Annotated in this window: 55 protein-coding genes and 1 pseudogene (2 of these 56 cut by a window edge); 28 read left to right on the top strand and 28 right to left on the bottom strand. The window is 69.2% G+C overall.

Annotated elements, in window-relative coordinates; all coding sequences use genetic code 11:
* Positions 1-4: the 3' portion of a hypothetical protein gene (locus ABI214_RS14935; protein ID WP_348603307.1), read on the top strand. The gene continues 143 nt to the left of window position 1, outside the view; only the last 4 of its 147 coding nucleotides appear in the window; its start codon lies beyond the left edge, outside the window; the stop codon is at positions 2-4.
* A 9-nt stretch (positions 5-13) separates the two neighbouring features.
* On the opposite strand, the gene ABI214_RS14930 is transcribed toward ABI214_RS14935, so the two are convergent.
* Positions 14-610 (bottom strand): TetR/AcrR family transcriptional regulator, encoded by a 597-nt coding sequence (locus tag ABI214_RS14930; RefSeq protein WP_348603306.1) that lies wholly within the window; start codon positions 608-610, stop codon positions 14-16.
* Positions 611-808: 198 nt separating this feature from the next.
* Between ABI214_RS14930 and ABI214_RS14925 the strand changes: the two genes are divergently transcribed.
* From ABI214_RS14925 to ABI214_RS14915, 3 genes are read left to right on the top strand one after another with little or no spacing between them, the layout of a single operon-like run.
* A complete protein-coding gene (locus tag ABI214_RS14925; protein ID WP_348603305.1) occupies positions 809-1996 on the top strand; it encodes a phosphotransferase family protein in 1188 nt (395 codons plus the stop codon).
* Positions 1996-3156: a hypothetical protein gene (locus ABI214_RS14920; protein WP_348603304.1), complete on the top strand. Its 1161-nt coding sequence runs from the start codon at positions 1996-1998 to the stop codon at positions 3154-3156. The genes ABI214_RS14925 and ABI214_RS14920 overlap by 1 nt, the downstream gene beginning before the upstream one ends.
* A 32-nt stretch (positions 3157-3188) precedes the next feature.
* Entirely contained in the window at positions 3189-4280 is a 1092-nt protein-coding gene (locus ABI214_RS14915) for a tyrosine-protein phosphatase (RefSeq protein WP_348603303.1), read from the top strand.
* Positions 4281-4344: 64 nt separating this feature from the next.
* Here ABI214_RS14915 and ABI214_RS14910 read toward each other — a convergent pair whose 3' ends face one another.
* From ABI214_RS14910 to ABI214_RS14895, 4 genes are all read right to left on the bottom strand, one after another.
* Positions 4345-5559, bottom strand: coding sequence for a serine hydrolase domain-containing protein (locus ABI214_RS14910; protein WP_348603302.1), 1215 nt, complete (start codon positions 5557-5559; stop codon positions 4345-4347).
* 23 nt (positions 5560-5582) lie between these two features.
* Positions 5583-6185, bottom strand: a complete 603-nt coding sequence (locus tag ABI214_RS14905; protein ID WP_348603301.1) for a dihydrofolate reductase family protein — start codon at positions 6183-6185, stop codon at positions 5583-5585.
* 73 nt (positions 6186-6258) lie between these two features.
* Positions 6259-7224, bottom strand: coding sequence for a serine hydrolase domain-containing protein (locus ABI214_RS14900; RefSeq protein ID WP_348603300.1), 966 nt, complete (start codon positions 7222-7224; stop codon positions 6259-6261).
* Positions 7148-7354 (bottom strand): hypothetical protein, encoded by a 207-nt coding sequence (locus ABI214_RS14895; protein ID WP_348603299.1) that lies wholly within the window; start codon positions 7352-7354, stop codon positions 7148-7150. The genes ABI214_RS14900 and ABI214_RS14895 overlap by 77 nt, the downstream gene beginning before the upstream one ends.
* A 138-nt stretch (positions 7355-7492) precedes the next feature.
* On the opposite strand from ABI214_RS14895, the gene ABI214_RS14890 reads away from it, so the two are divergent.
* The 5 genes from ABI214_RS14890 (at position 7493) to ABI214_RS14870 (ending at position 11898) form a co-directional block, all read left to right on the top strand.
* The gene (locus tag ABI214_RS14890) at positions 7493-8095 is read left to right on the top strand and encodes a TetR/AcrR family transcriptional regulator (protein WP_348603298.1); all 603 of its coding nucleotides are present in this window, start codon (positions 7493-7495) and stop codon (positions 8093-8095) included.
* The gene (locus tag ABI214_RS14885) at positions 8092-9336 is read left to right on the top strand and encodes a DUF418 domain-containing protein (protein ID WP_348603297.1); all 1245 of its coding nucleotides are present in this window, start codon (positions 8092-8094) and stop codon (positions 9334-9336) included. Before ABI214_RS14890 ends, ABI214_RS14885 begins: the two co-directional genes overlap by 4 nt.
* 47 nt (positions 9337-9383) lie before the next feature.
* A complete protein-coding gene (locus ABI214_RS14880) occupies positions 9384-9782 on the top strand; it encodes a VOC family protein (RefSeq protein WP_348603296.1) in 399 nt (132 codons plus the stop codon).
* Positions 9783-9885: 103 nt separating this feature from the next.
* Complete coding sequence (locus ABI214_RS14875) at positions 9886-10620, top strand: polyprenol monophosphomannose synthase (RefSeq protein WP_348603295.1); 735 nt, start codon at positions 9886-9888, stop codon at positions 10618-10620.
* 72 nt (positions 10621-10692) lie between these two features.
* Positions 10693-11898, top strand: coding sequence for an enhanced intracellular survival protein Eis (locus ABI214_RS14870; RefSeq protein WP_348603294.1), 1206 nt, complete (start codon positions 10693-10695; stop codon positions 11896-11898).
* 160 nt (positions 11899-12058) lie between these two features.
* Here ABI214_RS14870 and ABI214_RS14865 read toward each other — a convergent pair whose 3' ends face one another.
* The 3 genes from ABI214_RS14865 to ABI214_RS14855 all read right to left on the bottom strand — a co-directional run bounded on the left by ABI214_RS14865 (position 12059) and on the right by ABI214_RS14855 (position 14652).
* On the bottom strand, positions 12059-13567 hold the full coding sequence (locus ABI214_RS14865; RefSeq protein WP_348611654.1) for a solute symporter family protein: 1509 nt from the start codon (positions 13565-13567) through the stop codon (positions 12059-12061).
* Positions 13568-13569: 2 nt separating this feature from the next.
* Entirely contained in the window at positions 13570-13959 is a 390-nt protein-coding gene (locus ABI214_RS14860) for a DUF485 domain-containing protein (RefSeq protein ID WP_348603293.1), read from the bottom strand.
* Positions 13960-14085: 126 nt separating this feature from the next.
* Positions 14086-14652, bottom strand: a complete 567-nt coding sequence (locus ABI214_RS14855; RefSeq protein ID WP_127918286.1) for a MarR family winged helix-turn-helix transcriptional regulator — start codon at positions 14650-14652, stop codon at positions 14086-14088.
* Positions 14653-14780: 128 nt separating this feature from the next.
* On the opposite strand from ABI214_RS14855, the gene ABI214_RS14850 reads away from it, so the two are divergent.
* Together ABI214_RS14850 and ABI214_RS14845 are read left to right on the top strand one after the other, a co-directional pair.
* The gene (locus ABI214_RS14850; protein ID WP_348603292.1) at positions 14781-15743 is read left to right on the top strand and encodes an MBL fold metallo-hydrolase; all 963 of its coding nucleotides are present in this window, start codon (positions 14781-14783) and stop codon (positions 15741-15743) included.
* 27 nt (positions 15744-15770) lie between these two features.
* Entirely contained in the window at positions 15771-17402 is a 1632-nt protein-coding gene (locus ABI214_RS14845) for an FAD-dependent monooxygenase (RefSeq protein ID WP_348603291.1), read from the top strand.
* Between the two features lie 11 nt (positions 17403-17413).
* Here ABI214_RS14845 and ABI214_RS14840 read toward each other — a convergent pair whose 3' ends face one another.
* Positions 17414-18271 (bottom strand): LysR family transcriptional regulator, encoded by an 858-nt coding sequence (locus tag ABI214_RS14840; protein ID WP_348603290.1) that lies wholly within the window; start codon positions 18269-18271, stop codon positions 17414-17416.
* A gap of 86 nt (positions 18272-18357) precedes the next feature.
* On the opposite strand from ABI214_RS14840, the gene ABI214_RS14835 reads away from it, so the two are divergent.
* Positions 18358-19566: a YbfB/YjiJ family MFS transporter gene (locus tag ABI214_RS14835; RefSeq protein WP_348603289.1), complete on the top strand. Its 1209-nt coding sequence runs from the start codon at positions 18358-18360 to the stop codon at positions 19564-19566.
* On the opposite strand, the gene ABI214_RS14830 is transcribed toward ABI214_RS14835, so the two are convergent.
* Entirely contained in the window at positions 19491-20363 is an 873-nt protein-coding gene (locus ABI214_RS14830) for an alpha/beta fold hydrolase (RefSeq protein ID WP_348603288.1), read from the bottom strand. The genes ABI214_RS14835 and ABI214_RS14830 overlap by 76 nt on opposite strands.
* A gap of 176 nt (positions 20364-20539) precedes the next feature.
* Entirely contained in the window at positions 20540-21130 is a 591-nt protein-coding gene (locus ABI214_RS14825; RefSeq protein ID WP_348603287.1) for a TetR/AcrR family transcriptional regulator, read from the bottom strand.
* 60 nt (positions 21131-21190) lie between these two features.
* Here ABI214_RS14825 and ABI214_RS14820 point away from each other — a divergent pair, with 60 nt between their 5' ends.
* The gene (locus tag ABI214_RS14820; RefSeq protein WP_348603286.1) at positions 21191-21793 is read left to right on the top strand and encodes a TIGR00730 family Rossman fold protein; all 603 of its coding nucleotides are present in this window, start codon (positions 21191-21193) and stop codon (positions 21791-21793) included.
* Positions 21790-22236 carry a nucleotide triphosphate diphosphatase NUDT15 gene (locus ABI214_RS14815; RefSeq protein WP_348603285.1) on the top strand — a complete coding sequence of 149 codons (447 nt, stop codon included), beginning with the start codon at positions 21790-21792 and terminating at the stop codon, positions 22234-22236. Before ABI214_RS14820 ends, ABI214_RS14815 begins: the two co-directional genes overlap by 4 nt.
* Here the strand turns inward: ABI214_RS14815 and ABI214_RS14810 are convergent.
* Positions 22223-23845 (bottom strand): long-chain fatty acid--CoA ligase, encoded by a 1623-nt coding sequence (locus ABI214_RS14810; protein ID WP_348603284.1) that lies wholly within the window; start codon positions 23843-23845, stop codon positions 22223-22225. The two genes, ABI214_RS14815 and ABI214_RS14810, sit on opposite strands and share 14 nt — an antisense overlap.
* A 105-nt stretch (positions 23846-23950) precedes the next feature.
* Positions 23951-25087, bottom strand: coding sequence for an amidohydrolase family protein (locus ABI214_RS14805; protein WP_348603283.1), 1137 nt, complete (start codon positions 25085-25087; stop codon positions 23951-23953).
* A 101-nt stretch (positions 25088-25188) separates the two neighbouring features.
* Between ABI214_RS14805 and ABI214_RS14800 the strand changes: the two genes are divergently transcribed.
* The 5 genes from ABI214_RS14800 (at position 25189) to ABI214_RS14780 (ending at position 28849) form a co-directional block, all read left to right on the top strand.
* A complete protein-coding gene (locus ABI214_RS14800; protein ID WP_348603282.1) occupies positions 25189-26562 on the top strand; it encodes a glutamine synthetase family protein in 1374 nt (457 codons plus the stop codon).
* A 116-nt stretch (positions 26563-26678) separates the two neighbouring features.
* Positions 26679-27104 carry a DUF6325 family protein gene (locus ABI214_RS14795; RefSeq protein WP_348603281.1) on the top strand — a complete coding sequence of 142 codons (426 nt, stop codon included), beginning with the start codon at positions 26679-26681 and terminating at the stop codon, positions 27102-27104.
* Positions 27105-27118: 14 nt separating this feature from the next.
* Entirely contained in the window at positions 27119-27451 is a 333-nt protein-coding gene (locus ABI214_RS14790; protein ID WP_348603280.1) for an SHOCT domain-containing protein, read from the top strand.
* 40 nt (positions 27452-27491) lie between these two features.
* On the top strand, positions 27492-28322 hold the full coding sequence (locus ABI214_RS14785; protein WP_348603279.1) for a MerR family transcriptional regulator: 831 nt from the start codon (positions 27492-27494) through the stop codon (positions 28320-28322).
* The gene (locus ABI214_RS14780; protein ID WP_348603278.1) at positions 28319-28849 is read left to right on the top strand and encodes a hypothetical protein; all 531 of its coding nucleotides are present in this window, start codon (positions 28319-28321) and stop codon (positions 28847-28849) included. Before ABI214_RS14785 ends, ABI214_RS14780 begins: the two co-directional genes overlap by 4 nt.
* A gap of 23 nt (positions 28850-28872) precedes the next feature.
* Here the strand turns inward: ABI214_RS14780 and ABI214_RS14775 are convergent, their stop codons facing one another.
* From ABI214_RS14775 to helR, 4 genes are all read right to left on the bottom strand, one after another.
* A complete protein-coding gene (locus tag ABI214_RS14775) occupies positions 28873-29469 on the bottom strand; it encodes a CHAP domain-containing protein (RefSeq protein WP_348603277.1) in 597 nt (198 codons plus the stop codon).
* A 35-nt stretch (positions 29470-29504) separates the two neighbouring features.
* Positions 29505-30065, bottom strand: coding sequence for a DUF1707 SHOCT-like domain-containing protein (locus ABI214_RS14770; RefSeq protein ID WP_408587038.1), 561 nt, complete (start codon positions 30063-30065; stop codon positions 29505-29507).
* Positions 30066-30224: 159 nt separating this feature from the next.
* The gene (locus ABI214_RS14765; RefSeq protein ID WP_348603275.1) at positions 30225-30848 is read right to left on the bottom strand and encodes an AMIN-like domain-containing (lipo)protein; all 624 of its coding nucleotides are present in this window, start codon (positions 30846-30848) and stop codon (positions 30225-30227) included.
* A gap of 28 nt (positions 30849-30876) precedes the next feature.
* Positions 30877-33114 carry an RNA polymerase recycling motor ATPase HelR gene (gene helR / locus ABI214_RS14760; protein WP_348603274.1) on the bottom strand — a complete coding sequence of 746 codons (2238 nt, stop codon included), beginning with the start codon at positions 33112-33114 and terminating at the stop codon, positions 30877-30879.
* Positions 33115-33495: 381 nt separating this feature from the next.
* On the opposite strand from helR, the gene ABI214_RS14755 reads away from it, so the two are divergent.
* Positions 33496-34365, top strand: a complete 870-nt coding sequence (locus ABI214_RS14755; protein WP_348603273.1) for a hypothetical protein — start codon at positions 33496-33498, stop codon at positions 34363-34365.
* Positions 34366-34388: 23 nt separating this feature from the next.
* Here the strand turns inward: ABI214_RS14755 and ABI214_RS14750 are convergent, their stop codons facing one another.
* The 4 genes from ABI214_RS14750 to ABI214_RS14735 all read right to left on the bottom strand — a co-directional run bounded on the left by ABI214_RS14750 (position 34389) and on the right by ABI214_RS14735 (position 39296).
* Positions 34389-36068, bottom strand: coding sequence for an alkaline phosphatase D family protein (locus tag ABI214_RS14750; protein ID WP_348603272.1), 1680 nt, complete (start codon positions 36066-36068; stop codon positions 34389-34391).
* 89 nt (positions 36069-36157) lie between these two features.
* Positions 36158-36919: an ABC transporter permease gene (locus ABI214_RS14745; protein WP_348603271.1), complete on the bottom strand. Its 762-nt coding sequence runs from the start codon at positions 36917-36919 to the stop codon at positions 36158-36160.
* A gap of 22 nt (positions 36920-36941) precedes the next feature.
* Entirely contained in the window at positions 36942-38249 is a 1308-nt protein-coding gene (locus ABI214_RS14740) for an MFS transporter (protein ID WP_348603270.1), read from the bottom strand.
* A gap of 15 nt (positions 38250-38264) precedes the next feature.
* Entirely contained in the window at positions 38265-39296 is a 1032-nt protein-coding gene (locus ABI214_RS14735) for an ABC transporter substrate-binding protein (RefSeq protein WP_348603269.1), read from the bottom strand.
* Positions 39297-39464: 168 nt separating this feature from the next.
* Here ABI214_RS14735 and ABI214_RS14730 point away from each other — a divergent pair, with 168 nt between their 5' ends.
* Positions 39465-39872, top strand: a complete 408-nt coding sequence (locus tag ABI214_RS14730; protein ID WP_348603268.1) for a DNA-binding protein — start codon at positions 39465-39467, stop codon at positions 39870-39872.
* Between the two features lie 354 nt (positions 39873-40226).
* Here the strand turns inward: ABI214_RS14730 and pepN are convergent, their stop codons facing one another.
* Positions 40227-42719 carry an aminopeptidase N gene (pepN, locus tag ABI214_RS14725; protein ID WP_348603267.1) on the bottom strand — a complete coding sequence of 831 codons (2493 nt, stop codon included), beginning with the start codon at positions 42717-42719 and terminating at the stop codon, positions 40227-40229.
* A gap of 70 nt (positions 42720-42789) precedes the next feature.
* On the opposite strand from pepN, the gene ABI214_RS14720 reads away from it, so the two are divergent.
* The 3 genes from ABI214_RS14720 to mihF all read left to right on the top strand — a co-directional run bounded on the left by ABI214_RS14720 (position 42790) and on the right by mihF (position 44546).
* Positions 42790-43230, top strand: coding sequence for an SRPBCC family protein (locus tag ABI214_RS14720; protein ID WP_348603266.1), 441 nt, complete (start codon positions 42790-42792; stop codon positions 43228-43230).
* A 111-nt stretch (positions 43231-43341) separates the two neighbouring features.
* Positions 43342-44121 carry an enoyl-CoA hydratase gene (locus ABI214_RS14715; RefSeq protein WP_348603265.1) on the top strand — a complete coding sequence of 260 codons (780 nt, stop codon included), beginning with the start codon at positions 43342-43344 and terminating at the stop codon, positions 44119-44121.
* Between the two features lie 110 nt (positions 44122-44231).
* Positions 44232-44546 (top strand): integration host factor, actinobacterial type, encoded by a 315-nt coding sequence (mihF, locus tag ABI214_RS14710; protein ID WP_348603264.1) that lies wholly within the window; start codon positions 44232-44234, stop codon positions 44544-44546.
* 91 nt (positions 44547-44637) lie between these two features.
* Here mihF and ABI214_RS14705 read toward each other — a convergent pair whose 3' ends face one another.
* Both ABI214_RS14705 and ABI214_RS14700 read right to left on the bottom strand, forming a co-directional pair.
* On the bottom strand, positions 44638-45522 hold the full coding sequence (locus ABI214_RS14705) for an aminoglycoside phosphotransferase family protein (protein WP_348603263.1): 885 nt from the start codon (positions 45520-45522) through the stop codon (positions 44638-44640).
* 37 nt (positions 45523-45559) lie between these two features.
* Entirely contained in the window at positions 45560-45907 is a 348-nt protein-coding gene (locus ABI214_RS14700) for a UBP-type zinc finger domain-containing protein (protein ID WP_348603262.1), read from the bottom strand.
* 152 nt (positions 45908-46059) lie between these two features.
* Between ABI214_RS14700 and ABI214_RS14695 the strand changes: the two genes are divergently transcribed.
* The gene (locus ABI214_RS14695; protein ID WP_348603261.1) at positions 46060-47586 is read left to right on the top strand and encodes a flavin-containing monooxygenase; all 1527 of its coding nucleotides are present in this window, start codon (positions 46060-46062) and stop codon (positions 47584-47586) included.
* A gap of 10 nt (positions 47587-47596) precedes the next feature.
* Here the strand turns inward: ABI214_RS14695 and ABI214_RS14690 are convergent, their stop codons facing one another.
* The 3 genes from ABI214_RS14690 to ABI214_RS14680 are packed head-to-tail and all read right to left on the bottom strand — an operon-like array spanning position 47597 to position 50198.
* Positions 47597-48289, bottom strand: a complete 693-nt coding sequence (locus ABI214_RS14690) for a TIGR00266 family protein (protein ID WP_348603260.1) — start codon at positions 48287-48289, stop codon at positions 47597-47599.
* Between the two features lie 44 nt (positions 48290-48333).
* Positions 48334-49518 (bottom strand): PrsW family intramembrane metalloprotease, encoded by a 1185-nt coding sequence (locus ABI214_RS14685; RefSeq protein WP_348603259.1) that lies wholly within the window; start codon positions 49516-49518, stop codon positions 48334-48336.
* Positions 49518-50198, bottom strand: coding sequence for a hypothetical protein (locus tag ABI214_RS14680; RefSeq protein ID WP_348603258.1), 681 nt, complete (start codon positions 50196-50198; stop codon positions 49518-49520). Before ABI214_RS14680 ends, ABI214_RS14685 begins: the two co-directional genes overlap by 1 nt.
* A 263-nt stretch (positions 50199-50461) precedes the next feature.
* Between ABI214_RS14680 and ABI214_RS14675 the strand changes: the two are divergent.
* A pseudogene (locus ABI214_RS14675) lies at positions 50462-52811 on the top strand (heavy metal translocating P-type ATPase).
* Between the two features lie 362 nt (positions 52812-53173).
* Complete coding sequence (locus ABI214_RS14670) at positions 53174-53404, top strand: hypothetical protein (RefSeq protein ID WP_348603257.1); 231 nt, start codon at positions 53174-53176, stop codon at positions 53402-53404.
* A 36-nt stretch (positions 53405-53440) separates the two neighbouring features.
* Here ABI214_RS14670 and ABI214_RS14665 read toward each other — a convergent pair whose 3' ends face one another.
* Positions 53441-55195 carry a cutinase family protein gene (locus ABI214_RS14665; RefSeq protein WP_348603256.1) on the bottom strand — a complete coding sequence of 585 codons (1755 nt, stop codon included), beginning with the start codon at positions 55193-55195 and terminating at the stop codon, positions 53441-53443.
* A gap of 157 nt (positions 55196-55352) precedes the next feature.
* On the opposite strand from ABI214_RS14665, the gene car reads away from it, so the two are divergent.
* Positions 55353-55808, top strand: partial view of a carboxylic acid reductase gene (gene car / locus ABI214_RS14660; protein WP_348603255.1) — the 5' portion only. 3051 nt of this gene lie beyond the right edge of the window; the window shows 456 of its 3507 coding nt (coding positions 1-456); the start codon lies at positions 55353-55355; its stop codon lies off the right edge, out of view.

Raw genomic sequence — 55808 nt, 5'->3', positions numbered from 1 at the left:
CTGAGCGCCTCGCTCACCGCGGCAGCACGCCGTTCAGCACCAGATCGACGAGCGTCGACGCCAGCCGCTGCTGGTCCTGGACGTCACGCGCCGACTGCGCGAAGATCGCGGCGCCGGCGATGGCGTCGAGGAGGGTGTCCGCGTCGATGCCCTCACGCAGTTCGCCGGCGTCGACCGCCCGGGCGATCCGGTCGCCGAGTTCCTCGCGGATCACCTCGAGCTGGTCGGTGACCAGTGCCTTGCGCAGTTCCGGGTCGCCGCGGCCCTCGCTCATCAGCCCGGGCACGGCCTCCCGCGCGGCCGCATCGCCGAACAGTGCGACCGCGCCGTACGTCAGTCTGCCGATCTCCTCGGCGATATCGAGATCGTCGGACACGTTCTCCGACTCCATCACCGGATACACCGCGTCGTGCACGATGTGCGCCTTCGACGGCCAGCGCCGATAGATCGTCGGCCGACCCACACCGGCACGCGTGGCGATCGCGTCGATCGAGGTCGCGGCATAGCCGTTCTCGATCAGCAGCTCCCGCGTCGCCCGCAGCACGGCCTCGTCGATCGCAGGATCTCGTTGCGGCCCCAGCCGGTGCTGCGCCTGCCGCTTCCTGGGCATCGAAGAGACCCCTTGCGTCGAAGTGTGATGGTCGTTACATTGTGTCACGGCATAGACGATACGCAATGTATCGACTAGCGCCCTGCGCGCCCCGAGAGACATACCGGGGCCGCAACCAGAACTCGCTGTACCCGCTGTGCCGCACCGAATTTCAACGCACGTGAGGCCTTGCGCGCCTCCGACCGTCGAAAGGTCGCCATGAGTTCCGAGAAGACAACCGGGGATCAGGACTTCTCCGAGGTGGCCCGGCCCGTTGCCTCCCGCACGGACCCGGCCGAGCTCGCCGCCCGTCTACAGGCCTGGCTGGGCACGAAGCTGCCCGCAGGCGCCGATCCGCAGGTCACCGACGTACAGGTACCGGCCGCGAACGGCATGTCGAACGAGACCGTCCTCTTCGACGCCCTGTGGAACGAGGACGGGCAACAGCGTCACCACTACCTGGTGGCCCGTATCGCACCCGCCCCGACCGGGGTCCCGATCTTCCCGTCGTACAATATCGGCCAACAGTTCGACGTGATCAAGACGGTCGGCGAGCACTCCTCAGTCCCCGTCCCGCGTGTGTACTGGTCCGAGGCCTCCCCCGAGGCCCTCGGCGGCGAGTTCTTCGTGATGGAACGTGTCGACGGCCTGGTTCCGCCGGACGTGATGCCGTACAACTTCGGCTCGTGGCTGTCCGAGGGGTCCGAGGAGGACCGTAGGCGCCTGCAGGACGCCTCGGTACGCATGCTCGCCGATCTCCACGCCATTCCTGAACCTGCCCAGCTCTTTCCGAGCCTGCGCGATGATCTCGGTTCCGTCGCCGTCACCGCGGACGCCGCGCTGCGCGCCCACGTCGACGGGCAGCGACGCTACTACGAGTGGGCCGTCGAATCCGGTCCGCGCGTGCCGCTCATCGAGCGCGGCCTGGACTGGCTCGACGCCCACCGGCCCACCCCTGCGGGGCCGGCCGTGCTGTGCTGGGGCGACTCGCGCGTCGGCAACGTCATCTACCGCGACTTCGAGCCGGCGGCCGTACTCGACTGGGAGATGGCCGCCCTCGGGCCGCGGGAGATCGATCTCGGTTGGATGATCTTCCAGCACCGGTTCTTCGAGGATCTGGCCACGATGGCCGGGCTGCCCGGCCTGCCGGACTTCCTGCGCCGCGACGACGTCGCGTCGACGTATCACGAACACACCGGTCACACCGCCGCGGATCTCGACTTCTACACCCTCTACGCCGCCCTGCGGCACGCGATCATCATGTTCCGCGTCCAGAGCCGCGCCGTCGCCTTCGGCCAGGCCGAAGCGCCCGCCGACCCGGACGACATGATCCTGCACCGCAAGACGCTCGAGGACATGCTCGCCGGCACCTACTGGAACCGCATCGACAGCGAAGGAGCGGCGTAATGCTTTCGCCCATGGACGATTTCCCGGTCCACCAGATCGCCGAACCCATCCGGCACGTCGGCACCTCCGACCGCAACTTCTACGACCGCTACTACTTCAACTGCCACCCCGGCCTCGACCACGACGGCGAACCGCTGTTCCTCATCATCGGCCTCGGCCAATACCCCAATCTCGGTGTCACCGACGGGTTCGCGGTCCTGCGCCGCGGCAACGACCACATCGTCGCCCGCGCGTCGAAGGCCCTCGGCTCCGACCGCATGGACGTCACCGTCGGACCGCTGCGCATCGAGGTCCTCGAAGGCCTCCACCGCCTCCGCGTCGTCCTCGAACCCACCCCCGAGGCCCCCGACCTGTCGTTCGACCTCGTCTTCGAATCCGACGTCCCGGCAGCCTTGGAGGCCAGGCACTTCCACCGCCAACTCGAACGCGTCACCTTCGACACCCAACGCTTCGTCCAGACCGGACGCTGGTCCGGGACGCTCACCGTCGACGGCGAGACCATCCCCGTCACCCCCGACACCTGGCGCGGCAACCGCGACCGCTCCTGGGGTGTGCGCCCGGTCGGCGAGGCCGAACCCCCCGGCCGCCGTGCGGATCCCGCGCTCGCGGCCGAGCAGAACTTCTTCTGGATCTACACGATCATGCAATTCGAGGAGTTCTCGATCGTCGCGATCATGCAGGAGGACCGCCACGGCCGCCGCATCATCGAGGACGCCACCCGCGTCTGGACCGACCGCACCCGCGAACCCGAATGGCTCGGCCGCCCCGAACACGACCTCACGTTCGTCCCCGGCACCCGCGAGGTCTCCCACGCCAGCCTCGAGTTCCACCGCCCGGGCGGCTACGGCAAACCCGACGAAGTCCTCACCGTCGCTTGCGAACCGGTCCTCCCCCACTACCTCGGCGTCGGGACCGGGTACGGCCTCGAACAGGACTGGCGCCACGGCATGTGGCAGGGCGAACTCGTCGTGCAGGGCCTGCGCGAGAAGGTCGCCGACATCGAACCCTGGAAGAAACTCTTCTGCCCCGTCGACAACCTCGCCCGCTTCACCCTCACCGAGGACGGCGAGACCCACGTCGGCTCCGGCCTCCTCGAGGTCGGCATCATCGGCCCCTGCGACCGATACGGATTCACCGGCGCCGCCGACGTCGCCCCCTGAAACACCACCACCACCACGAAAGGAATCTCCATATGAAGGGCACCAGCCCGTTACGCGTGCGGACCACCCGGTCCGCCACCGCCCTGCTCCTCGCCGGAGGAATGCTCCTCTCCGGCAACATGATCGCCGCCGCGCAGGACACGACCGAACCGCCCACCACCACCCCGAACCCGACCACCACCACTCCACCGCCCACGCTGCAAATCCCTGCGGAGTTGCTGGGATCCCTCGGCTCCACCCCGGACGGGACCACCACGCCGGACCCGACCACCACCCCGAACCCGACCACGCCGCAACTCCCTGCGGGCGCGCTGGGCTCCCTCGGCTCCGGCTCGGCCGACGTCCACCTCGCCCCGACACCGCGCCTGGCATCGATCGCCAACTTCCGCGACGTCGCCGGAAACGAGGGCGGCGGCTACGAGGCCCTCGCCAACCGCCACCTGAAGCGTGGCGTGATCTACCGCTCGAACGATCTGGCATCCGCCAGCGACGAGGACCTGGCGACCCTGGCGTCGCTGAACATCAAGCACGTCTACGACGTGCGCAGCGCCACCGAGATCGCCGATCCGCTGGTCGGCGGCGCCGACAAGATTCCGGCCGGGGCCGACTACAAGAACATCCCGATCGACTTCGGCGATCTGGCGGCGCTGGCGCAGTCGCTCCAGTCGCCCGAAGAGGGTCGACAGTTCATGGAGAACGTCAACCGCAGCTTCGTCACCGACCCGGCCAAGCGCGCGGGCTTGAAGCAGATACTCACAGAGATCGCGAACAGCAACGGCCCCGTGCTCATCCACTGCACCGGCGGCAAGGACCGTACCGGCTGGATCTCCGCCCTCCTGCTGACCATCTCCGGCGTGCAGGAACAGACCATCGTCGACGACTACCTGCTCAGCAATGAGTACCTCGCCGAGTCGAACGCGAAGGCGCTTGCCCAGATCCGGGCAGGCCTCGGCGAACAGGCTGCGCTGAACATCGAACCCGTCCTGGGCGTCGACAAGAGCTACCTCGCAGCCGCGTTCGAGCAGATGCGCGCGGACTACGGCGGCCCGATCGCCTACCTGGCCGACGGCATCGGTCTCGAGCAGATGACCATCGCGAAGCTGGCGAAGAAGCTCAACCTCTGACGAGCTCGCCCCCAAGCACCCGGGCGGTCCTGACCCCGACCAGGACCGCCCGGGTTTCCCCGTTTTACGACGCTGCGAGCGCGCGGAACACGTCGATCGTGTCGATCTCGTCCTGTTCGGTGCCGTGGTCGCTGAGCTTGACGACGACGGTGCGCGACGCGGGATCCACATAGATGTACTGGCCGTAGACACCGATCGCGGAGAAGTCACGGCCGTTGCCGCCCGTGGGATGCCACCACTGCGCCGAGTATCCCCAACCCGAGACATCATGGGCCGCAGGGGTACTCAGCCGACGGATCCAAGCCTCCGGGACCACCTGCGAATTCCCGACACGACCACCGTCGAGAACCAGCTGCCCCACCTTCGCGAAGTCTCGGGCGGTCGCGTTGATGCAGCAGAACGCCTTCTCCTGGCCGCCGGCCCGGTCGAGGTTCCAGGTCGCGTCGTCCTCCGCGCCGACCGGACCCCAGATACCGCTCTCGAGCAGTTCGCCGAGCGGACGGCCCTCGACAGCGGCCACCGCCTGTCCGAGTAGCTGCGTGTCGACGCTGCGGTACTCCCCCTCGGTGCCCGGATCGAACTGCAATCCACGGTGATCGCGAACGAACCCGGCAAGGTCCGTCGTGAGATACATCCGCGCCGTGCCGGTGAACGGGAAGTACGGGTTGTAGTTCTCGGAAACGTCGACGCCGGACGCCATGTCGAGCAGATCACGGATCGTGATCGAGTCGTACGGCCCGCCGGTCGCCAGACCGGGAAGTACGTCCACGAGCCGGTCGTCCTCGGCGAGCTTGCCGGACTCGATCGCACGGCCTACCAGCAGCGAGACGATCGACTTCGCCACCGACCACGACGCGTTCGGCGTCGTCGGGCCGACGCCGTCCCGGTACCACTCGTGCGTGATCGCCCCGTCGCGGAGCACGACGAACGCGTTGGAGTGCGTGGTGTCCAGGAACTCGGAGACGGTGATCTGCCCGCCCTTCCACGGCACCGTCTCCGGTAGCGGGGCCGGCTGCACCGGCAGGGGTCGCGCCTGCGCGGGCGCCGCGACGGTCCGGGCGGCGAACAGTTGCCCCTGGGTCGACGGCGCGTCGGTCAGCAGGTGCACGAGGGTCGGCGGCGCCGGGATGTCCAACGCAGCCGCCCCGAAGGCCCCGGCACCGAGCACGACGACGGCGACCAAGCCCGAGACCGCGACCCGCTTCAGCCGGCGCCGCCGGCGCCGTTCCGGCGGAGACGACTCCACGGAAGAATCCGCGGCAGTGATGTTTTCAGTCATCGATCGTTCCCCGCTGTTCCCGGTCATCCCCGTGACCAGTGGCTCTCGACGATCCCGCACTCGTGTGACGCCGTGCCGGCGGACCGATACCCCTGCTCCACGAGCCACGGCCCGAACACGCTTGCGCCCGCCCCGGCGAACCCGGGGTTGACGAACAGTCGCAGCTCCTCGGCCAGCCCCTCGCGCAGCAGCGCGGAGACCAGCCCCGCTCCCCCGAAGCACAGCAGTGTCCCGCCCGCCCGCTCCTTCGCCCGGGCCACGGTCTCGGCCAGTTCGCCGTTGAGCACCTCCGTACGCGGCCACTGCCGGTCCGGGCGCCCCGCCCGGGACACCACGAACTTGGGCAGCGCCCCGATCGTCCGGCTGAACTCCCAGTCCGTGTCGCCGGGGTGGAGGGCGGCCATCCGCTCCCAGTGGCCCAGGTATCCCTCGTCCGCCATCGGTCGGCTCAGCACGATCCCCGAGGCGCCGGCCAGCAGGCGGTTGAACGATGCCCGCAGGTCCGCGCTCCACGGCCACTGCGGTCCCCAGTTCCACAACTGCCAGTCCGCACCCGGCACTTCACTGCTCACACAGCCGTCCGCGGACACCTGCATCGCGACGACCAACCGCCCTGTGCCACCCATGGCGCACCTCCCGTGCCGACACACTAGCGGGAGGGTCCGATGATTCGCCGCCGCCAGGGGCCGGGCGGGTCCGTCACGGGCACAGCGCGTGCGCGAGGATCTTCTCGAGGTCGGGCCGCGTTTCCGGTGACTGTGTCAGCACGATCGTCACGGCCCGGTCCCTCGTCGCCCCGGAAGTCGTGTAGTAGCCGGGGATTCCACCGCTGTGACCGACGTAGCGGGTCCGGCACGGCAGATCGGTCGATCCCACACCCAGCCCATATCCGCGACCCTCCTCCTCGCTCGCACCGGACTGCGGCGTCGTCATCTCGTCGAGTTGCGCCGCCGGAACCAGCTTTCCGCCGAGCAGGGCGCGCCAGAACGTGTTGAGGTCGTGGCCCGTCGACACCAGCGCCCCGGCCGCCCAGGGAATCGACGGCTCGATCCGGGAGACGTCGACGACACCGTCGGGCGTCGACTGGTAACCGTGCGGGTGGTCGCCGCGAATCTCCGTCTCCCCGGGAGCGGGGAGATACGTGTCGGACAGGCCGAGCGGACCGACGATGCGCGAGGCGAGTTCGTCGGAATAGGTACGGCCGGTGACTCGTTCGATGAGCATTCCCAACACGATGTAGTTGGTGTTGGTGTAGGCGAAGCGGGTGCCGGGCTCGAACTGCGGCGGCTGCCGCAGCGCGATCGCGACGGCCTCGGCCGGCGCGAGGGTCGTGTTGCGGGCCGCCGCCACCAGCTCGTCGGCGCCCGGCTCGCCGGCGAATTCGGGAATCCCGCTGCGATGCTGCAGGAGTTGACGGACCGTGATCGCTCGCCCGTCGGTTCCGTTCGCGTTCAGCACGCCGGGCAGGTACGTGTCGATCGGCGCGTCCAGCTGCACCCGACCCTCGGACACGAGCTGCATCACGATCGTGGCGGTGAACGGCTTGGTGACACTGCCGATCCGGATCCGGCCGGCGTCGGGCATCGGCTCACCGGTCGCCCGGTCGCCGACGCCGCTGGTGACGACGATCGTCGTCCGGGTCGGCGTCCACGGTGGCGACGGCACCGGCGACACCCGAGCCGGTGAGTGCGTTCAGATCGTCCTGCAGGGCGTCGATGCGGGCGAACGCCGAGCAGCCGGCCACCAGCAGCACGGTTCCGACAGCGAGGCCCGACAGGAGAAGTGGTGAGCGCATGCCGTCGAACCTATGGCGGTCACCGGCGCCGGAACATCGGGGAACACCCGGATCTCGACCCCGGTCTTGCCCCCGGGCCCCACAAGGGTTATTAATTAAGTGAGCACTCAATTTATTAATTCCGACCCAGGAGCGCGCATGCGAATCGTCGACGAGGCAGCACGTGAGGCCAAGAGGACCGAACTGCTCGACGCTGCGGCCCGCTGTTTCGCCGAGCGGGGGTATCACGCGACGCGCACGGCGGACATCTGCGCGCTGGCGGGCATGAGTTCCGGGAATCTCTTCCACTACTTCCCGACCAAGCAGGCGGTGTTGCTGGCGCTGATCGAACGTGACGGCGCCGAAACGGCGACGTCGGTCACGGAGCTCGCCGCGGCGGACGATCCGTTCGGCGCGCTGCTGGTCCTCCTCGACGACGTCTGCCGCCTCGCGGCCGACTCCACCTACTCCGGTTTGGCGCTGGAGATCTCGGCGCTCGCCCACCGCGACGACGACGTCGCGGTGCGGTTCAAGGCCAACGACGCGAGCTTCCGGCAGAGCCTCGAGGATCTGCTCGCACGGGCCGCGGCCGCGGGACAGCTCGACACCGACCTCAGCGCCCAGGACGCGGCGACCTGGATCGCCGCGCTCGTCGACGGCATGTTCGCCCGCGTCGCGGCCGATCCGGACTTCCGGCCCGAGGCGCAGGCGGCGGTGCTCCGCCGCATCGTCAGCCAGCTCCTCCGGGGCGCGGCGTCGTGACCGGGACGACGTCGCGGGCTCCGGAACGCGCCCGCCGCCTGCAGAACGTCGACGCGCTGCGCGGGTTCGCGCTGTTCGGCATCCTGGCGGTCAACATCTGGGCCTTCGCCGACCCGTACTACGCGTCGACGGAGACGAACCCCGGCTTCGATTCCGGGATCGATCACGCCGTGCGCTTCGTCGTGTCGCTGCTGTTCGAGACCAAGTTCTATCTGCTGTTCTCCTTCCTGTTCGGCTACAGCTTCACCCTGCAGATGGCCGCCGCGGAGCGGGCCGGACGCGGGTTCGTTCCGCGAATGCTGCGTCGGCAGGGCGGGCTGCTGGCGATCGGGCTGCTGCACGGCGCCGCCCTCTACTACGGCGAGATCCTGTCCACGTACGCCCTTCTCGGGCTCGTCCTCGTGGCCTGCCGGAACATCTCCCCGGCGACCGCGCTCAGGCTCGGGGCGATGCTGATCGTCGCGTCGTCCGCGGTGTGGATGCTTCTCGGCGTCGCGCAACTCGCCGTCGGCGACGTCACCGGCTCGTCCGCATCCGACGCGGTCGGCAAGCTCTCGGCGTTCCAGGGCGACGCGACCGCGACCCTGGCCTTCCATTCGGGGCACCTGCCGGACACGCTCGCCGCCCTCTGGCTGCTGCAGGGTCCGAGCGCGATGGCGATGTTCTTCTTCGGCTTCGCCGCCGGCCGGCTGCGGGTGTTCGCGGATCCCGAACGGTACCGGGACGTCATGAAACGCATCCTCGTCTTCGGCCTTCCGGTCGGCCTGATCGGTGCCGCCACGTATGCCCTCGCCGCGGCGTACGCGCCGGGAGGCGGGCTGGAGACGGTGGCGTTCGGCTTCGGACAGCTGACGGCGCCCGCACTCACCGCGACATACGTGGTGGCCGCGCTGCTGCTGTTCCGGACCGCCTTCGGCCGCCGGGTCGAGACGGCGGTCGCGCCGATGGGCAAGGCGGCGCTGACCAACTACCTGGTGCAGTCGTTGCTGCTGGGCGTGCTGTTCACGGGCTACGGCCTCGGTCTCGTCGACCGGCTGCCGCCGCTCGCGGTGGTCGCCGTCGTGCCGGTCGTGTTCCTCGTCCAGATGGCGGCCAGCCGCCTCTGGCTGCGGGGACACCCGTACGGCCCCGCCGAGTGGGTGCTGCGAGCGGTAACGCTCGCCGAGGTGCCGCCGTGGCGGTCCCCTCGAACCGTCCCGACACGCACCGATCGGCGGTACCGTCGTGACAGCGAAGAGTAGTTCCGCGTCACCGATCGACAGATTCCGGACGACCTTAGGAGCATCCCGTGGCCTCTCGCCTCAATCCCTACATCAGCTTCGCCGGCAATGCCCGCGAGGCGATGGAGTTCTACAAGAGCATCTTCGGCGGCACCCTGAACATGACCACCTTCGGCGAGCTCGGTTCGCCGGACGACGGTGACAAGATCATGCACGCGATGCTCGAGACTGACAGCGGGTTCACGATCATGGGTGCGGACACACCGCCCGGGATGGAACACAAGGTCGGCACCGACATGGCGGTGAGCCTGAGCGGCGACGACGCCGAGGACCTCCGCGGCTACTGGGACAAGCTGTCCTCGTCAGGCACCGTCCAGGTGCCGCTCGAGAAGCAGATGTGGGGCGACACGTTCGGGGCCTGCGCCGACCGGTTCGGCGTCTCGTGGATGGTGAACATCGCCCAATAGCCCTGTGAACACCCGGAAACCCCCAGGTAAGTTGCCTTCGCCTGCATTCATGACCACACTCGATTTGCCGGAGACGACACCGTGTGATCACCAGGAAGGCACCATGAACACCAGCTCGCCGAAGACGACCGTCGTTGTACCCACGTACAACGAACGCGACAATCTGCCGAAACTCGTCGAGCGGCTGGCTGTGTTGGAGGTACCGAACCTGCACCTGCTGGTCGTCGACGACAACTCCCCCGACGGCACCGGAGAGGTCGCGGAGAAGCTGGCGATCGACGGGCCGATCCCGATCCGGGTGCTGCACCGCACCGTCAAGGACGGCCTCGGACGCGCCTACGTCGCCGGCATGACGCGCGCACTCGAGGACGGCGCCGACATCGTCATCCAGATGGACGCCGACCTCTCGCACCCCGCCGAGGTCATCCCGACGATGATCAGCACCCTGACCACCACCGACGCCGCGGTCGTCCTCGGCTCGCGGTACGTCCCGGGCGGCGCGGTCGCGAGCGACTGGCCGTGGCACCGCAAGGCGCTGTCGGCGTGGGCCAACTTCTACGTCAACGCGATCCTGCGGCTCGGCGTGAAGGACGCGACCGCCGGCTTCAAGGCGTGGCACGCGCGCACCCTCGAGGCAATCGACGTCGCGTCGATCCACAGCAACGGCTACTCGTTCCAGGTGGAGATGAACTACCGGACCACCAGCCGCGGCATGCGCATCGCCGAGGTCCCGATCCGTTTCGAGGAGCGCACCGAGGGCGTGTCGAAGATGAGCCTCGCCGTGCAGCTCGAGTCGGCCCTGGTGCCGTGGAAGCTGCGGTTCGGCAAGAAGCGCTGACCGCCACGTAGGCGAGCGCTCGCCCGAATAATCACGGGCGTTCCGGACCGAATGCTGCCACCATCGGCAAGCATGACGTCCCCAGCAGGCATCCAGGTCCGCACCGCCACCGACAGCGATTGGCCGGCGATCGAGCTTCTCGACTCGGTGGCTTTCGGGTACCACCCGACCGAGGAGGATCGGACACTCGGCAGGGCGTTGATGCGAACCGAGGAGGTCGTGCTCGCCACCGACGACGGTGTCCCGATCGGGGTGGCGGCGCATCTGCCGCTCAAGGTCACCGTGCCCGGTGGGCGGCAGCTGCCCGTGCGCGGCGTCTCCTGGGTGTCCGTGGCGCCGACGCATCGGCGTCGCGGCGTGCTGCGTGCGATGTTCGCGCATCTGCACGCGGGGATCGCCGCCACCGGCACGCCGCTGTCCGCCCTGACCGCGAGCGAGGCCGGCATCTACGGCCGGTTCGGATACGGCCCGGCCACCGTCGCCTCCGACGTGACCTTGGACCGCCGATTCGCACGATTCCGCGGCGACGCCCCGGACCCGGGCGGGGTTCGCGCGGTCGACGCGACATCCGCCGCGCTACAGCTGCCCGAGATCTACGACCGCTGGCGTCGCATCACGCCGGGAGCGCAAGCACGACCGAAACCTCACTGGGACTACACGTTCGCCGATCCGGAGGCCAACCGGCGCGGCGGCTCGGCGCTGTTCTTCCTGCTCCACCCCGACGGCTACGCGATGTTCCGACGCCGAGGCGACGACGACACGAGGACCGCGGTCGTCGAGGAGCTGGTGGCGGTGACGGACGGCGCCCGCGCGGCGCTGTGGCGCGCGCTGTGCGGACTGGACCTGATGGCGCACGTCGAGGCCACCGTGCAGGTCGACGATCCGCTGCGCCTGATGCTCACCGATTCCCGGCTGCTGCGCACCAGCCGTGTCGTCGACGACCTCTGGCTGCGGATCATGGACGTACCCGCAGCCCTGGAGGCCCGCACGTACGCCGCCGACCTCGACACGGTCGTCGAGGTCCGCGACCCGTATCTCGACGCAGGGGGCACGTTCACCCTGACGGTGCGTGACGGGCGCGCGCAGTGCCGACCGACCGACGCATCACCCCGCATCTCGCTCGATCTCGACGTGCTGGGCAGTCTGTATCTGGGAGCCCACCGTCTCCGTCCGTTCGCCGCCGCCGGGCGGGTGCGGGCGGCATCGGATCGCGATCTGGCCCGGTTCGACTCGGCGTTCGTCTCTGACCGTCCGGCGGTGCTCGGTTGGGGATTCTGAGCCCGGATTTCACCCGATCCGGGTGACAACGAACGGATAGCGTGGCATCTTCGGACGATCGACCGTCGCCGTTCGGGTCCGGGAGCGCGTCGTAGACGACCTTCTCGACGACGAAGGCCCCCGCCGCGAGCACGCGGCGGGGGCCTTCGTACGACGCCGGTCAGCGACCGATGAGCGCCCGTCGTTCGATCTCCGCGAAGTCCGTGCCGGCGGCGTCGGGACGGCCGCGGCCGACGAGCGAGCCGATGTAGGCGAACAGGAAGCCGGCGGGCACCGACACCAGGGCCGGGATGGTGAGCGGGAAGATCGGATCGATCCCGTGCACGAGTCCGGTGGGGCCGAGGATGTTCGGGCTGATCGCAACCAGGCCGAGGCTGACGATCAGGCCACCGACCAGCGCCCACGTGGCGCCGACCCGGTTGAAGCCCTTCCAGTAGATGCTCAGCAGCAGCACAGGCAGGCTGGTGCTCGCCGCGACGGCGAATGCGACGTTGGCGAGGAAGCCGAGATTGAAGCCCTTGGCGCCGAGCGCGAGGAACATCGCGACGATCGCGATGCCGAGCAGCGAGATCCGCGCGACCTTCAATTGCTTTTCCGCCGAAGCATTTCCGTTCTTGATGACGTGCGTGTAGAGGTCGTGGGCGAAGGCGCCGGAGGTGGCGATCGCGACGCCGGCCAGCACCGCGAGGATGGTCGCGAGCGTGATGCCGATGATGACCGCCTCGAGGACCGGACCGCCGAGCTCACGGGCCAGCTGCACCACCGCGAGGTTGCCCTGCGGGTGCGCCTTCAAGATCTCGTCCTTCCCGATCGCGCGGAGAGCGCCGTAGCCGATGAACGGCAGCACCAGGTAGAAGATGCTGAAGATCCACAGCGCCACGACACCGGACTTGCGGGCGGCGCGCGCGTCCTTGACGGTGAGGAACCGGACCATGACGTGCGGCAGACCCATCACGCCGAGCGCGAGCGCGAGCTGCTGCGAGATGATGTCGAACGTCTTGGTGGTGGTCTGCGGGTGCGACGACGCAACCGCGTCCGGAACAGCGTCGACCACATGGAACGGGCTGGGGCCGTACTTCATCATCACCAGGAACAGGATCAGCGCGGTGCCGCCGAGCAGCAGGCCCGTCTTGAGCACCTGCACCCACGTGGTCGCGAGCATGCCGCCGAACATCGTGTAGACGACCATGAGCAGGCCCAGCACGACGACGGCCACCCAGAACTTGATGCCGAGCAGGGCCTGCACCAGCAGGCCGGCGCCGACGAACTGGATCACCATGTACATCGCCGAGATGACGATCGTGGTGACGGCGAGGCACGCGCGCAGTCCCCGTCCGTCGAACCGGGCGGCGACGGCGTCGGCGAGGGTGAAGCGGCCGAGGTTGCGCAGCGGCTCGGCGATGATCAGCAGCACCAGCAGGTAGGCCAGCGGGACCGCCGTCGCCAGGTAGAAGCCGTTGAAGCCCGACAGCGCGATGAGGCCGGTGATGCCGAGGAACGACGCCGCCGAGACGTAGTCACCCGAGATGGCGAGGCCGTTGCCGATCGGGCCGACCTGCCCCTCGGCCACGTAGTGCGAGTCGGTGGAGGTGTTGCGCTTGGCGGCCAGGTAGGTGATCGCGAGCGTGACGCCGATGATGGCGACCACGATGGTGACGCTCAAACCCATTGTCACTCACCAGCCTTCGGGAGATCGAGCTCGGCCAGGTGAGCATCGATGATGCCGTCCATGCGGCGCGCCCAGCGGACGTAGAACTGCGCGACGACGAGGATTCCGACGAAGACCCCGAAGCCGGCCCAGTAGGCCAGGCCGAGGCCGGCGAATCGACCGGACAGCACGCTGGTCGAGGTCGTCAGCACGATGTAGCCCATGAAGACGGTCAGGAGCACCGCCGCCGAGACGAGCGAGACGCGGCGACGACGGCGAGCGACGGCGAGAATCGCGTCGAGGCCGGCATCGGCGGCTAACGGATCCGGCGAAGCCGGGGAGTCTGGGCGCGCGGCATCGGCCGGCGACAGGCCAAGCGACATGGTCACCTCGGGGATATGAGCGGAAGGCATGTGGTCAAGGCTTTGACCACTGCATGGTGGGCATACCGTAGGTGATGGCAGTCACAAGATGCAAGGGGCCGGCCGCCCGACGCAGGAAACCTGCGAAAGCGGCCGGACAAGAACCCTTCGGTCGAGTCAGTCGCGGGTGTGGAGCTCCGGCGACGACGACGTCGCCAGCTTCTCCAGCAGTCCGATCAGGATCGTCCGCTCAGGCTTGGTGAGCGCGCTCGCCCAGACCTGCTCGCGCCGGTTGTGCTCGGCGTACGTCGTGGTGATGGCCTCGAGCCCGGCGTCGGTCAGCCGCAACTCGACGGCCCGACGGTCCACGTCCGAGCGACGACGCGTTACGTACCCGTCGCGTTCGAGGGTGTTGACCAGGGCGGACACCGCCGCGCGGCTCATGCCGGACAGCTTCGCCACCCGCTTGGCCTCGCTGGGGCCGGCCAGCCACAGCACGAACAGCACCCGGAAGCCGGGCCAACTCCACCCGCCGGGACGGTGCACGGTGGATTCGAGGTCGTAGACCAGCGCGCTGGCGACACGGGTCAGTTCGAGGACGAGTTTCATCGACACCGGGTCGACGTCGGGCATCGCCCGGGTCGTCTTGCGCACCGCGAAGTCGACGAACGACAGGAAGTCGAGGTCGTCGATGTCCTCGCGGCCGTCACGGCTCGCAGCGTTCACGCGGTCGGCGTCGGTCATGCCGGACAGATTAGAGCCCGTACCCGCGAATTTCGGACCGGATTTGGTCAAAGACTTGCATATCTCGTGTGACACGGCTTACCTTGTCCACATATTCAATCAAAGCTTTTACTATTCGAGGTGATCCCATGGCCGAACTGTCCTTCGCGTCCTCCGCCGATCTCGGCGAGAAGGAGCAGACCCTGGAGGTCCTCGCCGACGGCGTCTACGCGCTCACGGCCGAGGGCGACCCCAACCTGGGGGCGATCGAGGGCGAGGACTTCCTCGTCTGCTTCGAGGCCCTCGCGACGCCGGTCGCCGCACAGGACTGGCTTGCGAAGCTGCGCCAGCACACCGACAAGCCGGTGCGCTACCTGGTGCTCTCGCACTACCACGCGGTGCGGGTGTTGGGCGCGTCCGCGTTCGACGCCGAGATCATCGTCGCGCACGAGAACACCCGCAAGCTGATCGCCGAGCGCGGCAAGGAGGACTGGGCGTCCGAGTTCGGCCGCATGCCGCGCCTGGCGAAGGGCGCCGATTCCGTGCCCGGTCTGACGTGGCCCACCATGACGTTCTCCGACGAGCTGACCATCGACCTCGGCGGTGACCGCGGCGATCTGGTGCTCAAGCACCTCGGCCGCGGACACACCGAGGGCGACATCGTCGCGTGGCTGCCGCAGCAGAAGATCCTCTTCGCCGGCGACCTCGTCGAGGCGCAGGCCGCGCTCTACACCGGCGACGCCTTCCACCGCGACTGGGCCACAGGCACTCTCGACGGGGTCAAGGCCCTCGGTGCCGAGGCGCTGATCGGTGGACGCGGTGCTGTGAGCCGGGGCCGCGCGGAGGTCGATGCCGCGATCGAGCAGACCCGCCACTTCCTGAACGTGATGCTCACCGAGGTCGGCGCGGTCCAGCAGCGTGGCGGCACCCTCAAGGAGGCGTTCGAGGCCACCCACGCCGCCCTGTTCGAGAAGTACGGCCACTGGCCGATCTTCGAGCACTGCCTGCCGTTCGACGTCTCCCGCGTGTGGGACGAGCTGTCCGGTATCGAGCGCCCGGTGATCTGGACGGCGGAGCGCGACCGCGAGGTCTGGGCCCAGCTGCAGGGCTGAGTCGGGCAGGCATCAGGAGGTTTCACGATGGGCGTCAACCACATTCACACCGGCACCGTCGCCGTGATCGGCAACGGCCCGGTCGGGCAGACCACCGCCCTGCTGCTCGCGCGGTGGGGCGTGCGGGTGGTGCTGCTCGACGGGCGGGCCGAGCGGGATCCGATCGGGTCCAAGGCGATCTGCCAGCAGCGGGACGTGCTCGAGGTGTGGGCCGCGATCGGCGTCGGGGAACAGATCGCGTCCGAGGGCGTCACGTGGGACACCGCGCGCACGTTCCACCGCGAGCACGAGCTGTTCTCGCAGCAGTTCGTCGACCACGGCCAGTCGCCGTTCCCGCCCTTCGTCAACGTCTCCCAGGCCCGCACCGAGGAACTGCTCGACGACGCGATCGCCAAGCAGCCGCTCATCGAGGTGCGGTGGGGCCACCCGGTCGAGCGCATCGACCAGGACGCGGCCGAGGTCCGGCTCGTGTGCGCGACGGACGCCGGCCCGGTGACGGTGGCCGCCGACTACGCGGTGATGGCCACCGGGTCGCGCAGCAGTGAGCTGCGCCGCCAGCTCGGCGTCGGGTTCCCCGGCCGGTCGTTCGACGACAAGTTCCTCATCTGCGACATCCAGGCCGACATCCCGGGCTGGGGCAACGAGCGGCGCTTCTACTTCGACCCCGAGTGGAACCCGGGCCGCCAGGTGCTGATCCACCCGTGCCCGGACTCGACGTTCCGCATCGACTGGCAGGTGCCGGGCGACTACGACCTCGACGCCGAGGCCGACAGCGGCGCGCTGGACACCCGGATCCGCCAGATCATCGGCGACACGCCGTACCGGATCGTGTGGAAGTCGGTGTACCGCTTCCACGCTCGGCTCGCGGACCGCATGCGGGTGGGCCGGGTCCTGCTGGCGGGAGACTGCGCGCACATCGTCTCGCCGTTCGGTGCGCGCGGGCTGAACTCCGGTGTCGGCGACGCCGAGAACGCCGCGTGGAAGCTGGCGTTCGTGCTGCGCGGGTGGGCCGACCCGTCGCTGCTCGAGACCTACGACCTCGAGCGGCGCGCGGCCGCCGAGGAGAACCTGGACGTCACGTCCGCGACGATGGACTTCCTGGTGCCGCAGACCGACGAGCAGCACGCCCGACGCCTGTCGACGCTCGAGGCCGCGACGTCCGATCCCGCGGCGCGGGCCGCCGTGGACTCGGGGCGTCTGGCCGAACCCTTCTGGTACGTCGACTCGCCCCTGACGACGCCGGACGCCCGGCGTCCGTTCGCCGGCCGCCCGGAGCGGGGCGTCTCACCCGCCCCGGTGCCGGGTGTGCTGGTGCCGGACGTCCCGGTGAGCGTGCGCGGACAGAGCTGCGCCCGACTCCGGGAGATCGCCCGGCACGGCGTGCTGCTGCTGCACGGCGGCGACGTGGATCCGGCCGAGGTCCGACGGATCGCGCTGGCCGCGACGCACGCCCCGATCCGGCTCCATGCACTCGCCGACGTCGACACCAGCGGGCTGCTCACGGCCGCAACCAGAGCCGAGGCGAACGAGGTGTGGGTCGTCCGGCCCGACGCCCACATCGCCGCGGTGGTCGACGGCAGTGACCGCCAGGCACTCGCGGCCGCGCTGCGACGGGCCGTGGGCGTCGAGGTGACGGTCGGCGACCGACAGGCCGGCTGACGTCGGCTGACTCACCGCCGGACGCGGTGGGCCTCGGTCAGCGCGCAGTCCCGCAGGACCCGCACCAGTGGGGTCACGCGGGACGCGACGTACACCAGGCTCACCGCGGTCGGAGCGGCGTCGTCGATGTCGACGAAGCGGACGTTGTGGTGGTGCACGCGACGTCGGGCGGCGATCGGCACCGCCCCCACTCCCCGGTCGGCGGCGATCAACTCCAACCACTCGTCGAAGTTGGTGCAGGTCACGATCTCTCGACTCGGGTCGGGTTCCGTCCAGGACTCGGCGCGCGTCGTCCCGGTCAGGGTGTTGACGACCAACGGGTACGTACCCAGTTCGTCCCACGTGACCGTGTCCCGCTCCGCGAGAGGTGAGCGGGCGCTGACTGCCGCGATCCTCGGCTCCGAGAACAGGTGATGCACGGCCAACACCCCGTCGGGGACCGGCCCGCGCATCACAGCCGCATCGATGGCGCCGTCGCGCAGCGCCGTCAGCGGATCGTCGCACCGTTGCAACAGCACGCGCGCACCCGAGCGTTCCTCGCACGCGGCGATCGTGTCGTGCGCCCACGGGTCCGGAAGCAGCCAGCTGAATCCGAGCCGCACCGTCCGGTTGCTCTGCGCGGACGCGATCGCGGCATCCAGATCGCCGAGCACGAGGCGAATACGCTCCGCGAACGCCCGCCCGTCCTCGGTCGGCGTCATCGACCGCGACGTCCGATCCAGCAGGCGGGTTCCGAGGGTCGCTTCGAGTTGCTGGATCGTTCGGGTCAACGCGGGTTGCGTGATGTTCAGTCGCTCGGCCGCGGAGGTGAAGGTTCCGGCATCGATCACCGCGACCAACGCCCGCAGATGCCGCAGCTCGACATTCATAATCGCCAAGCATAGATGCCGACGAACCGGCATTTCCGTACGACCTTCGACTGCGCATAGCGTCGTGGCGACGAAGGGGGATCGAAGTGAATCTGCCGACCCGGACCGAAACGGCGGCCTCGCCCCGGCACGCCCGCGCGACGGTGGTGCGCGCCGCGGCGGGACTCGCCGCGGCGATGGGTGTCGGCCGATTCGTGTACACCCCGCTGCTCCCCCTGATGCAGGAGCAGACCGGGATCTCGCACTCCGATACCGCGCTGGTCGCGACCGCCAACTATCTCGGGTACTTCCTGGGCGCCATCGCGCTGGCCGTCCACCCCTCCGGAGCGCGCTCGCGGACCCTGTTCCGTTCGTCGATCGTCGCGCTCGTCGCGAGCGAACTCGTGATGGTCGCCGTGGCGGACGTCCGTGTGTGGCTGGTCGCGCGCGCCGTCGCCGGCGTCGCCAGCGCCGCGGTGTTCGTCTACTGCGCCACGGCCGTGGTCGGCCATCCGTCGGCGGGCGTGACGTTCACCGGCGTGGGGGTCGGTATCGCGACCTCGGGCCTGCTCGTCGCGGTGCTCGGCCCGGTCGTGTCGTGGAATGCGCTCTGGGTCGTCGCGGCGGCGACCACGGCCGCCTATGCCGCGATCGCCTGGAAACTGCCGCCGGGGGCTCCTCCCCCACGACCTGCCGACGGATCCCGGGCACGCACGTCCCCGTCGGCGCGGTGGTGGACACTCGGCGCCGGCTACTTCCTCGAGGGCCTGGGCTACATCATCCTCGGCACGTTCCTGGTGGCGGCGGTGTCGGCCGGGGGTGCGGAGTGGACGGGGCCCGCGGCGTGGGTGGTCGTCGGACTCGCCGCGATTCCGTCGCCGCTGCTGTGGGCGAGGGCGCTGCGCCGCTGGTCGGCGGAGTCGCTGCTCGCGTTCGCACTGCTGCTGCAGGCCGTCTCCGCGTTGCTGCCCGCGCTGGTCGACGGCCCGGCAGCCGCCCTGCTCGCGGCGATCCTGTTCGGCGGGACGTTCATGGGCATCACCTTGCTGGCCATGGATTCTGCACTCGGGCTGGGCATTCCGCGGGCGGCGGCGGCGTTGACCGCGGTCTACGGGCTCGGCCAGATCCTCGGACCGCTCGTGGTGGCGCCGATGCTCGGGGACGGGTTCCGCTCGGCCTTCGTCTGCGCTGCAGTGGTTCTCGTGGTGGCCGCCGTTCTGGCGGCTGCGACCCGACGCCGTCAGACCGTCGTGCGGTCGAGGAAGTCGGCGATGACAGGAGCGATTCGAGACAGGTGCGTCTCGAGCGCGAAATGACCGGTGTCGAAGAGGTGGAGTTCGGCGTGGGGCAGATCGCCCAGGTAGGCGTGCGCGCCGGGCTCGCCGAAGAACGGATCGTGACGACCCCAGACGATGAGGGTGGGCGGCGTGTGCGTGCGTAACCAGGTCTGCCAACGGTCGTAGCGCTCGACGTTGGAGTGGTAGTCGAAGAGCAGTGCCGCCTGCGCCTCCTTGCGTCCCGGCAGGTCGAGGAAGTGTTGATCGAGGGTCCAGCTGTCGGGGTCGAGCTGCTCGGGGGCCGAAACACCCGTCTCGTACTGGCCGCGCGTGGCCCCCGCGGTCATGAAGCTGCCGACGGTGTCCGCCGTGCCCGGTGATTCGGGGTCCAGAGCAACGAGCTGGCGGAGTGCGTCGCCCAATCCCTCCTCGTAGGCGTTGCCGTTCTGCACGATCAGACCCGAGATCCACTCGGGGCGACGCTCGGCGATCCTGAATCCGACCGGTGCGCCGAAGTCGAAGATGTACATCGCGAACCGGTCCACACCCAATCGCTGGACGAAGCCTTCGACGACGTCGGCAAGTCGGTCGAACGAGTAGACGAATCGATCGGGCGTCTCGGTGTAGCCGGAGCCGGGACAGTCCGGAGCGATCACCCGGTAGCGCGCACCCAGCGCGTCGATGAGCCGACGGAACTGGTGCGACCCCGACGGAAAGCCGTGCAGCAGCAGCAACACGGGCGCGTCGGCCCGCTCTGGCAGGGACTCGCGATAGAAGACGTGAACGCCGTCGACATCCAGATTACGGTGAACGACACGAGCGCTTGAATCGACCACGACGACTCCTCTGCCATTGACGCAGCAATGTGGAGCCTAGCAACGAATCTCGATACCGACGGCGACGCTGGGGTTTCGATTCGAACGCGCGACCGTGATCTCACCAGCCAGCCGACCGATAGGTGAGGTTTCCCGTGTTCAGCTGCGCTGCAGTCGTTCTCGTCGCATCGCGCGCGCTACCGGCGAGTGTTCCCTGCCGCCGGAAGAAGCAGGTCGACCACCCGCTCCGCGGTGTCGGCGTCGACACGTCCGCCGGTCACCACCTGGCGGTAGAACACCGCGCCCGCGAGCGCGTCCATGAACAGGTCCACGTCGAGATCGGTCGGCAGGTCCCCGCGCGCCACTCCCCTCCCGATCACCGCGGCACAGTTGGCACGGCGTTCGGTGAGGAACGCGACGCGGAAGGCATCGAGGCCCTCCGGCGTCCTGGCCAGGTCACTGATGAGCGCGGGCATCGCGACGCCGAGCGGCGAGCCCGCGTAGTTGCGCGCGGTGCCGCTCAGCCACTCCACGAGATCGGAACGCGTGCTGCCGGTGTCGGGCACCGGCCCGGTGTCCATCAGTGTCGCGAGAGCGTCGGCGACCAGTTCGGGCTTGCCCGACCACCACCGGTACAGCGTGGTCTTGTGCACCCCGCTCGCCTCCGCGATGCGTTCGACCGTCAGCTGCGCGTACGGCGTCGACGCGAGTTCGTCGACGACCGTCTGCAGCACGAGGTCACGCTTGCGGGGGCCGCCTCGCCCCGCGGTGGCACTGGTTACCGGCATTCCCAGACCCTGCCACGCGGTAGAGTGCAACGCAACGTCGCGTTGCATTCGAGGAGTGGAATGAGGATCACCGCGTTCATGGGGTCGGCCACCGGGAACGACCCGGCCCACCTGCGCACGGCCACGGCCTTCGGGCGAGACCTGGCCGCGGCCGGGGTCGGATTGGTCTACGGCGGCGGCCGGGTCGGGCTGATGGGCGCCGTGGCCGACGCGGTCGTCGCCGGTGGCGGCGAGGCGATCGGGGTGATTCCTCGACACCTCGCGGACAAGGAGATCGCCCATCCACGCCTGACGTCCCTCGAGGTCGTCGAGTCGATGCACGAGCGCAAGCAGCGCATGGCCGCACTCGCGGACGCGTTCGTGGTCCTGCCGGGCGGCGCCGGCACGCTGGACGAGTTCTTCGAGATCTGGACCTGGCAGCAGCTCGGGCTGCACACCAAGCCGGTGTTCCTGCTCGACGCCGGCGGCTTCTGGCAGCCGCTCGTCACGTTGATCGAGCACCTGGTCGATACCGGATTCGTCGGCGGACACCAGCGGGACGCGCTGCTGGTCGCCGGCGACCTCGACGACGTGCGGACCGCCATGGCGACGTGGGCCCCGCCGGTGCCGAAGTGGACCGCGGACGGCGGACCGACCAGCGACACGGGTCTCGAACGCGCATGACCGTCGAACGCCCCAAGGTCGGGGTCGGCATCGTCGTGGAACGACCCGACGGTCGAATCCTGCTGGGCCGCAGAGTCAAACCCACCGAACCCGAGACGTGGTGCCTACCCGGCGGCCACCTCGAGCCCGGCGAGACGATCGAGGACGCGGCCCACCGCGAGTGCCTCGAAGAGTCCGGGATCGGTGACTCGACCGGCGCCGCCGCGTTCGCCGTCGTGGTGGACGCCGGCTCGGCGCAGGGCGGCGTCGTGTTCGGCGTGCATGCGCGGAGCACCGGCATCCCGACGGGACCCGGTGAGCCGCACATCTTTCCGGAATGGGTCTGGGCCGACCCGGCGGACCTGCCCCGCCCGCTCTTCGCGGCGAGCGACGCGCTGTTGCGCGCGTGGACCGGGGCGACCCCTGATCCGGCGTGGCAGGTCCATCGCATCACAGCCGGGTGACGTCGAGGTTCCCGTCGTGGAAGTCGGCGCGCAGCCGCTTCTTGTCGAACTTGCCGACGCTGGTCTTGGGCACCTCCTGGATCACCGCCCAGTTCTCCGGCAGCTGCCACTTGGCGACGCGGTCGGCGAGGAACTCCCGCAGGTCCTCGAGCGAGGCGTCGCTGCCCTCCCGCAGCACCACCGCGACCAGCGGCCGCTCGTCCCACTTCTCGTCCGGGACACCGATCACCGCGGCCTCGGCCACCGCCGGGTGGCCCATCACCGCATTCTCGAGGTCCACCGAGGAGATCCACTCGCCGCCGGACTTGATGATGTCCTTGGTCCGGTCGGACAGGTTGAGGTAGCCGTCGGGCGTGATCGACCCGACGTCGCCGGTGCGCAGCCAGCCGTCCCGGAACTTGTCCGGGGCGTCGACGCCGTAGTACGACGACGTGATCCACGGCCCGCGGACCTCGAGCTCGCCGACGCTGACGCCGTCGTGCGGGACCCGGTTGCCGTCGTCGTCGATCAGCCGCGCCTCCACCGAGGCCGGGAAGCGGCCCTGCGAGTAGCGGTACCTCCACCGCTCCTCCCCGGTGGAATCGGCCGGCGGGCGGCCCACCGACCCGACCGGTGACGTCTCGGTCATGCCCCACGCGTGCAGCACCGACACCTGGTGCTCGTTCTCGAACGCGTGCATCAGCGACGGCGGCACCGCCGCCCCGCCGATGAGCACCTCCCGCATGAAGGAGATGTCCTGCGGGTGGTGCTCGAGATGCAGGTGCAGGCCCTGCCAGATCGTCGGCACCGCGGCCGCGAACGTCGGGCGCTCCGACGCGATCAGCTCCGCCAGCGGCGCGGGCTGGAGGAACCGGTCCGGCATGATCAGCGACGCGCCGATCATGAACGCCGCGTACGGCATGCCCCACGACATCGCGTGGAACTGCGGCACCACCGCGAGCGCCCGGTCGCCCTGCGCCAGGTTGGGGCCGTCGCTCATGCACACCTGCATCGAGTGCAGGTAGATCGAACGATGCGAGTAGACAACACCTTTCGGGTCACCCGTGGTGCCCGACGTGTAGCACATCGCGGCGGCGCTGCGCTCGTCGAGTTCGGGCCAGTCGAACTCGGTCGGCAACCCGGCGATCACACCCTCGTAGGTGTGCACCTGCACGCCCTCCGGGGCCTCGAGGCCGGCCGTTGAGTCGCCCGTGACGATCACGTGCTCGACGGTCTTCATCTGCGCCAGCTGCGGGCCCAGCAGCGGGAGCAGCGTCGCGTCGACGATGATCACCCGGTCCTCCGCATGGTTGGCCACGTGGATCAACTGCTCCGGGAACAGCCGGATGTTCAGCGTGTGCAGCACCGCGCCCATGGACGGCACCGCCAGGTACGCCTCGAGGTGCTCGGCGTTGTTCCACATGAACGTCGCGACCCGGTCGTCACCCTCGATACCGAGACCGCGCAGCGCGTGCGCCAACTGCGCACACCGCCGGCCGACCTCCGCATACGAGCGCCGCCGCGGACCCGACTCCGTCCAGGTGACCACCTCGGCGTCCGCGTGGACGGTACTTCCATGCCGCAGCAACTGCGCGATGGAAAGAGGTAAATCATTCATCGTACTCAACATGTGCGGCTCCTAGCTCGATGCGCGCCACCCCGGCGGCATGTCGTGGGTGAAACTACGCCACGAAAGAGACGTGGGTCACTCACCCCCGGTTCCCGGCGTTTCGGACTAATCGGTCGGTGGGGTGCCGGATGCGAGCCGGTAGGCGCGGCGTGCGTTGTCACCGGCGATCATCCGCGCGACCCGCTCGGCGTCGCCCGTCGACCACTTTCCCTGTCTCACTTCTATTTCGAGGAGCTCGGCCAGTGCGGTCCGGAACTGCACGGTGGCAACGTGGAACAACTCGGGGAGGCCGCAGCCGTCCGTCGAGAAGAGCACCGACCCGAACGGCGCGAGCTCGAGGAGCTCCGCCAGGACGCGGATCGCGCCGCCGGCGCCGACGTTCTGCATCGCGAGACCGACGTCGACGAACACGTGGTCGAACACCTGCGCCAGGTAGCCGGCGTGTCTCTGGAAGGGATAGTTGTGCAGCAGCATGACCGGAATCCCGCGGCCCGCAGTGGCCCGCAGCAGCGGCGTGAGCAACAGCGGGTCGGCGCGCGCGAGGTCGGTGTCGGCGTCGCCGTAGCCGACGTGGAACTGGATCGGCAGGCCGAGGTCCACGGCCGTCCAGATCAGGAAGCGGATCAGAGTCTCGTCGGCCAAACGCACCGGGCCCCCGGCGGCGATCTCCGACGCCCACCGCGCCGCCGCGGTGAACACGCCGGCATCGGACGGGCGCTCCGGTGCCAGATCGAGGCCGACCCGGTAGGCCGCAACGGATTTGAAGGCGATCGCGGTGCGGGATAAGTCCGCCAGCCTGCTGCGGCAGGCGTCCGCGAACGTGCCGGCCCCGCGCACGGCGATCACCTCCTCGGCGACCGGCTCGAGCCGTACCACCTCGTGTGCCCGCGCCCCGGAATATGCCGCCAGTTCGTCCGGCGTCGTCAACCGGTCACGCAGAAACCCTGTGTCGACGAGGAACTCGGATATTCCGGTCGCCCGCAGCAGGCACCGGGTCACCTCGTCGGCGCCGAGTTCGACGCGCCGTTCGAGATATTCGTCCGGGCCGACGTGCGGCGGCAGGCCGAGGACCGGGGCGCACAGCCGGCGCACCGCGAATCCGACCTGTGTGTCGAAAAGGGTGCCGTGCCACGCTCCGGGCCCGCCGGCCTCGCACAGCAGCGATTCGAAGGCCGGCCGGTCGAGGGCTTCGCGCACGACGCCGTGGCAGTGGTGGTCGACGAGAGGCAGCGCGTCGACCATCTCCGCAATCGAATCTCCGCGCGAGTGCCGCGGCGTATCGTCTGGGAAAGGCGCCACACCCGCCATTCTGCCGCTGACCGAGCCCGCGTGAGGGAGATGCGATGGATCGGCACGAACGCGAAGCTCGGGCGCTCGAGGCCGCGCGGCTGACCCGCGACCTCGCCGAACGCGGCGTCGTCGCGATCGCGCTGCCGTGGGTCGACAACAGCGGCGTGGTGCGCACGAAGGCCGTCCCGATCGACCGCCTCGAGCACGCCGCCGCGTGGGGTGTGGGGGCGTCGCCGGTGTTCGACGCGTTCACCCCCGACGACACGATCGTCGCCGGCCGCTACGCCGGCGGCCCCGTCGGCGACCTGCGACTGATCCCGGATCTCGGGCGGCTGACCGTGCTCGCGGCGCAGCCGGGCTGGGCGTGGGCGCCCGTCGACCGCTACACGCAGGACGGAGGCCTGCACCCGCAGGATGCCCGCGGGGTCGTCCGCCGGGCCGTCACGCTGCTCGCCGACGAGGGGCTGACCGCGAAGTCCGCGATCGAGACCGAATGGGTCGTCGGGCACGACTCCGACGACTTCGTGCCCGCGACCCGCGGGCCGGCGTACGGGTACACGCGGCTGGTCGAGAGGTCGGACTACCTGGCCGAGTTGGTCACCGCGCTGCGACAGCAGGATGTCCGGGTGGAGCAGATCCACCCCGAGTACGCGGCCGGGCAGTTCGAGCTGTCGGTGGCCGCGGAGGATCCGCTCGGCGCCGCCGACACGTTCGTGCTGGTGCGCGAGACCATCCGCGCCGTGACCCTCCGCCACGGCATGCGGGTGTCCTTCTCCCCCAAGGTGACTGCGGGCGGCGTCGGGAACGGCGGACACGTACACCTGTCGCTGTGGCGGGAGGGCCGGAACCTGCACAGCGGCGGCGACGGCCCGTGCGGGCTGACGGCGACGGCGGAGGCGTTCGCCAGGGGCATCCTCGACCACCTACCGGGACTGCTCGCGGTGGGAGCGGCGTCGGCAGCGAGCTATCTGCGACTGGTGCCCGGCCAGTGGTCGGCGCCGTTCCGGGCATGCGGACACGAGAATCGGGAAACCGCACTGCGTTTGGTGACGGGCAGCGGCGGCGAGGAGGAGCGGGCCGCCAATCTCGAGGTCAAGGTGCTGGACCTGTCGGCCAACCCCTACCTGTGCATCGCCGGGCTGCTGTTCGCCGGCCTGGCCGGCATCCGCGCAGGCGCCGCACTGCCGGACCTCGTGGGCGTCGACCCGGCGACGCTCACCGACGAGAAACGCGGACGCCGCGGAATCGACCGTCTGCCAAGGTCGCTCGGCGAGGCCACCGACGCGTTCGAGGCCGACGCGACGCTCACCGAGGCCTTCGGGACGGAACTGTCGGCCACCATCGTCGACGTGCACCGCGCGGAGATCGCGCGGTTCGCGAACTCGACCGACGAGGAGATCGCCGCGGCACTGCGGTGGGCGTTCTGAGCGCCGCCGAGGGCGGTCGGCGACGCCCGGGTCCCCGGCACCGGCCGGAGCCGGGGACTCCGGTCTTCGGCGTTTCGTCCGGGCAAGGACCGCTCCGTCGGTGCAGACTGACCGACATGACTCAACCGAGCGACATCGGCCCCGTGGAACTGGTCGTACTGACCTTCCCCGGAACGACCGCCGACCCCGCCACCGTCGCCGCACTGCAGGACGTGGTCGACCGTGGATACGTGACCCTGCTCGACCTCGTCTACATCGCGAAGGACGCGGCCGGCAACCTCACCGAGATCGACGTCGACGAGGACCTTTCAGACACCGGCCTGGCCGACCTGGCCATCGAGGCACAGCACTGGATCAGCGCCGACGACCTGGACGTGGTGCGGTCCTCGCTCGAGCCCGGAACGTCCGCGGCGATCATCGTCTACGAGGAGGCGTGGGCGCGCCGGATCGCCACCGCGGCCCGCGCCGCGGGCGGTGAGGTGGCCCTACACGTTCAGGTACCCCGTGACGCGGTCCTCGCCGCCGTCGAGCACGCACGGTAGAAGGGAGAATTCACATGATCGGACGACGCATGGGTCGGCCCGGGTTGTTGGGGACGGTGGCACGAACCGCGGTCATCGCAGGCACCGCGAGGGCGACAACCAACGCGATGGACCGGAGCTCGCAGCGGCGCGCGGCCGAGCAGCAGGCCTACGCGGAACAGCAGTCGGCCGAGCAGCAGGCCGCGATGGCTCGGCAACTCGCCGCACAGCAGCAGACGGCCCCGCCGACCTCCGGATCCTCCGGTGACGATCTGATCTCCAAGCTGCAGCAGCTCGGCCAGCTGCACCAATCGGGTGTGCTTTCCGACGAGGAATTCGCAGCCGCGAAGGCGAAGCTGCTCGCCTGAACCTTGACTATGACGCAACGTCATAGTTGATGCTGAGGCTATGCGTATCAGCGACATCGCACAGGCGGCCGGCACCACACCGCGCACGATCCGGCACTACCACCGGCTCGGCCTGCTCGACGAGCCCCGGCGGCTGGCGAACGGGTACCGCGAGTACGGCATGGCGGACCTGGTGCGGCTCATGCGGGTGCGCTGGCTCGCCGGGGCCGGGATACCCCTCGGCTCGGTGGCGTCGATCGTGTCCGCGACGACCGACGGCACCGCTGCCGACGACCTCGAGGCCGACCTCACCGCACTGGTCGACACCATCGATGCCGAGCAACGTGTTCTCGCGGCGAAGCGAGCCCGGCTGCAGGAGATGCTCGACGCGCACCGCGCCGGTCGGCCGGTGTCGCCGCTGCCGCCCGACTTGGCGCTGGTCTTCACCGAATTGATCGCCGCCGAAACCGATCCGGCGGTGCGGGCGGAGTTCGAACGCGAACGGGGCGCCTGGGAACTGGTCGCGATCTCCGGGTCGGCCCCTGAAGAGTTCTTCGAATCGGCGGCGCGCCAGCTCTCCGATCCACCGTCCCGCGAGCGGATCGTGGCGGTGTACCGCAGGTTCGCGGCAGTCCGTGGACGCAGCCCGGAAGAATGCGCCGACGAGATCGAATCCCTGTCGGAGGCAATGCAGGAGGCCGTCCGGGCCCTCTTCGTCGAATCCGGAGTTCTCGAGCAATGGCAGTCCGAGGTGGGGCCCGGCCGCAAGCCGGCCATGCCGATCACCGACCTGGTTCCGGACCCCGCGCAGGGCGCGATCCTCACCCGGGTGATGCAGCGGCTCGGGATCCTCGACGACGACGGGAACTTCGAAGGCCAGGTGCCGTCGTGATCCGGTCCCTGTGGCTGTGGTGCCGCGGACGAGTGGACGGCGCCGGCGAGGGCGTGTCGACGTTCGGGTACACCGCGGGCACCCTTGCGATCCCGGCGGCGTTCCTCGTCGCGAGCCTCGTCGAGGCGGTGGCGCTGCACCTACTGGTGCCGTGGCAGTGGCTGCGGGTGGTGCTGCTCGTACTTACCGCGGTCTCTCTCGTCGCGATGGCCTGTTGGCTAGCGGCCCGCGCCGTCCATCCGCATCTCGTAACCGCCGAGAAGCTGACGCTGCGATCCGGCCGCGACACGGTCCTCTCCGTCGACCGCAGTCGAATCGTCCGCGCCGTTCCCACCCGCCGGTTCGAGCACACCACGCCGGGCATTCACGACGGACGGTTCTACCTGCCCGGTCCGGACGGCACGGTGATCGACATCGACTTCGACGCGCCCGTCGGCGTCGAGCACGAGTCCCGGATGGTCACCGGTGTGAGCCTGCACGTCGACGCGCCGCGGGACCTGTGCGCCCGACTGAGCATGCAGGGCTGACGGACACATCGATCCCGAGCAGCTCAGGAATCCAGCCGCCCGAAGCCGACGACGGCGGAGTCCGACCGCCAGTCGAGGTCGTGCACGCGAATCTTCCCGAGCTCGTTGCCGCCGACTGTCGTGGCGCTGTCACCGTCGACGGCGACCACGAAGTTGGTGTGCTGACCGATCCGGAACTCGTTGTCGTACAACACCACATCGCCGACCTTGGGTGTGTAGCCGTTACCCACCGCCTCGAACCGGCCCTGGGATTCGTAATACTCCTGCAGCGTGTAGACGCCGGGGATGCGCCACGACCCGGAGTTCGGGTTCGCGAACGGCTCGCCGGCCTCACGCATGACCCAGCTGACGAAGTTGGCGCACCACGGCTCCTTCGCGCCGTCGGAGTAGAAGGTGCCGGGCCGCTGTTGCCGATGCTCGTTCTCGAGCACGTCGATCACCTTGGCCTGGGTCGGCGTCAGCGTCGAGGCGTCGACGGCGGGGAAGGACGCCGTGTCCCAGGGCAGGTACCGGTCGGGCGCCCACCACAGCACGGCGCCCGCCGCCACCACCAGCACCGCGATCGCGGATGCGATCCAGACGGCGAGGCGGCGACGACGGGCGTCGGGTTGTGCGCTCATGCCCTCGAATGTAACCGGAAACGAGACATTGACGATCAGGTGTTGTCGGGGTCCCGCTTGGCCTCGAGTTCGTGGATCCGTTCGGCGGCCTCTCGGAGACGCTTCTTGCGCGACTTCGCCTCCTCCTCCTTCAGCTCCTCGTAGATCTCCTCGTCGGCGTCGCTGTACTTGAGAAGCATCCGGGGGACGCTGAGCGTCACGATCAACGAGGGCCAAACGATCCAGGCGTAGTCCCAGTCGACGATCAGCTGGAGCACGAGGAACGCCACGAGGGTGACACCGAAGATCACCCCGTCGAGCGACTCGACCAACCCACCGCGCTTCCTGAGTGCGGACAGATCGGATTCGTCACTGCGGGGCCCCGGTGACGCGACGGGCCGCCCGACACCCGTCGGCTCGACGTCACCGCCGACCGCCATTTTCCGAACGTGCCCGTCGATCACGTCGAGCGGCAGGCCGCCCGGAAGTCCACGGAACGAGTCCCGCATCGCATCGAGGGTGCGGGCCGACGCGATCGCCCCCGACCGGTCGTAGAACTCACTCGCGTCCAAACGCCCTGCCGCGTAGTGCTCGCCGATGACGTTCAACGCGTGCATGCGTTCGTCATCACTGAGTAGCAGATCGTCGGGTTCGGGATTGGCTGACACGTCACACTCTCTCTGTGAGCGATGGTCGGATTCTTCCCAGACGATCCTAGTGCAGGACGGATATGGTCGAGAAAGAAGCGTTCGCAGCATGTCTCGCTCGACACCACCTCATCGGATCTCGACAACCAGCTGCGGCGGGTCCTCGACGGCGACCACCTCGAACGGTCTCGGCCCGCCGCGGAGACCGACGAAGGACTGGGTGACTCCGTTCGCCTCTTGCGTGCCGGGCAGCAGGAAGAGCTGGGTCACGCCGGACCCCTCCGGACCCGCCAATGGCGTTGCGGCGGAATAGACGTCCCGTGTGGGCGTCGCGGTACCCATGATGTCGATCTGCATGATCGCCTGCCCGGCGACAACGAGACTCGGACCGCCACCGTACGGGACGGCCTCGGCGACGTACCCCGCCTTCCAGAAGGGGACTCCGGCGGCGCCGGTGAATCGGTACACGACCCGCGCGGTTCCGGTGCGGGCGTCGACCTCGATCCGCACGTCGTCGATGGCGATCGTGGGTGCGTCCCCGTCGAGAGGCGGCAGCTCGTCGGCCGGCACGGGTCGCAGCGTGGACGGCGGCGGTGGAGTCGGGCCGATCTGCATCCGGCCGGTGCGGTCGGCCGGCGTGGGGACGGCACGCGCGACGATCGGCGAATCCGACTGCGGTGCAAAGGTATCGTTGCCGCAGCCCGTCAGCACGACCACGCTCGCCGCCACCACACCGATGACCACAGACTTCACCGTCGACACTGCTCCCCCTCGCCGATCGCTACCCGCCCCGCTGGCACCCTACTTCCGGGGAGGCGCTGTTCGCTGCCACTTCGACGAGACCGGCCAGGGCCTGCGGCAGCGGTCCCCGGTGCAGGACACCGAGGCGCTGGGTGGCGCGGGTGAGGGCGACATAGAGTTCGGCAGCACCGCGCGGGCCGTCCGCGAGGATGCGTTCCGGCTCCACCACCAGGACGGCGTCGAACTCCAGGCCCTTCGCCTCCGAAGCCGGCACCGCGCCCGGAACGTCCGGTGGCCCGATCACGACGCTCGTCCCGTCGCGTCCCGCTTCGCCCCGTTCGAATTCCTCTATGGCAGATGTCAGTTCGCCGGAATCTACGTTTGCCGACCAAGGCTGGACCCCGCACGCGCGAACCGAATCCGGTGGCTGGACCCCGGGTGCGAACTCGGCGAGCAGCGCCGCGGCGACGGCCATGATCTCCGCCGGGGTGCGGTAGTTCACCGACAGCGACCGGTAGACCCAGCGGCCGGGCACGTACGGCTCGAGCATCGCATCCCACGACGTCGCGCCGGCCGAAGACCGACGCTGCGCGAGATCGCCGACGACGGTGAAGGACTTGCTCGGGCAGCGGCGCATCAGCACGCGCCAGTCCATCTCGGACAGTTCCTGTGCCTCGTCGACGACGATGTGCCGGTAGGTCCAGTCCCGGTCCGCGGCAGCGCGTTCGGCGAGCTCGCGGGTGTCGCGCTCGACGAACCGCTCGGCCAGGCCTTCGGCGTCCAACACGTCGGTGGCGAAGAGCCGGAGTTCGTCGTCCTCCATGTGGTCGGCGCGGCTGACGAGGCTGTCCAGCACGGCTTCGGCGTACTCGGTCCGCGCCTTTCGCTCCCGCTCAGCGGCCAGATCCACCCGCTCGTCCCGGCCGAGTAGTTCGACCAACTCGTCGAGCAGCGGCACGTCCGAGACCGTCCAGGCGTCGCCGGCCTCGCGCCACAGCGCCGGGTCGGCGCCGGCCGCACTCAACCGCTCCCGTGACGAATAGAGCTCTGCAAGTACTGAATCCGGGGACAGCACCGGCCAGAGTGCGTCGAGCGCGGTGGTGAAGTTCGCGTCCTGCGCGAGCTCCTCGAGCAGCTCGGTCCGCATCTGCTCCCACGCCTTGCGATCCGAGCGGGACAACCAGCCCTTGCCGATCCGGCCGATCGCGCGCTCGGTGAGCACGTACGTGACGATCTCACGGAACACCGCGCGGGCCTCGTTGTGCGGTCGCCCGCTGGCGCGCGCCTCCTCCCGCGCCCACGCCGCCGTCTCGGCGTCGATCTGCAGCGCGACACCCGACAGTTCGATCGGAATCGGGTTCTCGGGCAGCCGCTGCCGGTCGGCGATCGCCGCGGCGAGCACGTCCAGGATCCGGAGCGAACCCTTCGACCGCGCGGCGTCCGACGTGTCCTCCGCGGTGACGTGCAGGCCGGGCACGAGGTCACCGGTGGTCGTGAACACGACATTCGTCTCACCGAGCGACGGGAGAACGCGATCGATGTGCCGCAGGAACGCCGAATTGGGGCCGAGCACGAGCACCCCGTGTCGTTCCATCTGCTCGCGCTGTGTGTAGAGCAGATACGCGACGCGGTGCAGGGCGACGACGGTCTTCCCGGTGCCGGGACCACCCTCGATCACCAACACCCCCGAGTGGTCGAGTCGGATGATCTCGTCCTGCGCTGCCTGGATCGTCGCCACGATGTCGCGCATCCCGTCACCGCGTGGCGCGTTGACGGCTGCGAGCAGAGCCGAGTCTCCCCGACTGTCCGGGTCTGTGCCGTCGGGGCGACCGAGAACCTCGTCGGTGAACTCGACCACGTGACGCCCCCGACTGTGGAACTGCCGACGTCGACGCATGCCCTCGGGGCTGGCGGCGGTGGCCACGTAGAACGCACGCGCGGCCGGCGCGCGCCAGTCGAGGAGCAGCGGTTCGAAGTCGTGCTCCTCGTCCAAGATGCCGATCCGGCCGATGTAGGAACGATCACCGGACACGGCGTCCAACCGACCGAAGCACAGCCCGTGGTCCGCCACGTCCAGCCGCTGCATCTCCCTGGCCAGCGTGCGGACCTCGGCGTCCCGATCCACCAGTGTCCCGCCGTTCGTGACGTCGACAGGGCTTCGCAACGCCGCGCCGTACCGCGCCTTCACTCGCGCACGCTCGGCGTCGAGTCGCGCGTAGAGCCCCGTCACGTACTCCTGTTCGGCCCGCAATTCGTCTTCGTACTCTCGAGCTGACAACTTGCCCTCACTTTCCCCTGCTCCGTGATTCGGGCGCTTGTCGTGGATGCTGGCGGCCCCTCTCGGACGACCACCTTCAGCAGCGCAGTCACGGCCACGGGTTTCGACTCAGGTCAGCGATTCTGCGGCATGACCGGGGCCTTGCCGCAAGCCCCCCAGTCCGCTATAAGTTAGTAGTGGGAAGGAGTGTGTTTCCTCCTTCATTCCGGCGTTCCCCTGCACCACTCGAGTATCGAGTGCGTAGAAGACCCACGAACGCAGTGCTTTTCACGAGCGCCGACGGAGTGAATCTGCTCAACTGCCGCGGTGCCGATGCCTGGCAGACAGTGTTCCTTGGGTACCCGGGATGCCGGGCGAGTGGCCGTTAGACTGTCGGGCGTTATGGCCTTGTTCGTTCATGTCACCGCGGAGCGGATCGCGCAGCGCGTCCGCCGGACGGGGCTGAAGGCGTTGAGCGCAGCTCCTCCGCTGAAGGCCCGAGTCAGCTCTGACAGCGTTGATCGACTGGCTCGACTCGGTGGGCGTGGTGTGTACGCTTTCCCGCGGGTCGAGTCGTACCTGCTGACCCATCAATGGGTGCGTGAGATCGCACGGTTTCATGTGCGTCAGCCGCTGGTGGTGGTGACCTTCCGAATTCCGGACGACGAATTGGTTGCCGTTGGCCACTACGCCCACCCGGCTCGTCCCTGCAGTGCGGCGGAGGCGGCGGCTGCCGTATGTCGCCTGGACGATGCTCGCGGCTGGGAAGTGTTCGTGCCCAGGGGCATCACGGCCGGCGAAATCAGGCGGATCCGTCCGGCGCCGCGTTCGACGGGGTGGCGATACTCACCTGATGCACATGGGACGGCGCCGTGTACGTGTGAAGGATGCGCGCCTTACGGGACGTACGGGGCGGCCCGGTTGCGTGAGCGCAGGCCGCATCCGATGGATGGCCCGTTCGGACCGCGAAACGTTCTTCTGACTCAGCTTGCCGATGCAGCAGCGGCCGGACACCATGCAGTGGTCGCCGAATTGATCCGCAAGATCGGACGCGGCAACGGCCGTCAACGTTGGCATGGCCCCATCCGCGAACTCTCCGCATACGCGACCTACCCGGATGTCGCCGTCCGGCACGAACTCGTCTACACCGTCGCCCATTGGCGTACGCCCGGCGTCGACGATCTCCTCACCCGGCTGGCCGCAGACGTCCACCTCGGTGTCCGTGAATCGGCAGCATGGGTCCTCTCCAAGCGCCCCCACTGGTCGAGCTGAGGCGTCAGGCCACGGCGGTGCGCTCAGGCGCCCGTCCCCGGACGGTAGCCGGCGGGATCGAGCGGGGTCGCGACCGGCTGGGCCTGCTGGGTGCCGTCGGCGACCCGGTAGCTCACCGCGTGCCGAACGGTTCCGTGCGGATCGACCGGATCGTTGACGAAGAACCAGTCCATCTGCGCCCCTTGCTTGTTCATCTCGAACACGCCGTAGCCGTGGGAGTCGAGTTCGACGTAGCGCGCATGATGGTTGAACGTCTTGAACGCCTCCTCGGCCGCGACGCTCACGGTGCGGGGCGGAACCTTCAGCGAGTCGTCGATGTTGGCCGACGTCACCGACGGGACCACGAACTCGGTCCCGACCGTTCCCGCGCCCGGGTAGTCCGCCGCGTCCACCGGCAGATCACACGCCCACGAGGTGTGGATGTCGCCGGTGAGGAAGACCGTGTTGCGGACGTTGTTCGAGGTGATCGCGTCGAAAAGTCTGCGGCGGTCGGCGCTGTAGCCGTCCCACTGGTCGGTGTTGTACGGGATACCGGCGTCGGGAACACCGATCATGTCGGTGATCGCCGCCATGGTGCGGTCTTCGAGCGGCGGAAACGCGCACGGCGCGATCATCACCGGGTTGCCGACGATCTTCCACTGGGTCGGCGACGTGACGATGCCGCTGGTGAGCCAGTCCATCTGCGCGCGACCGGTGATCGTACGGTCGGGCGAATCGACGTTGCGCCACCCGGCACCGGAAGAGGCCTGCTCGCTCCGGTAGGTGCGCAGGTCCAGCATGGAGAGTTCGGCGAGGTTGCCGAATCGAAAACGGCGATAGAGCGGGACTGCATTGCTCCGCACCGGCATCCACTCGAAGTACGCGCGAGCGGACGCCGCCTTGCGGGCACCCCAGTCCCCCTCGGTGGCCGGGTCGTGATTCTCGGCGCCGCCGTCGTAGGAGTTGTCCGCGGACTCGTGATCGTCCCACGTCGTGATGAACGGCACCTTCGCGTGCAGCGCCATGAGGTCCGGGTCGGTCTTGTACTGCGCGTGACGGATTCGGTAGTCGGCGAGCGAGATGATCTCGTGCGCCGGATTGTGCGGTCGGACCGAGCCGTACTTCGCCCCGTACTCGCCGCGTCCGTACTCGTAAATGTAGTCGCCGAGGTGCAGGACCGCGTCGAGGTCGTCGCGCTCGGCCAGGTGCCGGTACGACGCGAAGTAGCCCGCCTCCCAGTTGGAGCACGAGACGACGCCGAACCGCAGCCGTCCGAGATCCGCGTCGGTCGCGGGCGCGGTGCGGGTGCGGCCGACCGGCGACGTCTGCCCGAGCGCCGTGAACCGGTAGTAGTAGCCGGTACCGGGACGCAGCCCCGTGACGTCGACCTTGACGGTGTGGTCGGTGTCCGGGCCCGCGTCCACCGCGCCGGCACGCACGACGTTCGCGAAACCCGGGTCGGTCGCGACCTGCCAGGTCAGCGACACCGTCTGCCCCACGCCCGAACCGGGCAGCGCGTCGCCGGACGGGGTGATCCGCGTCCAGATGATCACGCGGTCGGGGAGCGGATCGCCGGACGCGACGCCGTGGACGAATCCGGGCGCCGGGACGGCGGCCGACGCCCGTCCGGTGGCTGCGGCGGCGACGCCGGCCCCCGCCAGCACCACCGAGCCCCGCAGCAGTCCGCGGCGGCTCACGACTCCGGTATCACTGTTCTCGAACACCACTGGATCACAACGAATCCCGGACGTTCGTTCAACTCGGATCCGGTGAAGTATCGAATGTTCACCCGATGTTCGATTCGTGGGTGAATTCAGTACACCGCGTGTGTCCCCGGACGATTGACCACTCCGCGCGCCACGAGTTCGATCGCCACCGCCACCGCGCAGGTCTGCGCCAGCAGCAACCCCACGAGGACGAGGATCTGCACCGCGCCCGCCTGGACCGCAGAACCGGTGGCCAGCAGCACGCCGACGAACGCCCCGGGCAGGGTCACCAGCCCCACCGTCCGGGTCTGGTCCAGCCCGGGTAACAGGGCGTCGGACGCGGCCGGGCCGATCACCTCCATCCGCGCGTCCCGGACGCTGAACCCGAGGCTCAGTCCGGCCTCGACCTCGCCCCACCGCTGGTCGATCGCGTCCAGTCCGCGTTTCGCGGCGAGCGCGGTCGCGGTCATCGCATTGCCGAGCACGATCCCCCCGATCGGCACGATCGCGACGCCTTCCAGCGGCACCACCCCGCTGACCAGCATCAGTGGAACCACCACGCCGACACCGCAGGCGAGCGCGACGGACAACCATGCCGCCGACCGGCCGGCCTTCGCGCGGCGGCCGGCCGTGAACGCGGCCGCTACGAACATCACGGCCAGGACCAGGAACGACGACCACAGACGGCCGAGCGCCGCCGCGAGGACCAGCGACACCGCGGCGAGCTGGAGCGCCCCACGGGCCGCCGCCCACGGGGCGGTCATGGGATTCCCGAGACGGGCGATCCGGTACACCACCGCCGTGCATGCGACCATGACCGCGCACAGGACGAACAGCGCGAGTCCGGGATTCGCCAACGATGCACTCATCGTTGTCACCTTCTCACCGAAGTCAGGTCACCGGTATGCAGGACGGCCGATTCGGCACCCGTGCACTCCACCGCCACAGGCCCACCGCCGCGGCCGCCACGGCGACCGCGATCACCCACCACGGTGCGGCGGGCCCGAGATCACCCACGTCGACGACGTCGAACAGCTGCCCGACACCGATGGAGCCGACGAGCGTCAGCAGCCCGCCGAGCGTGTTGAGCATCCCGAAGTGTGCGCCGAGGAAGCGCTCGCCGGCGAGGATCCCGATCGTGTCGCGCATCGGCGGCACCATCAGCATCTGTCCCAGGTGCAGCAGGACGACCCACACTACGAGCCCGGCCAGCTGCGCGGCCTCGGAGTCGGGCGCGGCCGTCGACGCGGCCGCGGGCGCGAGGAACGACGCCGCCATGACGGCCATCCCGGCGACGATCGACGCGCGGTGGCCCAACCGGTTCGCGAGGGCCACCACCGGGGACTGCCCGAAGATCACGAGCAGCGCCGCGCCCGTGAAGAACCAGCCCAGTGCCGCCTGCGAGCCGAGACCGCGCTCGAGCTGCTCGGGCAGCATCAGATAGAGCTGGTTGTACGCGGCGAGTTGTGCCCCGCACAGGCCCGCGAAGACGAGAAAGCTCCGGTTGGTCAGCACCGCGCGCCACACCACGCGCAGACCCTGCGGGGACGACTCGGCGTCGTGGGAGGTGGATACGTCTGCGGGCAGCCAGACGGCGAACGCCACCAGCAGCCCCGCGAAGAGCACCGCCGCCGACGTCGCGGTCCACAGGAACGGCACGACCAGCAGTAGCGCGCCGAGCGCGGGCCCGACGACGGTGCCCAGCCGGCTGCACATCTGCTCGAGTGCAAACAGTTCCGTCCGCCGGATCACCCCGTCCCGTTCGAGCCGGTGCCCGTAGGCCGCGTTGGCCGCCTCGACGGCCGGCGCGAACAGCGCCGCCGCAAGTCCCACCAGCAGGACACCGACGATCATCTGCGCCAGGTTCGATGCCCACCCGAGAGCGAGAAAGCCGATCACCCGCAACGAGATTCCGAGCAGCACGAGCGGACGCACCCCGAAGCGGTCGGCGAGACTGCCGCCGAGGAAGAACATGCCCTGCTGGCTGAAGGTCCGCAGGCCCAGCACCAGCCCGATCGCCCAGCCCGCCAGACCCAGGTCGTCGGACATGTGGACCGCGAGGAACGGAACCACAAGGTAGAAGCCCACATTGAAGAGGACCATCGACACCAGGATCAGACGCACCGGCGCCGGAACGGCGCGGGCGACTCGGAACGACCGAGCGAACGAGTTCAAGGGACGGGCACGCAACACAGCCATGACCCTAGAGCGCCGTCAGGACTGCCGTGCGCGCTCCGCCGCGTTGATCAGGGCGACGAACTCGTCGAGCACGAACGGGATCGTCAGCGGGTTCGGCATCGAAACCGCATCACTCACGATCGGGTCGAGGCCGATGAGACCACCGGTGCGGACCACGTCGAGATTCGTGAACGCCGGCGTTCCCTCGAGCGTGGCACGAACCTTCTCGTAGTTGTCGAACAGCATCAGATCGGCATCGAGCAGGCTGTAGTTCTCGGCCGACACCTCGAAGTTGAGCTTGCCGCCGAAACGATCCTTCAGGGCCTGCGGCGGTTCGAAGCCCAACTGGGTCAGCAACTGGGCGCGCGCGGCATCCGGCGCGAACGCCCGCAGCGTTCCGTCGTTGCGGGCGGCGACGAGCACAGCCGTCTTTCCCCTGAACTGTGGATTGTCGTTGCGCGCCTTCGTGATGCGATCCTGGACGTCCTGCACCTCGCGCTCCGCCTGCGCCGGAAGGCCCACGGCCGCACCGATGCGCGTGGTCACTTCCTCCCACGGCAGCACCCAGTCGGTCTGGTCCGCCGCGTGCAGGACGGTGGGAGCGACCGCGCTGAGCTTCCGGTAGGTGTCCTCGTCGATCGCATTGTTGACCGCGATGATCAGATCCGGAGCCGACGCCACGATCGTCTCGATGTCGAACTCCGTGGTCGCGTTGGCCAAGGCCGCCGGATCGTCGCCGTGCAGGCTGGGTTCGGCCCACACACCGATGCCGTCGTCGGTGGAACCGGTCCACACGGGGACGAGGACGGGCGTCAGGCCGAGGGCGAGCAGGACGTCGGCATCGCCGATACCGACGGCCGCGATCCGCCGCGGTGCCTGGGTGATGGTCGTGGAACCGAACTTGTGGTCGATCGTGACTGGGTAGGCACCCGGCTCCGCGTGATCGGCGGCACCGGCGGTGCGGTCACCCTGTGACGAGTCGTTACTGCTGCAGCCTGCGACGGCCAGTCCCGCGATGGTCGCGAAGCTCATCGTCAGCATGGTGCGACGGCTCAACGTGGGTGCCATATCCGGATCCTCTCGAGTTTGGTAACCCTAACCATATTTCATGGGGGGCTCGCGATCGCCATCGGTCGAGATTCGCCGTAGCCGAGGCCGTCCACTCTCGGGTCCTTGTGAACACTCAGTTTTCAACAGTCTGTTGACAACATTCCATTGCCGCCGCACCCTGGAGGCATGTCCGACGACCAGTTCACACCGCCGAACCCGAGCCGCGAGCGCGCGCACCGCGAGTACGCCGGCCTGTTCCGGATCGCGGAACGTCACGGCGCCACGGCCGAGCAGCGCGCCCGGCAGTCCCACCCCGAGATGCTCGATCCGCTGGGCGCGATCCGCATCGTGGCCGCGATCGCCGGTGGCGTCCACACCCCGGACCCCGGAGAGCCGGAGATCGACGACGCCGACGTCACCGCCGCGCTCGGGCTGATCCCGAAGGCCCGCGCCGAGATGGACCAATTGGAGGCACTTCTCCTGGGCATCGCGCGGCAACGCGGAATGACCTGGCAGGAAATCGCTTTCGGCCTGGGACTGGGGAGCACCCAGGCGGCACGGCAGCGATACGACAGGCTGGTCAAGCGCACCTGACCCCCGGACAAGGCTCGGGCCCGAAGTCGACGAACGACTTCGGGCCCGAGGTGCGCTGGTGCCGCGGTGTTCAGATGAACAATGCGGCGACGCCGGCGACACCGGCGACCAGGCCGATGACCGTCGAGATCAGCGTCGCGCCGGCTGCGACCTTACCGAGATCCGCTGCGGAAGAACCCATTTGATACCCCTTACTCCCTTGAAGCGCTGCTTCTCTTGTCTCGCCGTTGTCGGCGCCACTGCATGTCTAACGGACCGGACGACCGTGTTCCAAGCGCTGATCCCCGTATTCCGCAATGCCTTACAGAAAAGAAACGCGAAGTGAGCCGGGCGTAAAAACGGCGACACACGGCGTTAACAAGAGGCCCTGCGAACCCGGAGATCGCGCGCCAGATGGTCGCGCTGCTCGAGCACGAGTCGACGCAGTGCACCCGGCGCATCGACGTTCGCGGCAAGCCACGAATCCACCGAATCGACCGAATCGGACGCCGGGAAGAGCCCGAGGACGATCCGGCGGGCGATCTCGATGCTCCGCTGCGCCCACACTCCGCGGATCGCCGCGAAGTAGGCGTCGTCGTAGCCAGCGATCAGGTCGCGGCGCTCGCCCGCCCGGAATCCGGCGATGACGGCGTCGAGGTGGTCGTTGCTCAGCGCCGTGTCCTCGAGCGCCGACGCCCAGGCCCGCGCCTTGACCTCCGGGTCCGGGCGGGCGGCGAGCGCACGCAGTTGGGCAGTCCGCCCGGACGCGGTGTCGTCGCGCGCCAGTTCGACGTCCAGCGTCTCCGTGTCGGCATGCCCGGTCGCGGACAGCGACGTCCACAGCGCCCAGCGCAGGTCCGGATCCAACCGGAGCCCGTCCGGGCCCGGCCGGCCGCCGTCGAGGATCGCACGGATGTCGGCCGCGTGGCGGTCGTCGACAACTGCTGCGGCCGCAGCCGCACGGGCCCATGCCAGCTGTCCACCCGAGCCCGATTCGGCTTCCTGCATTGCCGTCCAGCAGGTTTCGAGCCACTCGCGCCGCCAGCGGTCCCGCGCCTCGGTGGGCAGGTAGTGGCCGATCGCGAACGACGCGTTCGCCAGGACCGCGGTCAGCAGCGCCATGTTCGGCTCGGACGGCGCGAATGCGCGCGCCATCGTCAGGTAGCGCTCGGGGGCGAGTTCGCCGTCGCGGGTGGCGTTCCACAGCGCCGACCAGATGAGGCCCCTGGTCAGCGGGTCGACGACCCGGTCCAGCGAGCGCTGAACCGTCTCGAGCGATCCGGCGTCCAGTCGGACCTTCGCGTAGGTGAGGTCGCCGTCGTTGAGCAGGCGCAGGGCCGCGTCGGGCAGTTCGATCGGTGTGCGCTCGGCGACCACATCCAACTCCACCCGGTCGCGCCGGACCAGATCGCCGGCGTCGTCGACGTCGTAGAGGCCGACCGCCAGTCGGTGCGGGCGCGGATCGGTCTGCACGATCTCGTAACCGTCGACCCCACCACCGTCGAGGGTCAGCGTGGAGACCCCGCTGGTCTGCAGCCACGCGCGCGCCCAGGCGGCCAGATCGCGACCGGAGGCCGCCGACAGTTCGGTCAGCAGGTCGGCGAGCGTGGTGTTGCCGAAGGCGTGCTCGCGGAAGTAGCGGCGTGCGCCCTCGAAGAACGCGTCGCGTCCCACGTAGGCCACCAACTGCTTGAGGACGCTGGCGCCCTTCGCGTACGTGATGCCGTCGAAGTTGAGCTTGGCCGCCTCGAGGTCGACGATGTCGGCGACGATCGGGTGCGTCGTCGGCAACTGGTCCTGCGAATATGCCCACGCCTTACGGCGATTCGCGAACGCGACCCACGCGTCGGTCCATTCGGTGGCCTCGGCGCTCGCGAGCGCGCCCATGAAGTCGGCGAACGACTCCTTGAGCCACAGGTCGTCCCACCACACCATCGTCACGAGATCGCCGAACCACATGTGCGCCATCTCGTGGAGGATCGTGTTGGCCCGTGCCTCGTACTGCGCGGCCGTGGCGGCACCGCGGAAGACGTACGCCTCGGTGAAGGTGACGCACCCTGGGTTCTCCATCGCGCCGAGGTTGTACTCGGGCACGAACACCTGGTCGTACTTGCCCCACGGATACGGGTAGTCGAAGTGCTCGGCGAAGAAGTCGAGACCCTGTTTCGTGACCTCGAAGATCGTGTCGGCGTCCAGGTACTGCGCGAGCGACGCCCGGCACAGCACACCCAACGGAACCTCGAGATCGCCGCGGCTCCAGACGGATTCGACGCGGTGGTACGGGCCGGCGACGATCGCGGTGATGTACGTGGCGATCGGCAGGGTGGGGGAGAATTCCACCGCCTGGCGCTCGCCGTCGTCCTCGACCACCGCGGCGGGGCGGTTCGACGTCACCTCCCACCCGGTGGGCGCGGTGACCGCGAACGTGAACGGCGCCTTCATGTCCGGCTGCTCGAAGCACGCGAACACCCGACGTGCGTCCGACGGCTCGTACTGCGTGTAGAGATACGTCTGGCCGTCGACCGGGTCGCGGAAACGGTGCAGGCCCTCGCCGGAGCGGCTGTACTGGCCGACCGCGCTGACCACGACGGTGTTCGACCGCCGCAGCCCGTGCAGTGCGATCCGGGCGCCGTCGTACTCGACGTCCACGAACTGCCCGTTCACGATCACCGAACGGATCTCGAGGCCGATGAAGTCCAGCCAGGTGTCCCCACCGGTGGCGTCGAACTCGACCGTCGTCGTGGTCAGGAATCCGGCCTCGGAGGCGTCCGGCGCGGCAGACACGTCGAGTTCGACGCGGTAGGAGCGGACGGTCACCGCCGCGGATCGCGCAGCGGTCTCGGCACGGGTCAGGTTCGCGATACTCACACCCCGATCCTGCCAGCCGCGGGTAGAGTCCGAATGATCTCCGGTCAACCACTCCGAACGGGGTTTCGACATGTCAGGACTTTTCGAAGGCACGACAGTGGTCGATCGTCCCATCGACGAGGTGTTCCAGTTCCTCGCGGTCGGCGTCAACGATCCGAAGTTCAGCCCGCGGGTGCAGAAGATCGTGCAGAAGACACCCGGGCCGCCCGGCGTCGGAACCGTCTTCGCCAGCACCGTCAAGGACGCGGGGATGACCACCGAGCGTGAGTTCGAGATCACCGAGTTCGACGCGCCGCGACGCATCCGGTGGGCCGAACGGTCCAAGAACATGGTGACGGCGGTCGAGGGCGGCTACGACCTGGAGTCGTCCGGCAACGGCACGAAGTTGACGATCTTCAACGTGCTGGAGGGGCACGGGATCGGCAAGCTCGTCGCGCCGCTCGCGCTGCGTGCCGCACGAAAGGATGCTCCCGCGTTCGCGTTACGGATCAAGTCGGCGATCGAAGCCTGACCACCGTGCCCCCGCCCGGCCGTGGATCGGCCGGGCGGTTCTTCCGTGTCGCCGGATGCCCGCTCCCGTCGTAGCATCGGGGCAACCGAGCGATCACGAAGAAGGTGCGTCATGGACATTCCCGTCAGGACGGAGATCGATGCCGAGACCGGTATCGCGACCGCGGTACTGACCCGCCCCGATCAGCGGAACCCGCTGTCCGTCAACGCAATGCGCGGCGTTACCGCGGCCCTGCGCGAGTTCGCCGAAGACGACTCGGTGCGGGTGGTGGTGATCTCCGCGGACGGCCCGGTGTTCTCGGCCGGTCACGACCTGTCGGAAATGATCGACCGCAGCCTCGAGGACGAGCGGGAGATCTTCGAGGTGTGCACGGAGATGATGGACACCGTCCAGGAGATTCCGCAGCCGGTGATCGCCGCGGTGCAGGGCCCCGCGATCGCGGCGGGGTGCCAGTTGGCCGCGTCGTGCGACCTGGTGGTGGCGTCGTCGAACGCGGTGTTCGGGACGCCCGGTGTGCGGATCGGACTGTTCTGCTCCACCCCGATGGTCGCGCTCAGCCGCGCGGTGGGTCGCAAGCGCGCGATGCAGCTGCTGCTCACCGGAGAGACCGTCGACGCCGCCACCGCCGCCGAGTGGGGACTGGTCAATTTCGTTGTCCCACCAGACCAACTGGACGCTCGTGTACATGAACTCGCGGCGCGGATCGCGTACGCCAGCCCGCTCACGCTGGCCATCGGCAAACAGGCGTTCTACCGGCAGATCGACCTTCCACAGGACGAGGCGTACGAGCTGATGGCCGAGACGATGGCGGCCAACGCCGTCACCTGCGACGCGCAGGAAGGCATGAGCGCCTTCCTCGAGAAGCGAAAGCCGTTGTGGAAGGGCAAATGAGACGAACCAGGCGACGCTGCTCGACACGCGGGGCACAGTTGACGCGCGCGCGGGCGGTTCCCGTTCTAGCCTGAGGTTCATTCCGGGTACCGCGAGAGAGAGGCACACCCATGGCATTGCCCACCTTGACCCCCGAACAGCGCGCCGCCGCGCTCGAGAAGGCCGCCGCGTCCCGCAAGGCGCGGTCCGAACTGAGAGAAGGTCTCAAGTCGGGAAAGCTCACGTTCGTGGAGGTCCTCGACAAGGCGGACACCGACGAACTGGTCGGCAAGACGAAGGTGCTGTACCTGCTCGAATCCCTGCCGAAGGTCGGCAAGATCAAGGCCCGCGACATCGCCGAATCCGTCGGCATCGCCGAGACCCGCCGCGTATCGGGTCTCGGCGCCCGTCAGCGCGCCGACCTGATCGCCAAGCTCGGCAACTGACCACGGTCAGCAGAACGGAGCGACCCGCACCTGGTGGTGCGGGTCGCTCCGTCTCCACGGTCCAGTCTTCGCGCGGTCCGATCCAGCGTCGTCAGCGAGCCAACAGGATTCGCGCGATCGCCACCTGCTCCTCCGCGAGACGACCCTCACCGTCCTCGATGTCCCACAGCCCGTTCTGCAGGATCCGGCCCAGCGTCCACGCCACGGCACGTCCGCGGTCGAGGCCGAGCACGTCGGTCATGAGGTCGAACCGCCACAGGGTCTCCACCGGATCGAACCGGTTGGTCAGCGCAGGCAGCAGTTCGAACCCGGGATCCCCTGCGAGCGGCTTGGGATCGATGGCGAGCCACGGCTCTCGCTCCGACGCGAGCACGTTGTCGTAGTGCAGATCCCAGTGCAGCATGCTGTTTCCCGGCTCGGCCACGACGTCCCGGACCGCAGCCACGCAGTCGGCCAGCAGGCGGCGATCGGCCGCATCGGCGAGCAGGCGGACCGCGTCGGGCGCCTCCTGCAGCATCACATCGGCCACGTCGCCGAGTCGTCGCATGCCGGCCGGCGCGACGTGTGCCGTGAGGCGCGCCAGCAGGCCGGCGAGGATGCGTACGGCCGCGCGCGAATCCTCCATACCCGACAGGGTCCGCGAGGCATCGAGTCGTTCGAGGAGCATGGCGCCGCTGCCGGGGTCGTCCGCCAGCAGTCGTACCGCGCCGTCGCCGTCCCACACCCGCAACGCCACCGGTTCTCCGGCGGTCTCCTCGTCGACGGCCTGCAGTTTGAGCACCGCGTTCCGGCCGTTCCCGTCCCGCACGGGCAGCACCAGGGCCGCCCACCCGTGCATCGGATCACCGGTCGGGGCGAGGTTCCAGCAGTCGAGCATCTGGTCGGCAATCCCGGGCAGTGCGGCGACGAACGCGCGGCCGGCCATGCCACCGTGCCTGTGGTGCGCAGCCACGAGGGCGGACGGAACCTCGACCATGACTCGATCTTACGAACGGTTCGGCGTCCGGCCCGCCTCAGTGCAGCCGATCCGCCCAGTCGTCGGGGACCCGGTCGGCCGGACCAGGCACCGTCTGGTCCAGCGGATGGTGCTGTGGAGGAGCCAGTTCCGGGCCCTCCGCGAAATCCTTGGTGCGGTAGTCCCAGAACCACGCCTCACCCGGCTCGAAGCTGCGGATGATCGGGTGGCCGGTTGCCGCCGCGTGGGCGCTGGCGTGCTGAGCGGGGGACGAGTCGCAGCAGCCGATGTGCCCGCATTCCGCGCACCGGCGCAGGTGGAACCACCATCCGCCCACCGCGTCGCACTCGGCACATCCGGTGCCGCTCGGTGGCGCGGCGGGATCGATGTCGGACGTTTCGTTCACAGGGACCTCCCCAACCGGTCGACGTCATGCGGACCGGGTCCCATTGTTCCGCGCCCGGCGTCGTCGCGACAGCTGTTCGAGATTGTCGCGCCGCGACGCCCTTCGAGATACCGTGCAATACAGCAGTCGTTCACCTCCCCCTGGAGGATCCGATGAGCATCGATCACCCTTCCGGCCCGAACGGGATCGACGCAGCCGGACCTGAGCACGTCGATGTCCTCATCGTCGGCGCCGGTCTGTCCGGAATCGGGGTCGCGGCTCGACTCCGCCGCGAACACCCCGAACGGTCGTTACTGATTCTCGAGGCCCGCACCGCGTCCGGGGGCACGTGGGACCTGTTCCGCTATCCCGGGACACGGACCGACTCCGACGTGCAGACCTACGGGTACGACTTCAAACCGTGGAGGGGCCGCAAGGCGCTCGCACCGGCCGCCGACATCCTCGACTACATCCGCGAGACCGCCCGCGAGTACGACGTCGAGCGTCGTATCCGCTACAACCACAGGGTGATTCGCGCCAACTGGGCGTTGGGTGAGGCGCGCTGGACGGTCACCGCCCGCGTCGGTGACGGACCCGAGACCGTCACGTACACGGCGAACTGGCTCTTCTGCGCGAGCGGCTACTACAACTACGACAAGGGCCACACGCCCAAGTTCCCCGGAGCCGAGCGTTTCGCGGGACAGATCGTGCATCCGCAGCACTGGCCCGCGGATCTCGACTACGTCGGCAAGCGGGTGGTCGTCATCGGTTCCGGAGCCACCGCCGTCACCTTGATCCCGGCGATGGCCGCCGCCACCGCGCACGTCACGATGCTCCAGCGGTCGCCGTCATACGTCCTGCCGCTGCCGGTGGAAGACACGCTCGCCGAGACCTTCCGCCGCGTCCTCGGCGACGAACGTGGCTATCGGATCGCGCGGAAGAAGAACATCGCGCTGAACGTCTGGATCTACAGGTTGGCGCGCCGCTTCCCGAACCAGTTCCGGGCCATGATCCGCTGGCTCAACAAGCGGCGGCTGCCCGCGGACTTCGACGTCGACACCCACTTCAATCCCCGCTACGCCCCCTGGGACCAACGCTTGTGCATCGTGCCGGGCGGGGACCTGTTCGCGGTGATTCGCGGGGGCAAGGCGTCGGTCGTCACCGACACGATCGAGACCTTCACGGAGACCGGGATCCAACTCGCCTCCGGTGAACACCTCGACGCAGACATCATCATCACTGCGACAGGACTCGACCTGCTCGCACTCGGCGGCATCGAACTACGCCTCGACGGCGAACCCGTCGACATCACGAAACAGGTGATGTTCAAGGGAACGATGCTGTCGGACATCCCGAACTTCTCGTTCGCCATCGGCTACGCCAATGCCCCCTGGACCCTCAAGCTCGACCTCGTCGCAGGCTATCTGTGTCGGTTGCTGACCACGATGGATCGTCACGGTGCGACGGTGGCAGTCGCCGAGAATCAACGTCCGGACATGAAGACCCAGCCGCTGTTCGCTCTCACCTCCGGATACGTCCAGCGGGCACAGGAGCGGTTGCCGCGGGCCGGCACCGAAGACCCGTGGACCCTGAACACGGACTACTACAAGGATGTCTCGGTCCTGCGGGACGCTCCTGTCAACGACGGCACCTTGACCTTCGCGAACGTCCAGCCGAAGGCGCCGAGGGGGACCGACTGACCCGGCCAGCTCAGCCGTTGCTGCTGGTACTGCCGTTGTTCGACGGCATCCTCGCACGCAGCCAGTCCACCAGGTCCGTCGCACTCCGGGTCTGCATCCACACGCGGCCCGGTCCGGTGAACTCGGTGACGATGCCCTCGCCACCGAGGATCATCGACTTCCACCCGCCGGCCTTGCGGATGCGGTACTGGACCGTCTCGTCGAACGCGACCACGTGGCCGGTGTCGAGGGTCATGGTCTCGCCCGGCGCGAGCGTCACCGGCCGGATGGCGCCGTAACTGGACAGCAGGATCTCGCCGTTGCCGCTGCACCGCAACAGGACCAGCCCGGCCCCGCTGAAGAAGCCCTTGCTCCCGCCCCACTTGGAGTCGACGTCGACGGTTGCGTCCGACGCGATCCAGCAGCCGGACTGGACCAGTAGCGCCGTCCCACCGTCGAGCGTGGTCTCGACGATGTCCCCCGGAAGCGCACCGGCGACGGCGACGACACCGCCACCCTCGCTGCTGAAATCGTTGACGAAGAAGCTCGATCCGCCCAGGGAACGCCGGAGACCCTTCATGAATCCGCCCCGGGTCGACGTGGTGATCGCGATGTCGCCCCGCATCATCGCCATCGCTCCGGCCTCGACGCGGACGGATCCTCCGGCGGGAACACTGATCTCGGCGAGCGCGAATGCCGGCCCACAGCTGATCTCGGTTTTCATGGATACCTTTCGGAGCTCGGGTGCGCCCCCGCGGGGCCTGGCGGTCAGACGGCCGGGGACGGTACCCCGGCGCGGATGCGGGCAACCTCGTTGCGCGCGAACTCCACCCGATCGGTGTCGGCGCCGTGCGCCGTCGCGAGCTCGTCGGCGAGGTCGAACTCCGCGTCGAGCACGTATCCGCGGCGGTTGCGTTCCCTGCGGCCGGGCACGGACTTTCGGAACTTCCTGCGCGCCTTGCGGTCTCCGCATATCGCCCGCAGCTCCTCTTCGGTGACGACGCCGCGGGCGACCTCCGGAGCCATGATGTCGTGCAGGAAGCCGCGCTCCCGGGCGACCGTCATCGTGAACACCCGGGTCACCAGCACCAGCGCGACGATGATGATCAGCGCCAGCATCAGGAACGTGAACGCGGTGTTCCCGCGGGTGAGTGCGCCGATCGAATCCCACAACCCGTGCAGGAGCATCGCACTCGCCATCAGCGCCAGTCCGCGGCCAACCCTTCGCGGCTCGGCGGGTCTGCCCAGGAGATAGACCACTCCGGCGCAGAACACCGCGCTGTACAGGATGTGGGCGGCCACTCCGAACAACATTCGCATGACGATGGTGCCCATCGCCGCCTCCACCTGGTTTGCTCCGAACTGGGAACCGGCCGATGTCATCGCGTATGCGATGTCCTCGACGATCTGGAATCCGAGTCCGATGAAGGCACCCAGGATGAAGCCGTCGAAAGCCGTGCGGACCAGTCGCGGAGCCATCGCGATCAGCAGGACGAGGCCGGCCCCCTTCGCGATCTCCTCCGTGAACGGAGCGGCGAGACCGGCACCCCAGTCGAACGACCATGCCTGACCGAATGCCTTGGCATACAGGGTGCGAATCGCATCGTTGGCGTGCGCCGCCATCGCCCACGTCGCGGCCAGTCCGCCCCACACGAAGGCCACCACCATCAGTTTGGCGGGCTGACGCGCGTATCGGTCGATGTGCTGGGTGAACCACCAGAACACCGCACCGTAGAGGGCGAACATGATCACCGAGACCGTGATCGCCTCGGCGTAGGCGTCGTAGCGACTCGTCAGCATCGAGACGAAGGTGGCGGTCCCCGTCAGGACGAGCAGGAGGTAACTCCAGAACGCGAGGTTGCGGGGCTGGTAGAAGGTGAACGATCGACTCCAGCCGGACTCCTCGATAGCGTCCACCCGCCGGGCGTCGAGTTCCGTTGCGGTACCGACCATCAGGGCTTCTCCTCGGTCGAGTGCTTGATACTGGCGACCATCGCGGCGACCTCGGCCGCGGGGTTGTCGGTGACGTCCGACGGCCCGTACGCGACGACCTCGACGCCGAGATCACCGAAGACGAAGGCCGCGATCATGCCGTCCGAGCGGTTGCCCTGGAATCTCGCGGTGACACCACGATCACCGCTGCCCGTGGTGATGTCGACCGGGTCGCCGGTGACCTGGAACCCCTGGCCCCCGTTCAGGGCATTGGTCGTCGTCCGGATCTGCTCGAGAAGGGAACTCGCGTCCCCGGTGAACGGTGCAGTCCGGATCGTGAAGGAGAAGCCGCCGTCCACGACCGTCGCACTGTCGGGGTACGACCCGCTCACCGGGCGATGACCGGCCCGCACGCCGTCCGTGACGCCCCATCCGGTCGTCGGAACGAACGTCACCCCGCCCCTGACCTCCATGACGTCGCCGGCCACGACCTTGTCGTCGTAGGGGGTCGATTCGTTGATCCAGGGCAGCACGCTGCCCATGAGCAGAGCGAGCGCCAGCACCACCAGCGCCGGTGCGATCGTCCGGCGGTCGAGGCCGAGCCACCGGCGATCGACCGGCACCCACCGGTCGCCGGGATCGAACTGACCGCCCGCTGCGCGGGCGGACTCTGAGCTGTGAGAGGGAAAGTCGTCATCCACTGTGACATCACACGCCTCGGTCGTCACCACATCACGCTGATCTCTCATCGTGCTCCCCGAACGCCGGGCCGAATCGGACACTCCGAAAGTAACGCGTGATCCGCCTTCCGGCGCGTCGAATCAGCCGGACTCGCCGGAGATGTGGCGGATCGGCAGACCGGAAAGACCGGTCCGAAAGCGCGATCGGATCCGCGCGGAGGTCGGGAGCGGGTCGTACGTCGCGCGGTACCGTCGGGTGACACCCGCGAGGACAGGGGAGCGTCATGGTGGATGTGCCGCCCGATGCACGATCCCGGCGGCGCGCACTGCTGCGCCGCCTGAAGGAGCCCGCCCTGTTGGCGGTCACGCTCGCCGCCCTCGTCGGCGGCGGGATCGCGTGGCTCGCCGACGCACACGACGTCGCCGACGCGTGCTGGATCGCCGGGACGGTCGTCGCGATCGTGCCCGCGACCTGGTGGGTGATCGACGCACTCCGCCGTCGCCGGGTCGGCGTGGACCTCATCGCGGTGCTCTCCCTGGTCGGCACGCTGGCGGTGGGCGAGTATCTCGCCGGAGCGCTCATCGGCGTCATGCTCGCCACCGGGCAGGCGCTCGACGCCGCCGCGGAGCGACGCGCGACGAAGGATCTACGGTCGCTGCTCGACCATGCCCCGCGCACCGCACGGCGCCGGATCGGCGACAACGTGGAAACCGTTCCGCTCGACGACGTCGCGGCCGGCGACGCCCTCGTCGTCGGGCCGGGCGAGGTGGTGCCCGTCGACGGCTGGGTCACCTCCGAGTCGGCCGTGCTGGACGAATCCGTCCTCACCGGCGAGCCGTTGGCCGTGCAACGCCGCCGCGGCGAGGCCGTCCTCAGCGGAATCGTCAACGCCGGCACGGCCTTCGAGATGCAGGCGCGCGCCACTGCCGAAGGGAGCACGTATTGCGGGCATCGTGCGGTTGGCGCGCGACGCCGCCGCGGAGAGCGCTCCGGTGGTGCGGGTCGCGGACCGCATCGCGGCCTGGTTCCTGCCCCTCGCGCTCGCCGTGGCCGGCGCCGCTTGGCTTTTCAGCGGTTCGGCGACCCGTGCCGTGGCGGTGCTCGTCGTCGCGACGCCGTGCCCGCTGCTGCTGGCCGCGCCGGTCGCCATCGTGTCCGGGCTCTCGCGGGCATCACGTCTGGGCGTCGTGATCCGCAGCGGCGGCGCGCTCGAGAACCTCGGCCATGCAACCACGTTGGTGATGGACAAGACCGGCACCCTCACCACCGGCCGCCCCACCGGGACGGACGTGCTCACCGCGCCCGACGGCGACGCCGCCGAGGTGCTGCGCCTGGCCGCGTCGGCCGACCAGGTGTCCCCGCACGTGCTGGCCGACGCGATCGTGCAGGAGGCCAGGATGCAGGGCCTCGCGCTGTCCCTGCCGACGGACGTGGACGAGGAGGCCGGAACCGGCGTCACCGCCACCGTCGACGGCCACCGCGTCACCGTCGGCACCCTCGCCCTGCCCGACGACGCTCCCGGCTGGGCGCGGTCCGCGCACGGTCGGGCCGCGCTCGACGGTGCCGCGATCGCGTGGGTGACCGTCGACGGCGCCATCGCCGGGGCGATCCTGCTGATCGACCCGGTGCGACGCGACGCGTCCCGCACGCTGCGGCGCCTCCGCGCGGCCGGGCTGAACCGGCTGGTCATGCTCACCGGGGACCGGCGCGAGCCCGCCGAGGAGATCGGATCCGTCCTCGGCCTGGACGACGTCCACGCCGAACAGACCCCGGCCGACAAGGTGGCGGGAGTCCGCGCCGAACGCGACCGGGCCGTCACCGTGATGGTCGGTGACGGCGTCAACGACGCGCCCGCGCTGTCGGCGGCCACCGTCGGCGTCGCGATGGGCGCCCGCGGTTCGACGGCCACGTCGGAGGCGGCGGACGTCGTGCTCACCACCGACCGGCTCGACCACCTGGCGGACGCGATGGCGATCGCGCGACGCTCCCGCCGGATCGCGGTCCAGAGCGCCACCGTCGGGATGGGACTGTCGTTGGTGGCCATGGGCTTCGCGGCGTTCGGGCTGCTGCCGCCCGCGGCCGGTGCGCTGCTGCAGGAGGGCATCGACGTCGCGGTGATCCTCAATGCGCTGCGCGCGCTGCGCGGCGACCGCGCGGAGGAGATCCCGCTGCCGGAGGACACGGAGGCGATGCTGCACCGGTTCTCCGCCGAGCACGACGAACTGCGCGACCAGCTCTCGATCCTGCGGGACACCGCGGACCTCCTCGCGACCGGCGACCGGCCCGCGGCACGAGACGCACTGCGCCGCGTCGACGCGTTCCTGTTCGACACCCTGCTGCCGCACGAGGAGGCCGAGGACCGCGAGCTGTACCCGGCGCTGGCGACGCCGCTGGGCAACGCCGAGGCCACCGCGACGATGAGCCGCATGCACGCCGAGATCGATCGTCTCGCCCGACGGCTGCGCAGCCACCTGGCCCGGGCCGACGCGGCCGGCAGGATCGCCGCCGACCAGGTCGACGACCTCCTCGCGTGCCTGTACGGCCTGCACGCCCTGCTGCGTCTGCACTTCGTGCAGGAGGAGGAGAACTATTTCACCCTCGCGCCCGAGTCGGACCCCGCGTCGAACACCTGACGCGTCGATAGGGGAAGCCCCACGGCGGCGCAAGTCCCGGGACGGGGCAAATCCCCCTACACCCCCGCCGGGAACCCAACTAGCGTTCGGATTGCTGGCCGGCCCGTCCGGCCGGCGACCACGGTCCCCCGGACCCCCGACCTGGTGGGCCGTGGCCGGACGGTGGCGCCGGACCCCTTCCGACGCCACCGTCCGGGCCTCCGCCCGTTCCGACACGCCGCGGTTGTTGCCTGGCCCCGATCCGTGGCTTACAGTGCAAATCGCGTGCCCCTCGGGGTTTCCTGCAGCCACCCCATAGCGCCCGGTGGTCATCCGTTCTCGTGAAAGATGTTCCCGGTCATCGCGTATCGCGTCTCGGCGACGTGTCGTTCACGTTCGGCGAGTTGGCGATCCAGTTGGCGCAGCCCGGGGTCGTCCTGGCCCTGTCCGGCAATGTCGAAGGGCCACTTACGGAAACAGCGGAACGCTGCGCCTTCCGGGGCCTCGACGGCGAGTGGAAGCCGTTGCATCTGTCGGTGGCGCTGATGGCGTTCGACGAGTCCACGCACGGTGGGTTGGTCACCGTCGCGGAGGCCCCGGCCGCTCGGGAGTGAGCGGCCGGGGCCTGCGTGCCGGTCGGATCGACCGCCCTATCGGCGCGGTGCCGGCGTGACGGTCGTCGTGGGGGTCGTCGTCGGCACCGCGGTGGTGGTGCGCGCCGCCGCGGCGGACGAATCAGCCTGGGGCGACGTCGTCTCCGGTGCGCTCGGCGTGTCCGTCGTCCCGGTGACCGCCGACGTCGCAGCGTCCGCCGGCGCTGCCGGGGTGGGGGATGCGGAGGTCGGCGACACGGTCGCGGTGGGCCCGGATGTTCCCGCCGCAGCTTCGGTGGCGGGCTGCGACGACGGACCGGCGGACGGTGCGGTCGACGCTGCCGGAGCGGACGACGGCGCGGCGGAGGAGGCGGTGACCTCGCTCAGCGCGGTGGACAGTTCGGCCGAGGTCAGCTTCGCCGTCGGATCCACCTTCTGTCCGGCCTGGGCCTGCTTCGCGAGGTGCGTCAGCCACGCGGCGGCGTAGTCGGCGGAGGTCAGCGGCCTGCCGTTCGCCGTGTCGGCGTCGCGCCAGTAGTCGAAGTGGTGCCCGACATCGCGGGCCAGCGTCAGCTGGTACGGGTCGCTCATGATGACCGGGATGGTGTTCTGGTTCGTCACGACGAGGCCGACGATCTCCTTGAACAGCTTCTGCGGCAGGTACGCGAGCGGCGACATCTTGTCCGTCGAGATCGAATCCGCCTCACCCGAAACCGGACTCGTACCCGGCGCGCTCGTCGGCGACGTGGTCGGTGTCGCGGTCGGCGTCGCAGTCGGACGCTGGTACGACGGGTCCGACACCTCGAGCAGCACGTCCATGAACGTCTGGTCGCTCTGCATCCAGTCGGGCTTCGACTGGATCGTCGCGAACGCATCGAGCGCGATGCGGGACAGGACCGTTGCGACGTCCATGCCGGTCGCCGGGGTCAGCTGCTCACGCTCGAGCGCATCGATGTTCAGCTGCCGGCCCACGTTCACGACCAGCTGCAGCAGCGAGATGTTCTGCGGCGCCGCACAGGTGAGATCGCCGTCCGAGCAGAACGACGCCACTCGACCGGCGAGGGCACCGAAGTCGGAACCGCCGGTGTCCGGCAGCGCACCCTGACCCGGGACGGGGTTCTTGCCGTTCTGGTACTTCAGGTCGAATCCGTCCGGGTTGGTGAACGGGTTCTTCGAGCCCGGGAACGGCCCCTGGCCGGCGGCGCGGCCGGCGTCGGCGAGGATGACGACACCGACGACGTTGGCCGGATCCACGAGGCCGTAGCCACCGTCCGCGCCCACCTCCTGGTGGCCGACGTTCATGGCGACCCGGCGGGCGACGTCGGCGCCCTCGCTGTATCCGACGATCGCGAACTTCGTGTCCGGGCACGACGCCCGAATCGCCCGCATCACCGATTCGGCGTTCGCCACCCCGGTGTTCACCGAGTCCTCGTAGCTCGACATGTCCGCCGGGTAGGCGATGTACATCGCGGCGTACGAGCCCGGCGCGACGGCCTTGAGCGGCGCGCTGGACGCCTGGTCGATCCATGTGCTGACGTAGTCGTCCGCCGAGGCGGCAGGCAGTTCGCGGCCGTTGGCGTCGACCACCATCTTCGTGGTGCCCGGGCGGGGCGTGTCGCCGCGGCCGGCGATCGAGAGGGTGACCATGTCGTGGCAGTCGGCGGTCGACGCCGTCAGTTCGGTGTCGATGGTGCGTGGCGGCGCCGACCACAGCGCCCATGTCAGAGCCACCAGCAGCGCCACCCCCATCGCGGCCGGGGTGATCACCCGTGCCGCTATCCGATGCCGTTCGAAGAAACCGCGAATAGTCATGTCCACTCCCCAAACCCGACTCACGGAAGACGCGTGGACAGACCCCCCGTACCACGCGTCACGTCACCACTGACGTCGGACGGCCGCGTGGCCGCGTTACATCGAGAGCTCCCGGACGGGTGTAGCGGCGGAGGATAATGGCGTTCGGAGGACGGCCATGACCACACAGACTTCCCGAGACGAGCGTTTTGCCGGACGCGTCAGCGAGCTCTACGCGACCGATCCCCAATTCCGGGCGGCAGCACCGTCGCCCGAGGTGGCGACCGCCGCGCACAGACCGGGGCTGCGGCTGACCGAGGTGGTGGACACCTACCTCCACGGCTACGCGGGCCGGCCCGCGCTGGGGCAGCGCGCGCACACACTGACACGGGACGCGAGCGGTCATACGACCACCAGCCTGCTCCCCAGCTTCGACACGATCACCTATCAGGAGTTGCACGATCGTGTCTCGGCGCTGACCAGTGCCTGGCACATCGACGCGGGGATCGAGCCCGGCGACTTCGTGGCGGTGTTGGGCTTCACCAGCGTCGACTACGCGCTGATCTACCTGACCTGTCTGCACCTGGGTGCGGTGTTCGTCCCGTTGCAGAGCAGCGCGCCGGCTGGGCAGCTG

Origin of the sequence: Prescottella soli, assembly GCF_040024445.1 — a bacterium.
Taxonomy (GTDB): Bacteria; Actinomycetota; Actinomycetes; order Mycobacteriales; family Mycobacteriaceae; genus Prescottella; species Prescottella soli.
Note: the sequence above shows the minus strand (reverse complement) of the source record. Positions and strands in the feature narration are given on the sequence as shown.

Excerpts from the sequence above, each read along its gene's own strand:
- ABI214_RS14805 (WP_348603283.1), bottom strand. The coding sequence starts at position 25,087 with ATGGTCGACGCGCTGCCTCTCGTCGACCACCACTGCCACGGCGTCGTG.
- ABI214_RS14820 (WP_348603286.1), top strand. The coding sequence starts at position 21,191 with ATGAGGATCACCGCGTTCATGGGGTCGGCCACCGGGAACGACCCGGCC.
- ABI214_RS14815 (WP_348603285.1), top strand. The coding sequence starts at position 21,790 with ATGACCGTCGAACGCCCCAAGGTCGGGGTCGGCATCGTCGTGGAACGA.
- ABI214_RS14845 (WP_348603291.1), top strand. The coding sequence starts at position 15,771 with ATGGGCGTCAACCACATTCACACCGGCACCGTCGCCGTGATCGGCAAC.
- ABI214_RS14810 (WP_348603284.1), bottom strand. The coding sequence starts at position 23,845 with ATGTTGAGTACGATGAATGATTTACCTCTTTCCATCGCGCAGTTGCTG.
- ABI214_RS14875 (WP_348603295.1), top strand. The coding sequence starts at position 9,886 with ATGAACACCAGCTCGCCGAAGACGACCGTCGTTGTACCCACGTACAAC.
- ABI214_RS14920 (WP_348603304.1), top strand. The coding sequence starts at position 1,996 with ATGCTTTCGCCCATGGACGATTTCCCGGTCCACCAGATCGCCGAACCC.
- ABI214_RS14915 (WP_348603303.1), top strand. The coding sequence starts at position 3,189 with ATGAAGGGCACCAGCCCGTTACGCGTGCGGACCACCCGGTCCGCCACC.
- ABI214_RS14775 (WP_348603277.1), bottom strand. The coding sequence starts at position 29,469 with ATGAGCGCACAACCCGACGCCCGTCGTCGCCGCCTCGCCGTCTGGATC.
- ABI214_RS14735 (WP_348603269.1), bottom strand. The coding sequence starts at position 39,296 with ATGGCACCCACGTTGAGCCGTCGCACCATGCTGACGATGAGCTTCGCG.
- ABI214_RS14870 (WP_348603294.1), top strand. The coding sequence starts at position 10,693 with ATGACGTCCCCAGCAGGCATCCAGGTCCGCACCGCCACCGACAGCGAT.
- ABI214_RS14770 (WP_408587038.1), bottom strand. The coding sequence starts at position 30,065 with ATGCACGCGTTGAACGTCATCGGCGAGCACTACGCGGCAGGGCGTTTG.
- ABI214_RS14905 (WP_348603301.1), bottom strand. The coding sequence starts at position 6,185 with ATGGGTGGCACAGGGCGGTTGGTCGTCGCGATGCAGGTGTCCGCGGAC.
- ABI214_RS14930 (WP_348603306.1), bottom strand. The coding sequence starts at position 610 with ATGCCCAGGAAGCGGCAGGCGCAGCACCGGCTGGGGCCGCAACGAGAT.
- ABI214_RS14795 (WP_348603281.1), top strand. The coding sequence starts at position 26,679 with ATGACTCAACCGAGCGACATCGGCCCCGTGGAACTGGTCGTACTGACC.
- ABI214_RS14910 (WP_348603302.1), bottom strand. The coding sequence starts at position 5,559 with ATGACTGAAAACATCACTGCCGCGGATTCTTCCGTGGAGTCGTCTCCG.
- ABI214_RS14860 (WP_348603293.1), bottom strand. The coding sequence starts at position 13,959 with ATGCCTTCCGCTCATATCCCCGAGGTGACCATGTCGCTTGGCCTGTCG.
- ABI214_RS14745 (WP_348603271.1), bottom strand. The coding sequence starts at position 36,919 with ATGAGTGCATCGTTGGCGAATCCCGGACTCGCGCTGTTCGTCCTGTGC.
- ABI214_RS14715 (WP_348603265.1), top strand. The coding sequence starts at position 43,342 with ATGGACATTCCCGTCAGGACGGAGATCGATGCCGAGACCGGTATCGCG.
- ABI214_RS14850 (WP_348603292.1), top strand. The coding sequence starts at position 14,781 with ATGGCCGAACTGTCCTTCGCGTCCTCCGCCGATCTCGGCGAGAAGGAG.
- ABI214_RS14685 (WP_348603259.1), bottom strand. The coding sequence starts at position 49,518 with ATGGTCGGTACCGCAACGGAACTCGACGCCCGGCGGGTGGACGCTATC.
- mihF (WP_348603264.1), top strand. The coding sequence starts at position 44,232 with ATGGCATTGCCCACCTTGACCCCCGAACAGCGCGCCGCCGCGCTCGAG.
- ABI214_RS14665 (WP_348603256.1), bottom strand. The coding sequence starts at position 55,195 with ATGACTATTCGCGGTTTCTTCGAACGGCATCGGATAGCGGCACGGGTG.
- ABI214_RS14720 (WP_348603266.1), top strand. The coding sequence starts at position 42,790 with ATGTCAGGACTTTTCGAAGGCACGACAGTGGTCGATCGTCCCATCGAC.
- ABI214_RS14690 (WP_348603260.1), bottom strand. The coding sequence starts at position 48,289 with ATGAAAACCGAGATCAGCTGTGGGCCGGCATTCGCGCTCGCCGAGATC.
- ABI214_RS14755 (WP_348603273.1), top strand. The coding sequence starts at position 33,496 with ATGGCCTTGTTCGTTCATGTCACCGCGGAGCGGATCGCGCAGCGCGTC.
- ABI214_RS14705 (WP_348603263.1), bottom strand. The coding sequence starts at position 45,522 with ATGGTCGAGGTTCCGTCCGCCCTCGTGGCTGCGCACCACAGGCACGGT.
- ABI214_RS14865 (WP_348611654.1), bottom strand. The coding sequence starts at position 13,567 with ATGGGTTTGAGCGTCACCATCGTGGTCGCCATCATCGGCGTCACGCTC.
- ABI214_RS14890 (WP_348603298.1), top strand. The coding sequence starts at position 7,493 with ATGCGAATCGTCGACGAGGCAGCACGTGAGGCCAAGAGGACCGAACTG.
- ABI214_RS14840 (WP_348603290.1), bottom strand. The coding sequence starts at position 18,271 with ATGAATGTCGAGCTGCGGCATCTGCGGGCGTTGGTCGCGGTGATCGAT.
- ABI214_RS14790 (WP_348603280.1), top strand. The coding sequence starts at position 27,119 with ATGATCGGACGACGCATGGGTCGGCCCGGGTTGTTGGGGACGGTGGCA.
- ABI214_RS14800 (WP_348603282.1), top strand. The coding sequence starts at position 25,189 with ATGGATCGGCACGAACGCGAAGCTCGGGCGCTCGAGGCCGCGCGGCTG.
- ABI214_RS14785 (WP_348603279.1), top strand. The coding sequence starts at position 27,492 with ATGCGTATCAGCGACATCGCACAGGCGGCCGGCACCACACCGCGCACG.
- ABI214_RS14825 (WP_348603287.1), bottom strand. The coding sequence starts at position 21,130 with ATGCCGGTAACCAGTGCCACCGCGGGGCGAGGCGGCCCCCGCAAGCGT.
- ABI214_RS14740 (WP_348603270.1), bottom strand. The coding sequence starts at position 38,249 with ATGGCTGTGTTGCGTGCCCGTCCCTTGAACTCGTTCGCTCGGTCGTTC.
- ABI214_RS14855 (WP_127918286.1), bottom strand. The coding sequence starts at position 14,652 with ATGACCGACGCCGACCGCGTGAACGCTGCGAGCCGTGACGGCCGCGAG.
- ABI214_RS14695 (WP_348603261.1), top strand. The coding sequence starts at position 46,060 with ATGAGCATCGATCACCCTTCCGGCCCGAACGGGATCGACGCAGCCGGA.
- ABI214_RS14925 (WP_348603305.1), top strand. The coding sequence starts at position 809 with ATGAGTTCCGAGAAGACAACCGGGGATCAGGACTTCTCCGAGGTGGCC.
- ABI214_RS14895 (WP_348603299.1), bottom strand. The coding sequence starts at position 7,354 with ATGCGCTCACCACTTCTCCTGTCGGGCCTCGCTGTCGGAACCGTGCTG.
- ABI214_RS14730 (WP_348603268.1), top strand. The coding sequence starts at position 39,465 with ATGTCCGACGACCAGTTCACACCGCCGAACCCGAGCCGCGAGCGCGCG.